Annotated in this window: 48 protein-coding genes (1 of these 48 cut by a window edge); 16 read left to right on the forward strand and 32 right to left on the reverse strand. The window is 50.0% G+C overall.

Annotation, left to right across the window (positions count from 1 at the left end; genetic code table 11):
• Window positions 1-432, reverse strand: the 5' portion of a protein-coding gene (locus CEK71_RS02380) for a glutathione S-transferase family protein (RefSeq protein WP_088617887.1). 195 nt of this gene lie to the left of the window's left edge; 432 of the gene's 627 nt are visible here — the first part of the coding sequence; it begins with the start codon at window positions 430-432; its stop codon lies beyond the left edge, outside the window.
• A 121-nt stretch (window positions 433-553) separates the two neighbouring features.
• On the opposite strand from CEK71_RS02380, the gene CEK71_RS02385 reads away from it, so the two are divergent.
• A complete protein-coding gene (locus CEK71_RS02385) occupies window positions 554-961 on the forward strand; it encodes a winged helix-turn-helix transcriptional regulator (RefSeq protein ID WP_088621473.1) in 408 nt (135 codons plus the stop codon).
• Between the two features lie 73 nt (window positions 962-1,034).
• Here CEK71_RS02385 and CEK71_RS02390 read toward each other — a convergent pair whose 3' ends face one another.
• The gene (locus tag CEK71_RS02390; protein WP_088617888.1) at window positions 1,035-1,376 is read right to left on the reverse strand and encodes a hypothetical protein; all 342 of its coding nucleotides are present in this window, start codon (window positions 1,374-1,376) and stop codon (window positions 1,035-1,037) included.
• Window positions 1,377-1,600: 224 nt separating this feature from the next.
• Here CEK71_RS02390 and CEK71_RS02395 point away from each other — a divergent pair, with 224 nt between their 5' ends.
• Both CEK71_RS02395 and CEK71_RS02400 read left to right on the forward strand, forming a co-directional pair.
• Window positions 1,601-2,590: a glycoside hydrolase family 17 protein gene (locus CEK71_RS02395; RefSeq protein ID WP_232463746.1), complete on the forward strand. Its 990-nt coding sequence runs from the start codon at window positions 1,601-1,603 to the stop codon at window positions 2,588-2,590.
• A 227-nt stretch (window positions 2,591-2,817) separates the two neighbouring features.
• On the forward strand, window positions 2,818-3,921 hold the full coding sequence (locus CEK71_RS02400; protein ID WP_198328434.1) for a D-alanyl-D-alanine carboxypeptidase family protein: 1,104 nt from the start codon (window positions 2,818-2,820) through the stop codon (window positions 3,919-3,921).
• Window positions 3,922-3,954: 33 nt separating this feature from the next.
• Here the strand turns inward: CEK71_RS02400 and CEK71_RS02405 are convergent, their stop codons facing one another.
• On the reverse strand, window positions 3,955-4,497 hold the full coding sequence (locus CEK71_RS02405; protein ID WP_088617889.1) for a hypothetical protein: 543 nt from the start codon (window positions 4,495-4,497) through the stop codon (window positions 3,955-3,957).
• Between the two features lie 541 nt (window positions 4,498-5,038).
• Here CEK71_RS02405 and CEK71_RS02410 point away from each other — a divergent pair.
• The 4 genes from CEK71_RS02410 (at window position 5,039) to CEK71_RS02425 (ending at window position 9,561) form a co-directional block, all read left to right on the forward strand.
• On the forward strand, window positions 5,039-6,619 hold the full coding sequence (locus CEK71_RS02410; RefSeq protein ID WP_088617890.1) for an anti-phage dCTP deaminase: 1,581 nt from the start codon (window positions 5,039-5,041) through the stop codon (window positions 6,617-6,619).
• Between the two features lie 60 nt (window positions 6,620-6,679).
• The gene (locus CEK71_RS02415) at window positions 6,680-7,480 is read left to right on the forward strand and encodes a DODA-type extradiol aromatic ring-opening family dioxygenase (RefSeq protein ID WP_088617891.1); all 801 of its coding nucleotides are present in this window, start codon (window positions 6,680-6,682) and stop codon (window positions 7,478-7,480) included.
• 386 nt (window positions 7,481-7,866) lie between these two features.
• Window positions 7,867-8,649, forward strand: coding sequence for an MlaA family lipoprotein (locus CEK71_RS02420; RefSeq protein WP_198328437.1), 783 nt, complete (start codon window positions 7,867-7,869; stop codon window positions 8,647-8,649).
• 111 nt (window positions 8,650-8,760) lie between these two features.
• Window positions 8,761-9,561, forward strand: a complete 801-nt coding sequence (locus CEK71_RS02425; RefSeq protein WP_088617892.1) for a sulfotransferase family 2 domain-containing protein — start codon at window positions 8,761-8,763, stop codon at window positions 9,559-9,561.
• A 31-nt stretch (window positions 9,562-9,592) separates the two neighbouring features.
• Here the strand turns inward: CEK71_RS02425 and recQ are convergent, their stop codons facing one another.
• Window positions 9,593-11,722, reverse strand: a complete 2,130-nt coding sequence (gene recQ / locus CEK71_RS02430; protein WP_088617893.1) for a DNA helicase RecQ — start codon at window positions 11,720-11,722, stop codon at window positions 9,593-9,595.
• Window positions 11,723-11,924: 202 nt separating this feature from the next.
• On the opposite strand from recQ, the gene CEK71_RS02435 reads away from it, so the two are divergent.
• Window positions 11,925-12,818, forward strand: coding sequence for a DNA/RNA non-specific endonuclease (locus CEK71_RS02435; RefSeq protein ID WP_088617894.1), 894 nt, complete (start codon window positions 11,925-11,927; stop codon window positions 12,816-12,818).
• 15 nt (window positions 12,819-12,833) lie between these two features.
• On the opposite strand, the gene CEK71_RS23850 is transcribed toward CEK71_RS02435, so the two are convergent.
• A complete protein-coding gene (locus CEK71_RS23850; protein ID WP_088617895.1) occupies window positions 12,834-14,636 on the reverse strand; it encodes a calcium-binding protein in 1,803 nt (600 codons plus the stop codon).
• Between the two features lie 168 nt (window positions 14,637-14,804).
• Here CEK71_RS23850 and CEK71_RS02445 point away from each other — a divergent pair, with 168 nt between their 5' ends.
• Window positions 14,805-15,821 (forward strand): Gfo/Idh/MocA family protein, encoded by a 1,017-nt coding sequence (locus CEK71_RS02445; protein WP_088617896.1) that lies wholly within the window; start codon window positions 14,805-14,807, stop codon window positions 15,819-15,821.
• 127 nt (window positions 15,822-15,948) lie between these two features.
• On the opposite strand, the gene CEK71_RS02450 is transcribed toward CEK71_RS02445, so the two are convergent.
• Entirely contained in the window at window positions 15,949-16,557 is a 609-nt protein-coding gene (locus CEK71_RS02450) for a Uma2 family endonuclease (RefSeq protein WP_088617897.1), read from the reverse strand.
• Between the two features lie 196 nt (window positions 16,558-16,753).
• Between CEK71_RS02450 and CEK71_RS02455 the strand changes: the two genes are divergently transcribed.
• The 3 genes from CEK71_RS02455 to CEK71_RS02465 all read left to right on the forward strand — a co-directional run bounded on the left by CEK71_RS02455 (window position 16,754) and on the right by CEK71_RS02465 (window position 19,422).
• Window positions 16,754-17,935: an O-succinylhomoserine sulfhydrylase gene (locus tag CEK71_RS02455; RefSeq protein ID WP_088617898.1), complete on the forward strand. Its 1,182-nt coding sequence runs from the start codon at window positions 16,754-16,756 to the stop codon at window positions 17,933-17,935.
• A gap of 66 nt (window positions 17,936-18,001) precedes the next feature.
• Window positions 18,002-19,042 (forward strand): DUF2971 domain-containing protein, encoded by a 1,041-nt coding sequence (locus CEK71_RS02460; protein ID WP_157678933.1) that lies wholly within the window; start codon window positions 18,002-18,004, stop codon window positions 19,040-19,042.
• 17 nt (window positions 19,043-19,059) lie between these two features.
• Window positions 19,060-19,422, forward strand: coding sequence for a Crp/Fnr family transcriptional regulator (locus tag CEK71_RS02465; RefSeq protein ID WP_088617900.1), 363 nt, complete (start codon window positions 19,060-19,062; stop codon window positions 19,420-19,422).
• A 55-nt stretch (window positions 19,423-19,477) separates the two neighbouring features.
• Here CEK71_RS02465 and CEK71_RS02470 read toward each other — a convergent pair whose 3' ends face one another.
• The 24 genes from CEK71_RS02470 to thiD form a co-directional block, all read right to left on the reverse strand.
• Window positions 19,478-21,130: a SulP family inorganic anion transporter gene (locus CEK71_RS02470; RefSeq protein ID WP_157678935.1), complete on the reverse strand. Its 1,653-nt coding sequence runs from the start codon at window positions 21,128-21,130 to the stop codon at window positions 19,478-19,480.
• Window positions 21,131-21,136: 6 nt separating this feature from the next.
• Window positions 21,137-21,523, reverse strand: a complete 387-nt coding sequence (locus CEK71_RS02475; protein WP_088617902.1) for a hypothetical protein — start codon at window positions 21,521-21,523, stop codon at window positions 21,137-21,139.
• 144 nt (window positions 21,524-21,667) lie between these two features.
• The gene (locus CEK71_RS02480) at window positions 21,668-23,560 is read right to left on the reverse strand and encodes an XrtA/PEP-CTERM system amidotransferase (protein WP_088617903.1); all 1,893 of its coding nucleotides are present in this window, start codon (window positions 23,558-23,560) and stop codon (window positions 21,668-21,670) included.
• Window positions 23,561-23,564: 4 nt separating this feature from the next.
• Window positions 23,565-24,710 (reverse strand): TIGR03088 family PEP-CTERM/XrtA system glycosyltransferase, encoded by a 1,146-nt coding sequence (locus CEK71_RS02485; protein ID WP_088617904.1) that lies wholly within the window; start codon window positions 24,708-24,710, stop codon window positions 23,565-23,567.
• A gap of 3 nt (window positions 24,711-24,713) precedes the next feature.
• On the reverse strand, window positions 24,714-25,904 hold the full coding sequence (locus CEK71_RS02490; protein WP_088617905.1) for a TIGR03087 family PEP-CTERM/XrtA system glycosyltransferase: 1,191 nt from the start codon (window positions 25,902-25,904) through the stop codon (window positions 24,714-24,716).
• Between the two features lie 4 nt (window positions 25,905-25,908).
• The gene (locus tag CEK71_RS02495) at window positions 25,909-26,946 is read right to left on the reverse strand and encodes a FemAB family XrtA/PEP-CTERM system-associated protein (RefSeq protein ID WP_232463747.1); all 1,038 of its coding nucleotides are present in this window, start codon (window positions 26,944-26,946) and stop codon (window positions 25,909-25,911) included.
• Entirely contained in the window at window positions 26,943-27,782 is an 840-nt protein-coding gene (locus CEK71_RS02500; protein ID WP_088617906.1) for an XrtA system polysaccharide deacetylase, read from the reverse strand. The genes CEK71_RS02495 and CEK71_RS02500 overlap by 4 nt, the downstream gene beginning before the upstream one ends.
• Before the next feature lie 46 nt (window positions 27,783-27,828).
• The gene (locus CEK71_RS02505) at window positions 27,829-28,785 is read right to left on the reverse strand and encodes an XrtA/PEP-CTERM system-associated ATPase (protein ID WP_088617907.1); all 957 of its coding nucleotides are present in this window, start codon (window positions 28,783-28,785) and stop codon (window positions 27,829-27,831) included.
• Between the two features lie 2 nt (window positions 28,786-28,787).
• A complete protein-coding gene (locus CEK71_RS02510) occupies window positions 28,788-30,326 on the reverse strand; it encodes a TIGR03016 family PEP-CTERM system-associated outer membrane protein (RefSeq protein ID WP_232463748.1) in 1,539 nt (512 codons plus the stop codon).
• 157 nt (window positions 30,327-30,483) lie between these two features.
• A complete protein-coding gene (locus CEK71_RS02515; RefSeq protein ID WP_088617909.1) occupies window positions 30,484-31,464 on the reverse strand; it encodes an XrtA-associated tyrosine autokinase in 981 nt (326 codons plus the stop codon).
• 21 nt (window positions 31,465-31,485) lie between these two features.
• A complete protein-coding gene (locus CEK71_RS02520; protein ID WP_088617910.1) occupies window positions 31,486-33,060 on the reverse strand; it encodes an XrtA system polysaccharide chain length determinant in 1,575 nt (524 codons plus the stop codon).
• A 46-nt stretch (window positions 33,061-33,106) separates the two neighbouring features.
• The gene (locus CEK71_RS02525) at window positions 33,107-33,862 is read right to left on the reverse strand and encodes a polysaccharide export protein (RefSeq protein WP_232463750.1); all 756 of its coding nucleotides are present in this window, start codon (window positions 33,860-33,862) and stop codon (window positions 33,107-33,109) included.
• A gap of 55 nt (window positions 33,863-33,917) precedes the next feature.
• Window positions 33,918-35,210, reverse strand: coding sequence for a nucleotide sugar dehydrogenase (locus CEK71_RS02530; protein ID WP_088617912.1), 1,293 nt, complete (start codon window positions 35,208-35,210; stop codon window positions 33,918-33,920).
• Complete coding sequence (locus tag CEK71_RS02535; RefSeq protein WP_088617913.1) at window positions 35,210-36,220, reverse strand: NAD-dependent epimerase; 1,011 nt, start codon at window positions 36,218-36,220, stop codon at window positions 35,210-35,212. The genes CEK71_RS02530 and CEK71_RS02535 overlap by 1 nt, the downstream gene beginning before the upstream one ends.
• A gap of 120 nt (window positions 36,221-36,340) precedes the next feature.
• Complete coding sequence (locus CEK71_RS02540) at window positions 36,341-38,764, reverse strand: tetratricopeptide repeat protein (RefSeq protein ID WP_088617914.1); 2,424 nt, start codon at window positions 38,762-38,764, stop codon at window positions 36,341-36,343.
• 493 nt (window positions 38,765-39,257) lie between these two features.
• A complete protein-coding gene (locus CEK71_RS02545) occupies window positions 39,258-42,008 on the reverse strand; it encodes a FimV/HubP family polar landmark protein (RefSeq protein WP_198328439.1) in 2,751 nt (916 codons plus the stop codon).
• 69 nt (window positions 42,009-42,077) lie between these two features.
• The gene (locus CEK71_RS02550) at window positions 42,078-43,100 is read right to left on the reverse strand and encodes an aspartate-semialdehyde dehydrogenase (RefSeq protein ID WP_088617916.1); all 1,023 of its coding nucleotides are present in this window, start codon (window positions 43,098-43,100) and stop codon (window positions 42,078-42,080) included.
• Entirely contained in the window at window positions 43,100-44,188 is a 1,089-nt protein-coding gene (gene leuB, locus CEK71_RS02555; protein ID WP_088617917.1) for a 3-isopropylmalate dehydrogenase, read from the reverse strand. Before leuB ends, CEK71_RS02550 begins: the two co-directional genes overlap by 1 nt.
• A 22-nt stretch (window positions 44,189-44,210) precedes the next feature.
• Window positions 44,211-44,846, reverse strand: coding sequence for a 3-isopropylmalate dehydratase small subunit (gene leuD / locus CEK71_RS02560; RefSeq protein ID WP_088621478.1), 636 nt, complete (start codon window positions 44,844-44,846; stop codon window positions 44,211-44,213).
• Between the two features lie 41 nt (window positions 44,847-44,887).
• The gene (locus tag CEK71_RS02565) at window positions 44,888-45,001 is read right to left on the reverse strand and encodes an entericidin A/B family lipoprotein (protein WP_088617918.1); all 114 of its coding nucleotides are present in this window, start codon (window positions 44,999-45,001) and stop codon (window positions 44,888-44,890) included.
• Window positions 45,002-45,016: 15 nt separating this feature from the next.
• Entirely contained in the window at window positions 45,017-46,429 is a 1,413-nt protein-coding gene (gene leuC, locus CEK71_RS02570) for a 3-isopropylmalate dehydratase large subunit (protein ID WP_088617919.1), read from the reverse strand.
• Between the two features lie 118 nt (window positions 46,430-46,547).
• On the reverse strand, window positions 46,548-47,186 hold the full coding sequence (gene adk, locus CEK71_RS02575) for an adenylate kinase (protein WP_088617920.1): 639 nt from the start codon (window positions 47,184-47,186) through the stop codon (window positions 46,548-46,550).
• 182 nt (window positions 47,187-47,368) lie between these two features.
• On the reverse strand, window positions 47,369-47,980 hold the full coding sequence (gene thiE / locus CEK71_RS02580) for a thiamine phosphate synthase (RefSeq protein WP_088617921.1): 612 nt from the start codon (window positions 47,978-47,980) through the stop codon (window positions 47,369-47,371).
• Window positions 47,977-48,768, reverse strand: a complete 792-nt coding sequence (gene thiD / locus CEK71_RS02585; RefSeq protein ID WP_088617922.1) for a bifunctional hydroxymethylpyrimidine kinase/phosphomethylpyrimidine kinase — start codon at window positions 48,766-48,768, stop codon at window positions 47,977-47,979. The genes thiE and thiD overlap by 4 nt, the downstream gene beginning before the upstream one ends.
• A gap of 342 nt (window positions 48,769-49,110) precedes the next feature.
• Between thiD and dnaQ the strand changes: the two genes are divergently transcribed.
• On the forward strand, window positions 49,111-49,842 hold the full coding sequence (dnaQ, locus tag CEK71_RS02590; RefSeq protein WP_088617923.1) for a DNA polymerase III subunit epsilon: 732 nt from the start codon (window positions 49,111-49,113) through the stop codon (window positions 49,840-49,842).
• 143 nt (window positions 49,843-49,985) lie between these two features.
• Here dnaQ and CEK71_RS02595 read toward each other — a convergent pair whose 3' ends face one another.
• Window positions 49,986-51,785 carry a DEAD/DEAH box helicase gene (locus tag CEK71_RS02595; protein ID WP_088617924.1) on the reverse strand — a complete coding sequence of 600 codons (1,800 nt, stop codon included), beginning with the start codon at window positions 51,783-51,785 and terminating at the stop codon, window positions 49,986-49,988.
• A gap of 458 nt (window positions 51,786-52,243) precedes the next feature.
• On the opposite strand from CEK71_RS02595, the gene mrcB reads away from it, so the two are divergent.
• The 3 genes from mrcB (at window position 52,244) to CEK71_RS02610 (ending at window position 56,639) form a co-directional block, all read left to right on the forward strand.
• Window positions 52,244-54,595, forward strand: coding sequence for a penicillin-binding protein 1B (mrcB, locus tag CEK71_RS02600; RefSeq protein ID WP_088617925.1), 2,352 nt, complete (start codon window positions 52,244-52,246; stop codon window positions 54,593-54,595).
• A 98-nt stretch (window positions 54,596-54,693) separates the two neighbouring features.
• The gene (gene lolA / locus CEK71_RS02605; RefSeq protein WP_088617926.1) at window positions 54,694-55,323 is read left to right on the forward strand and encodes an outer membrane lipoprotein chaperone LolA; all 630 of its coding nucleotides are present in this window, start codon (window positions 54,694-54,696) and stop codon (window positions 55,321-55,323) included.
• Between the two features lie 5 nt (window positions 55,324-55,328).
• Window positions 55,329-56,639, forward strand: coding sequence for a replication-associated recombination protein A (locus tag CEK71_RS02610; protein ID WP_088617927.1), 1,311 nt, complete (start codon window positions 55,329-55,331; stop codon window positions 56,637-56,639).
• Window positions 56,640-56,885: 246 nt separating this feature from the next.
• On the opposite strand, the gene CEK71_RS02615 is transcribed toward CEK71_RS02610, so the two are convergent.
• Window positions 56,886-57,515 carry a DUF3313 domain-containing protein gene (locus CEK71_RS02615; RefSeq protein WP_157678939.1) on the reverse strand — a complete coding sequence of 210 codons (630 nt, stop codon included), beginning with the start codon at window positions 57,513-57,515 and terminating at the stop codon, window positions 56,886-56,888.
• Window positions 57,516-57,671 lie beyond the last annotated feature (156 nt).

Raw genomic sequence — 57,671 nt, forward strand, 5'->3', positions numbered from 1 at the left:
CAACACCTTAGCGAAGCGATGGAAGTTTTCGGTGGCTTTCGCCAATTCTTGGGCATCGGGTTCGCCCAGGTTGAAGGCGTTTCTGAGAATATTTTCAAAAATAAAAACGCCGCAAGCACGGCCAAAATGGGCGGTTTGCCAAAACTGCCAACGGGTGATGTCGGCATGTACCTTAGGGTCAGCGGGCAGCAACGAATTATCTGGCACTTTAGAACACAGGTACTGCATAATGGCATTAGATTCCCACAGGACAAAATCGCCGTCGACCAGCGTCGGGATCATGTGGTTAGGGTTAAGAGCCAGAAAATCTGCTTGCAAATGCTCACCTTTAACCAAATCCAAAGCGTGTAAGTCGCAAGCCAATCCTAAATGATGTAAAACGGCAATGACACGGCGAGAGTTGGGTGAAATTGGAAAATGATACAGTTTCATGCGGCTACCCCTAAAAGAAGAAAAATATTTTTGTCACTTGCCTTTTGCAAGTGATAAGATTCTGACACACAAACTTGCTTTTTGCAAGTATCTATTTATATCTGATGTCTTAAGACCGGCCATGAAAACAGAAACACCCAACTACCGCTCAAAATGCCCTCTTTCTATCGCCTTGGAATTTATCGGCGATAAATGGAGCCTTATCGTGATCCGCGACATGTGTTTGGGAAAAAGCAAATACTGTGATTTTCAGGCCTCACCGGAAGGCATACCCACCAATATCCTCGCCAGCCGCCTGCGCGAATTGGAAGAAAACGGCCTGTTGATCAAACGCCCCTATCAGGCCAAACCTGTGCGTTATGAATATTTTTTAACGCCCAAAGGCGCAGATTTGTTGCCGGTATTACAGCAATTGGTGAAGTGGACACAAAAACACGTCCCCGACTGCGGCGAGCCGCCTGAGGGCTTTTTTACCGCCCAACCGGAAGATTTGTTGCAAAAATGGGTGGATGCGACGGATACTGCTTAGATATGAGCCTGTAAGCCCATGACCCACCTGCCGCATTGCACGGCAGATGGGTGACACGCTAAGCGTTTAGCGCTTATTCAGGTTTAGGTGGCGGTGGTGGGGGCATCATGTGGCGGGGCGGGTGCATGTTGTCAAACTTTTTCAGTTGCTCAGGGGTCAGCACCGCTTGCAAACGGGTTTTGGTCTCTTCGTGGATAGCTTGGAACTTGGTATGTTGTTGCTCAAAAATCGCATCGACTTTACTTTGTTGCTCGGTAGTCAAGCCTAGCTCTTTCGCCATCGCCGCTATTTTTTCGGCGTGGTGTTGTTTAAAATTCTGATCGCCTTCAGGACCTCCTGGCCCTCCCATGCCGCCAGCCACGGCCACCAGCGGTAAGCCCAGCGCAAATAACAGACTAATCAACGTTTTCTTCATAATCATCTCCTAGTTAGAGTGGAAACAGAAGCGGCTTAATGCCGTTCTTACTGCATACTATAACCGCATATTAAGAAAGCAATATGCAATGATTGTGTAAGATGATGGCAATGCCCCCAAGATTAAAAACTCGGCGCTTCCGGCAAGGCCAAGCAATAAATTCCTACACGGGCGAAAAATCCCCTATTATATTGGTTTACTTTGGCCTGCCGCAGGGCATTATCATGATAAGATTCTTTTTACTGTTGCTATCTTTGCTGTTAATGACGGTAGGCACAGCCGATGCCGCCGACAAAAAAACCGCCCACCATGCGCCACCGCCATTACAATGCGTGGCGTTCAGCCCTTATGTCGGCACGATCAACCCAGATTATGGCCCGTCGCCCCCTAAAGAGCTGATTGACACCCTACTCGACAAAATCGTCAAAGAGACACCGTTCCGCTGTATTATGACCTATGGCGTACTGAACGGCTTAGACTATACCTTTACCGCCGCACAAGCCCGGCATCTTAAGGTTATTGCCATTTTATGGCTAGATAAGGACAGCAAAGTCAATTCGCAGTCCATCTCCACGGGCATTCACCTGGCCAAAACCTTTGCCGATACCATCATTAAGCTCAGTTGCGGTTCGGAAGTGCGCACCCGCCACGGCTATCAGTTTGACGGCGAAATTAGCCGCTGCCTGCAAGCCCTGCGCGAGGCCAAAGTAACACAACCTATCACGACTATTGATACTTGGTGGGAATGGTGCAACCGCTCCTTACACTGCGAAAAGACCTTGTTTTCAGACCAAGTCGACTGGATAGGCATCAACATCTTCCCTTGGTGGGAAAATACCTTTTCCCCCTTGCATTCCTGCACCCCTGCTGGGCAAGCCGCCGATTTCCACCTTGCCAGACTGCATGAAGTCCGCACCGCCAATCCTAACAAAGCCGTCATGATCACCGAATTCGGTTGGCCTAACGGCCCCGCTAAAGCCGAGTCGGTCAATGTCAAAACCGGCCAGCGCTGCGGTGTCGCCAGTGCTGAAAACCAAGCCTTAGTGGTGCAATCGACGTTTAAAAAACTCGCCCAGGAACACCTGTCCGGCACCGTGTTCGAAGCTTTTTCGGAAAACTGGAAACCCAGTAATGAAGGCGATTTTGGTAAATACTGGGGAATCTGCCAAGGCGAGCCGCCGTTTGCATGCAGCAAAAAACTAGCCCATCCCTGACCGGATGGCGGCTTTAAAAAATATTAGCATTTTATGATTGGGTTTCGTTTGGTAGAATGGCAAAATTGTGCGAAATTACCTCCCATCGTACAATCTTAAATTAGCCGACCTTCACCCATCCGCCTATTCTCTGACAGCCCACATCCGCCGCCACTGCCAATAATGGGCTTAGCACACCCGGCAGGCACGGCGGAGTTGGGCTATCAGCTTAATTGAACTTTTCCAACATGACGAATGTAAAACTGACCCTGCTTCTTTTAATGTCACTGTGCCTGTCCTTGGTGTCACCTGCCAGTTACAGCGACCATGCCGCCATTCTGATCGATGCCGACAACGGCACTATTGTCTATGAGCAAGACGCAAACCACGCTTGGTTCCCGGCCTCGCTAACCAAAGTGATGACCTTATACATGACGTTTACCGCGTTGTCGCAAGGACAAGTCCAGCTTACCGACACGATGACCGCCTCCGTTTATGCGGCGCGGCAGCCGAACAGCAAATTAGGCTTAAGGCCAGGTGAAAACATTACCGTCGAAGAGGCTATCTTAGCGTTGATTACCCGTTCCGCTAACGATGCCGCCGTGGTGCTGGCGGAACATTTGGGCGGTAACGAAGAAAATTTTGCCACCCGCATGACCGCCAAAGCCCACTCTTTAGGCATGTATGACACCCATTTCATGAACGCGACCGGACTGCCCCACCAATGGCAAGTAACCACCCCCCGCGACTTAGGCTTGCTGGCCTATCGGACAATGCAGGACTTCCCTAATTTTTACCCGTATTTTGCCTCCCATAGCCTGTTTTTTCGGGGTCGTGAATGGCCGGCCATTAATAAGTTCACCGCCAGCTATCCAGGTGCAGAAGGCATGAAAACCGGCTTTACCTGCGGTTCCGGTTACAACCTGATCTCCACCGCGCAACAGAACGGCAAACGCCTGATCGGCGTTATCATGGGCGGCATGACCAGCCCGCAACGCTACCAACTGATGACGGCGATGATGGATAACGGTTTTAGCAATAACCTGCCCCCCCATGCCGACAAACACATCAGCGCAATACCGACCAAAACGTTCAGCAGCCCGCCTTATCAATTAGGTTGTGGACGCGATGCCCCCCGCACCTCGTATGCGCAATACACGCCGCCCGCCGCACCCCGCCATAACAATAACCACGCCGTCCATCTGCGCAGCAGCCACGCCGTAAGACCGCGCCATATCGTTGCCAGCCACGCTATACCGCGTGCGGCAAAAAGGGTCGCCAGCAAAGCCCAGCCCCTACGGCTTGCCAGAGCCACAATCCCCAGCAAAACCCGCTATCACCGTAGCCGCTAATAGTAAGTTAGCCCTGCCAGTTAGCGTGCCGTCTCAGCTATTTTTGGTTTGCCGCCGTGGCGACGGTTTTTTAGCCGTCTCCACCTGCAAGTAAGTCGATAAGGCAAATCGGGCCATCAACAAGGTCATGGCGACCGGATAGAGCATATAATGCTCTAACAAATCTAGGCTATACAAAACCAACAGCATTACCATCCACGATTTGACACGAAAATTTTGCGCCAATACCTGCAACTGGCGCAACACTTCCTTATCAATGTTTTCACGCTGGCCGATGAAAAACAGCTCGATAAAGGCGGCCATAAAGACAAAATACAAAGCGTAAGCAAAAAATACCGGTGTGTCGTCCTTAAACAAAGGCTGCCAATACGCATACCACACCAGCAACACACTGCCCGAAAACAGGTCATGCCATAATCTGGCCCAGCCCTTATCAACGGCCATCGCCACCGTACAGCCCACCGCCACCGCCAAACCACCATACAACACCCACGGCGACACCAGATAAGCCAACCAAGGACTTTCTGCCTGGAGCAAAAAACACAGCGCAAGACTCAACCCAATAAAAATAAACATAAGCGGCCTATAAAAATTGATTTTAACTTAAGCCTGTTATGCCAAAAAAATGCGCTATAGTAAAGATAAACATTGATTTTAGATTAGCAACCATTAGTAATATAATAGAGATAATCTAAATAATAACTTATTTTTCAAGTTAATTATTCATCACAAATCAAGCTTCAAAAGTAGCTATAAGATTTTTCAAAAATCATTTGACAACGAAAATTTCACATAAAAGCAAAATAAAACAATTGATTACAATAATTTTAGTGCTTTTTCACTGTTAATAAATATAGCAATCATAGGTTCCCATCATCCCAATAGAGGATGCCATAATACAGTTCACATAAATGCAATCTTTAGCAATTACGCAAAAATAACGAGGCTTGATCTAAGATATAAACAATCCAGTCATTTTTTTGCGCAGATACCATCGATGGTGCTTGTCATTTCAGAGATCTCTGCCGTAATGACAAGTATTTTGGTAACTACCTTTTTAGTAAAAGACATCACCCCCCTAAAAGCCTAAAATAAATACACTAAGGACAAAAAAATAATGAGCCTGTATGGAAAATCAGAATTAGTAATTGGTCTAGTAACCGCAGTCGGAGCAAATTCAAAACCAATCATAGACCTACTAACAACACGACTAAAGCATTTCAAGTACAATAGCAAAGAAATAAAAATATCCCAAGAAGTAATAAGTTATTTAAGTGACCAAGAAATCGATAATCAAAATCAATATAATAGAATCAGCCAATTAATGGATTATGGAAATGAAATACGAAAAAAATATCAAGATAAGGGGGTTCTTGCAAATGGAGTTGCAGCCCGTATTTTTGAAAACCGACCAAGTTCATCTTCTTCTAATAATGAGAAAGAGCCTTTACCAAGAACAGCATTCATCATTAACTCATTAAAAACGCCAGAAGAAGTTCATAGGCTCAGGTATCTATACTCATCAGGTTTTTATCTTATAAGCATTTACTCAGAAGAAACTAAAAGATTAAAGTATCTATGCGAAGATCTTGAAATTGAAGAGGAAAAAGCTATTGAACTAATTGAACGCGATAAATCAGATAAACACGAATTTGGGCAACAAACAAGAGGCACATTTCATTTAGCTGATTTTTTCCTTCATCTTGACGCACCTACAAATCAAATTAAATACGATACTTGGAGATTTTTGGATTTAATATTTGGACACCCTAATTTAACACCAACATTTGATGAATATAGCATGTTTATGGCTTTTTCTTCTGCACTTAGATCGGCCGATCTTTCAAGGCAAGTCGGAGCTGTAATTGCGAAGAATGGAGATTTAATCGCATCCGGAGCAAACGATGTACCCAAATTTGGCGGGGGATTATATTGGCCCGAACGTAACAAAGAGGGTCAGCTTGTAGATCACGAGAATGGTCGAGACTATATATGCGGTTCTGATCCAAATGTAAATGAAAGAAAAAAGCTCATAAGCGATATGTCGGACAAAATATGCCAAAAGCTTGAGCTTTCTCCAGAGCAGAAATCAGTAATATCGGAAATAATAAGTAAAACTGATATAAAAGCCATTACCGAATATGGTAGAGCCGTTCATGCTGAAATGGAGGCAATATTATCTTGCGCCCGGAGAAATGTAAGCACAAAAAATGCCACTTTATTTAGCACAACCTTTCCTTGCCACAACTGCGCAAAACATATAATTGCTGCGGGCATTGAAAGAGTTGTTTTCGTAGAACCTTATCCCAAAAGTAAAGCATTCGATTTACATAGTGATGCTATTTGCATTGGCCTACTTCAAGAAGACAATAAGGTTACATTTGAACCATTTGTCGGTGTTGGCCCCAGAAGTTTTTTTACTCTTTTTTCCATTGATGTTGGCTTGGCATATCCAGTAAAAAGAAAAGCAGAAGATGGGAAAGCAATTTTATTTGATAAAGATAATGCGAAACTAAGATCACAGCTTCTGCCTGTTTCTTATTTGGATAGAGAAATTGCCGCAATAGCAAAGCTTGCAGATTCGCTAAAATCAAATAATTTAACAGTAAAAAAAGAGTTTTCAGAACTTATTAATCCCCTTAGTGAACATGTTAAAAATTGGCCTCAATGGAAAAAAAATGTTTTGGGTACATTCTAACCTGAATATGGGGTTTGACATTAAAGTACTTAACTACCTTGATAAATTGGACATCTCCTCATGATAACTCCCTTAGCCCCCGTCCTCTTCCTCTCCCATGGCGGCGGCCCGTTGCCCCTGTTAGGCGATGCCAACCATAAAGACTTGGTGGATTTTTTCCATACCATCCCCGCCCTACTGGGCAAACCCGCCGCTATCTTAGTGATTAGCGCCCACTGGGAAGCCCGGTTGCCGACCGTCACCAGCGGGGCAACCCCCGCCTTGATTTATGATTATTATGGCTTCCCTCAAGAAGCCTACCACATCCGCTATCCTGCCCCCGGCCAACCGCTGTTGGCGGAACGGATTGTCCGGCTCTTGGCCCGACAAGGCATTGCAGCGCAAGCCGATGCCCAACGCGGTTTCGACCATGGTTTATTTGTCCCGTTAAAAATCATGTATCCAGAAGCGGACATCCCTTGCCTGCAATTGTCACTGGTCAGCAGCTTAGAGCCCAAAGAACATATCCAGATAGGTAAAGCCTTAGCGGACTTAAGAAAAGACAATGTCCTGATTATCGGCTCAGGATTTAGCTTCCATAACCTTAAGGCATTTTTTGCACCCCCCACCGAAACCAGCCAAACCTTGAACCAAGACTTTGAAAATTGGCTAATTGACACCTGTACCAATAACCAACTTAACGAAACTGAGCGCGAACAACGTCTAATCCATTGGCAACAAGCCCCTGCCGCCCGTTATTGCCATCCCCGTGAAGAACACCTGTTGCCTCTACAAGTTTGTTACGGGGCGGCGGGCAGTTTCGCCAGAAAAGCCTTTGAGTTTTCCGTGTTGGGAAAAAAAGCCAGCGCTTATTTGTGGTAATGGCTTTACAGCCGCCATGCCGATATGGCTTTTGCACGCCCCAAAAACCAAAATAAAAATTCCCCCAACCACCATTTAATGCTAATATTTTACCGAACGTTCGTTAGGATTATAAACAAATGACCGTCAAAGAACAAGCGTCAGCGCAGCAATTGACGGGTACTATGGACAAACATCCGCCGTCCCTACCGTCTTGCACCGGAAGCCACCCTACCTTCCCACGCGCATGCTCATACGGGGCAAAAAAGCCTGCCTGCCTGCCCATAGCGTGGGCTAACTACGGGTGTTAGCAGGTATAATAAGCGGCATTATTGCAGAAAACTTTCTCATTATCGAAAATAATGCCAAAATGTCCGCAAAGTTAAATAAATAGCACGGGAACCTTCATGAATCTACAAAAAAGCGTCTTTAACCCCCGCTTGCTGGGCGGTTTGCTTATGGCAACACTGCTGAGCGCTTGTGCCTCCAACAGTAACAGTAACGACCCCTGGCAAGGCTGGAACCACGGCGTGCAAACGTTTAACGATACTTTGGATAAAAATGTGGTAAAACCGCTGGCACAAGGCTACCAATGGATAACCCCTGATGTGGTCGACCAAAGCATCACAAACGCGTTTAGCAACGTTAATGATGTCGGCGTCATCATCAATGATTTTCTGCAATTAAAATGGCGGCAAGGCAGCATGGATGTGGGCCGTCTGGTGGTGAACTCGACGATGGGTATGGGCGGGCTTTTTGATGTCGGCGCCGCCATGAACCTGCCGAAACATCAGGAAGATTTTGGCCAAACTTTAGCGGTCTGGGGCGTACCTTCTGGCCCTTATTTAGTGTTGCCCATTTATGGCCCCAACTCGCCTAGAGATACGCTGGGGCTGATTGGCGATGCCATGTTTAACCCGTTGACGTATGTGTCTATTTTCGGCACCTCCGATGCGACTTACTCGACAATGGGGGCACGGTTTGTTGAGGTCATAGACAAACGCGCCCAATTGTTATCCACCGAAAAAGTGGTTAATGAAGCGTCTGGGCAAGACCGCTACGAGTTTATGAAAAACGCTTACCAACAGCGCCGCGATTATCTGATTAAGGATGGCAACACCGATGCCAGTGATTTGGACAAAGAACTGGATTCGTTGGATAGCGACAAGCCTGCCGAGCAAAAACCCTAGCCTATAAGCTAAGCCGTTGGCTTGCCCGTTTTCAAACAGGTAAGCCAACGTGTGCCGTTCGTATTTCAGCCAAAATTTTACCCACGGACTCCCCTTTCCCTAGGTGCCGCCATGAAAAAACGTCAACTGAATTATTCTGCCGATTCTTATGCCTATCTGCCGAACAACAGCGCACATCGGTTTGCCCAAGCTTTCGCCTTACGCATTTACCGCAGCAACAGCATTTACAGCTTTATCCCCAAGAACGCCTGTTCAACCATGCGGGTATCCTTAGCGATGGCGAACGGCTGTATTAGCAGCACCGCAGATTTTAACTGGATACATTGTAATAACGACACCTTTAGGGCAGACCTTGCCAGTCTGATCCAAGCCGATTATACCTTTGTGATTTTGCGCTGCCCGTTCGCCAGAATAGCCAGCGCTTATCTGGATAAAATAGTCGATACCACAGGCGTGGCCTGGGAATTGTACGATGCGGTACAGCGGCAGATAGACATTCAGGACATGAGCTTCCGGCTATTCGTCAACACCATCACTAAACCCGCTATCTTACGCGCTAATATCCATTGGCAACCGCAAGTGGATTTTTTAGTCTATAAAGACTATGACGATTATTTCAATCTGGAAACTTTTGCAGCCGCCCAAAGCATTATCAGCGAAAAAGCCCAGATCGACATTATTGATGCCAGAGGCCTCACCCGCCATGGCATAGAGCGCTTTGAGCTTATCAGTAACGACACTTACGCCGATTACCTACCCGATGCCATCCGTACCCTAAAAAAAGCCGGACAAGCCCCTAAACCCTCCACCCTTTACGACGACGAACTGATCGCCAAAATCAGCAAAGCCTTCAAGAAAGACATTGCCTTGTACAAATCGTTGTTTGGCACAAAAAACTTGATGTTTTCGTAAACGCAACAACATTTGCCACCCTTACCTTACATCACCCTACCCTATGCCATAAAGCCGCGCGTATGCAACGCAACACCTCATAAGAATACTGTCCGGCAAACTGGTCAAAAATCGGTTTCAGGGCATTTTTCTGCTCTTCGGGCAAATCCAGCAACGCCACTTCAATGGTTTTTAGCTCTGCTTCCGGCAAATCCACGACATCGCTGAGCAACACCATCCCCTGCTCCAAAGCTTGTGCCATGTGCGCATAAATGGTGTTTTCCCGCAAACTGCGTTTTTGGGCGGTTTGCGAAACGCTAAACCCCAAGCGGATCAGTTTGACCGATTCGCTGACCGTATCGGAAGCGTCATCTGCGGCATCCCTAAAGCGTTGCAGCACCTCTAAAAACTGCTCGCCGTATTGCTCCAACTTACGGGTCCCGATGCCGGATATTCTTGCCATGTCGCGTAAATTGGCAGGCTTGGCCTCCATCATCGCCATTAAAGTGGCATCATGAAAAATCACATAAGGCGGCACATCTTGGGCATCGGCAATTTGTTTGCGCTTGGCGCGTAAGGCATCCCACAAATCGCTCATCCCCCCCGTCGTCTGACCGGATTTAGTGGCCTTGATTTTCTCCGGCTTAACATCTTTGCGCAGCATTAACTGCTGTTCGCCGCGCAAAATCGGGCGGCAGGTATCGGTCAATTGCAACGCACCGTAACCGTCGAAATCGACGCTGACCAAGCCCCGCGCGACCAATTGCCGGAACACCGAATGCCATTGCTGCTCATCCAACGCCTTACCGATACCATAAGTGGACAATTGCTGATGGCCAAATTGGCTGATCCGAGCCGTTTGCTTACCTAACAGCACATCAATCAAATACGCCACCCCAAAGCGTTGCTGGGTGCGGTATATGCACGATAAGGCCTGCTGTGCCGCCAAGGTGCCGTCCCAGGTTTGCACGGGTTCCATACAAGTGTCGCAATTGCCGCACGGCTGTTCCAATTGGTCGCCAAAATAGCTTAACAGGCTTTGCCGCCGGCAATGCACCTGCTCGCATAAAGCCAGCATGGCATCAAGCTTATGGTATTCAAGCCGCTTATGCGCCTCATCGGACTGCGATTCGGCCAGCATTTTCCGCAAAGTAATCACATCTTGCAAACCATAAGCCATCCACGCATTCGCCGCCAAGCCGTCACGACCCGCCCTGCCCGTCTCCTGATAATACGCCTCAACGCTTTTAGGCAAATCCAAATGCGCGACAAAGCGCACGTTCGGCTTATCTATGCCCATACCAAAAGCAATAGTTGCGACAATCACCAAGCCTTCCTGCATCAAAAACCGGTGCTGGTTCTGGTAACGTACGTCCGCACTTAAACCGGCATGATAAGGCAAGGCATTAACGCCCTTGCTGCTTAGCCAGATTGCCGTCTCTTCGACTTTTTTTCTCGACAGACAATAAACAATCCCCGCATCCCCGGCATGTTCAGCGCGGATAAACGTCAACAATTGCTGGCGGGCATTTTGTTTTTGGACAATACGGTAGCAAATATTCGGACGGTCAAAACCGCTTTGGAATAACGGCGCATGGCCTAAACCCAAACGTAAGACAATTTCTTCACGGGTACGCTCATCGGCGGTGGCCGTTAAGGCTATGCGCGGAATATCAGGGAAACGCTCATGCAACATGGACAGTTGCAGATAATCGGCACGGAAATCATGCCCCCATTGCGAGACGCAATGGGCTTCGTCAATGGCAAACAACGCGATTTTGATCTTACCGAACAAACTACGGGTATATTCCGAGGCCAGCCGCTCCGGCGCGACATAAAGCAAATCCAACTCGCCATTGAGCAATTGCTGCTCGATGCGCCGGGCTTCTTGCTGCGCTAAGGTCGAATTAAGAAACGCCGCTTTTACGCCCAATTGCAACAAGGCACTGACCTGATCCTGCATCAGCGCAATCAGTGGCGATACGACAATACCCACGCCCGGCCTAAGCAAGGCAGGAATCTGGTAACATAAGGATTTGCCGCCACCCGTCGGCATCAGCACCAAAGCGTCTTGCCCCGCCAACAGATGGTCAATGACCGCCTGTTGCTGACCACGGAAACCGTCATAACCAAACACCGTTTTCAAAACGTGGAGCGGCGTATTTTGTGCGTTGCTAGCCATGTTATCTTCAGTTTAAACAAGAAAGGCGATAGGCGGCCAAACCGTCTACAGCGGTTAAAAATGCCACAATTTTAACACAGTGCGCCCAGAGTGAACGGCCAGAGAGGCTAAACGGACAAGATAAAGGGCTTTCAATAGCTGCCATTGCTTGGCAAAATACCCCGCCGAGCGATTCCCCCGGGCTCACCTATTTTTACTACCCATGAGCAAACAATCTTCTTTCAACAGCTTCAAACATCTTTTCACCCTCATGCGCCTGATTTACCGCCATCCCTCGCTGTTGCTATTAGGATTGCTGCTCGGCGCGGGCGATTATGGCTACGAAGTAAAAATAGCCCGCCCCGCGATGCTATACCAAGGCGAACCCCGCCCCGTCGCCGGACACAACATCGATACTTGGTTTCGGGTCTTACGCAACCACGGCTTTATCTTGGGCTATTCTGACTGGCGCGGCAATCCGTTATGGGTAGAATATGCCCTAACCCCAGTTCCCGAACACGCCCCGTCATTAAAACGCCCCAACCGCTTTAGCACCGACTGGCGTAGCCTTAACCGCCTAGATCATGACAGTTACCAAAAAAGCGGCTATGACCGCGGCCACATGGCCCCCAATTATGCGATGGGACATCTCTATGGCAAACAAGGCCAAGCCGATAGCTTTCTGATGACCAACGTCACGCCGCAGAAAGCGCATTTAAACCAAAAAGTGTGGGAACGCCTGGAAGAAGCAGAAATTGACACCTTTGCGCCCCTGTTCGGCAAAATCTGGGTAGTGACCGGCCCTGTTTTTAGCGGTTCGGTAGAGCGGCTCAGCTCGGATTGGAAAGTCGAAATTCCCGATGCGTTTTTTAAGCTCTATATCACCGCCGCCAAACCGCCCGAAAAACCGCGGGTACTGGCGTTCTTAGTGCCGCAGACCGTCCAAGGCCATGAGCCGCTGGCGCAATTTGTCACCACCATCGATGCCATAGAAGCACAAACCGGATTAGATTTTTTCGCCGATTTAGACGATACCGTGGAGAATGCCCTAGAAGCCAGCCAAGACGGGCAGCCTTGGCATTTACAGGCGGTCAGCCAATTGCCTGCGCGGTATTAACGCCCAAACAACGGGCTAGACAACCATAAAATCTGCCGCACTGACATCCAAGCCCCTACCGATCAAGGCAACCAGCACGGCAGCGCCCACACCGCTGCCGTCCGCATCATAAAATACCCCGCCCGAAATAATGTTGTAAAGGATATGGTCATTACTGTCCACCACGTTACCGATTCCAATAACCTTAAAAGTGGTGTTCGCTAAATGGCCGATGGTTAGCTCGGTAAAAATACGGTGGTCGAGTTGGATGCTGTCATTAGGCACGGAAAAATCGGTGATAATATCCCGATTAGCCGAACTTAAGGCCGTATCGAACAAAAAGCTGTCTTGCCCAAGCCCCCCCGTCAGCACATCAACACCTAAGCCACCGTCCAGCACATCATTACCCGCCCCGCCGTATAAATCATTATTGGCGGCATTCCCTGTCAGGGTATCGTCATAAGCACTGCCATTCACCTCTTCGATATGACTGAGCGTATCCCAACCGGCACCGCCTGTGTTTTGGCTAGCCGTTAACGCAAGGTCAACCGTCACCCCTGCGGTGGCCGTATAGTATTGCGCGACATCAAAGCCTGCACCGCCATTCAAAACATCGTCACCCAAACCGCCTATCAGGCTATCGTTGCCGTCACCGCCATAGAGCTGGTCGTCACCCACATCCCCAGACAGGATGTTATTGCCGGCATCACCCGTTAAGGTATCGTTAAAAAAACTGCCATTGATATTTTCTATAGCCAGCAAGGTATCACTACCCGCCCCGCCCGTCTCTTGTTGGGAGGTCAAGCTCAGATTAACCGTCACCCCTGCCGTGGCCGTTCCGTACAACACGGTATCCACCCCATTGCCGCCGTTCAAAACATCATTACCTAAACTCCCCGTTAAAATATCATCCCCAGCTCCGCCACTCAGGGTATCGTTACCCGCACCGCCGAGCAGGATATTGTTAGCGGCAGTGCCGATTAAGGTATCGTTGTAAGGGCTTCCGTTGATATTTTCTATGGCCAATAAGGTATCTTTACCCCCGCCTACCGTATTTTGCTGAACGGTCAGGTTTAAATTAACAAATACCCCGGTCATGGCACTGCCATACAAAACAGTGTCTACGCCATCGCCGCCATCCAATACATCATCACCCGCGCCACCGTTTAAGACATCATTACCGTCGCCGCCATACAGCGTGTCGTTACCGCCCAAACCAGACAGCACATCATTACCCGCCAAACCGTAAATAATATCGTGGCTATTTTTCACCAAGGCATCGCCAGCTAATATATCACCGCCATTCGTGCCGGTCATTGCCCCTGAAATATGCCCTATCGAACCTGGAGCCGACAAAGCAACGCCGTTTAAACGGATAGCGGCAACCTGCAAAGCCGAATTGAGCGTAATATCGGTCTTATTAACCACCCCTAAGCCAACGGTAAACGTTCCGTTTTGGGTAAAGGTATAAGTATAAGACTGATAACCGACAAAGACCGTAGAAAAGGTATCGGCAATCACTTGGGTGTCGGTAAAACCCGCCGCCGCCACCGACAGGAAGGCGGTATCATTATAGCGGCTAGCCTGGAAAGCCTCATTGGTCTGAAAATCATAAGATACCACCAACTGGTCGCCCACTTTGGCGGTAACGCTATAAGCGACCGCCGAACCATTGGTGGCATTACCTTTTACCAACGCATCTAACGTCTTTGGGGCCAAGCCCAAAAACGCCTCAAGCTTAGCATCAGTAACTGACCCTGGGCTGTTATTAACGGAATAAGGCAATTCTAACGAGAGTGCCAGCGCAGTAAATTTGGCGGCATTATTGACTTGTGACATAGTAGGGACTCTATAAAGGGTTACAGAAGATAATAGCAGACCGGATGCAGCCTAACATAGTTGCTTAGGGCTTCCATGCAAATAAAGTCTTCGCCATAATAGCCAATAACTTTTTTATAATAATAACATACAAAAAACCACCCATCACAGTACATAAGGATAAGCACCATGCCAACCACCACCCATAAACTCCGCTGGGGCATTTTAGGGGCCGCCAGAATCAACGAACGCTTATTGCCCGCGATTGTCCAAGCCGACAATGCCGAACTGGTCGCCATTGCCAGCCGCCGCCCTGGCGCCGCCGCCGAAACCCTCAACCGTTTCGCGCCTTGCTACCCCGGCGTAACCGTCTATGACGCACCCGAAGACCTGCTCAATGATCCTAACGTGCAAGCCGTGTATATTCCCTTAGCCAACCACGAACACGCCCAATCGACGTTACGCGCCATCGGCCACGGCAAACATGTCTTATGCGAAAAACCCCTGGCGTTGAGCGTCAGTGACATCCACGCCATACAAGCCGCCGCCCACCAACATCAGGTCATGGTCATGGAAGGCTTTATGTACCAATTCCACCCACAACATGCAAGGGTGCAGGAGTTGGTACAATCAGAGTTGTTGGGCGACATTCGCTCGGTGCGGGCTACTTTTTCCTTCATGATGCGCCCAGAACGCATGTACCGCCTAGAAGCACCCATCGCCCAAGGCGGCGGGGCGATGTGGGATATTGGCTGTTACGCCATCCATACCGTGCGCAGCTTGTTCGGGCAAGACCCCATTGCCGTCACCGCCCTACACCAAACGCTAGATAGCGGCGCGGACATTGCCGCCAGCGGGGTATTGGATTTTGGTGACGGTAAGTTCGGCCAATTCGATTTCAGCTTCGCCCGCGCCCGCCGTAGCGAATACGAAATTATCGGCACAAAAGGCGGCTTAAAATGCCATGTCGTTTGGCAACTGCCGGGCGACGTGCCAGTATTGACCTGGTGGACAGACGACGGGCGGCAAACCGAAGAACGCCTGCCCGCCGCCAACCATTTCCGCTTGGAAGTCGAGCATTTCAGCCACTGCGTATTATCGGGAACAGCGCCTAAATTGTCCTTAGATGACGCGCACGGTAACTGCCGGACGATAGTCGCGGCCTTGCAATCGGCGGCGGAAGGTAGAAAGGTTAGCTTAACTTAGGAATGGACAGAAAATAATTCAAGCAAACAAAAAAGCTGCTTGGCTTGGAGCGCGGGCATCTTGCCCACAAAGGCGGGCAAGATGCCCGCGCTCCAAAGAGGCAGATGCCGGAAGATTCACAAAAGCATCACGCCTTAACTTCAACAATCCCCTCGCGCCTAAACTCCTCCATATCCTGATTATTGACACGGTCATAAATATCCGCCACCGCCAGCGTCAGGTCTAAGGCTGCCAAGGTCACGCTATCGCCTAAGTAAAAATATTCCGATTGCCAATGGTTCACCCGGCGCAACACTTGTACGGAGACAAAATCCGGTTCTATCAACATATATTCCTGTAAGGACGGCAGGTTGATATAGCGGATCAGTTTGGTGGTGGTGTCGGTTTTGCGGGTGGATTTGGACAGCACCTCAACGATCACGATAGGCGCAGTGGCAAAATAATCATCCCCGCCCATTTTACTGCAATCCACCACCACATCGGGGTAAACATAATCCCTACCCAAGCGCACTTTCATAGCGGCAACAAATGTCGCACAAGGCGTACCCTTTAGATGATCCCCAAAAAAAGACGATATATTTACGGTAATACAATTATGATTATAGCCAGACCCCGCCATTGCATAGACCACACCGTCAATAAACTCATGCCGGGTATCGGCAAGTTGTTCGGCGTGTAAATAATCGGCTTCCGTCACCCTAGGTATCGGTATCGGCGTTTGTCGTACTTGCGACATAAAAACACTCCCCTAAAATAAGTCGGCTATAAACATTGTCAGGAAAAATGCCAAAAAAAACAAGGCTAAGCCACCGCCAAACCCAACAAAAGCCCAAGCCTTAGCAACCACGGCCAGCCCTCGCCACAGCGATTCGCCGCCCGTTTGGCAAATCAGTGGTAAAATCTGCCGATTTTCCACCCTATCCCGAACAATTATGAACGATATTGACTGGAACGACTATTCCATAGAAACCCAAGCCATTAGGGCCGGCCATCACCGCACCGCCGAAGATGAGCATAGCATTGCGATTTTCCCCACCTCCAGCTATGTGTTTGCCAGTGCCGAAGAAGCCTCTTTGCGCTTTACCGGCAAAAAGCCCGGCAATATCTACTCGCGCTTTACCAACCCCACCGTTAACGCCTTCCAACAACGTTTGGCGTTAATGGAACAAGGTGAACGTTGCCTAGCGTTTGCCTCCGGCATGGCGGCGATTATGGCAGTGGGAATGAGCTTGCTGAAAAGTGGCGACCATATCCTCTGCTCGCGCGGCGTATTTGGCAATACCGTGCTAATGTTTGAAAATTATTTCGGCAAGTTTGGGGTCAGTTGCGATTTTGTCGATTTGACCGACACGGCGGCGTGGGCTGCGGCGCTTAAGCCTAACACCCGGTTTTTATTTTTGGAAACACCCTCTAACCCCTTAACCGGAATTGCCGACATTACCGAACTGGCCGAACTGGCGCACCAAAACGGTAGCTTGCTGGTAGTGGACAACTGTTTCTGCACCCCTGCCCTGCAAAGGCCTTTGGCCTTGGGGGCGGATATTGTCGTCCAATCGGCGACCAAATACATCGACGGCCAAGGCCGCTGTGTCGGCGGCGCGGTCATCGCCAGTGAAGAGATTATCGAAAAGTCCGTCTACCCGTACCTACGGACAGGCGGTGCGACCATGAGCCCGTTTAACGCCTGGGTATTCTTGTCCGGCTTAGAGACCTTAGCTATCCGCATGAAAGCCCATTGCGACAATGCCCTTGCCTTAGCGCAATGGCTGGAACAACAGCCCAGTGTCGCCAAAGTCCACTACCCCGGCTTGCCCTCCCATCCGCAACACGAACTCGCCAAACGCCAGCAAAGCCAGTTCGGCGGCATTGTCAGTTTTGAATTGTCGGGCGGTAAGGAAGCGGCGTGGCGGCTGATAGACGCGACGCAAATGCTCTCCATCACCGCCAATCTGGGCGATGTAAAAACCACCATCACCCATCCGGCCACCACCACCCACGGGCGCTTAAGCCCCGAAGCCCGCGCGGCGGCAGGAATTAAAGACGGCTTAGTGCGGGTTTCGGTCGGCTTGGAAAATATCGGCGATATAAAAAGGGATTTGTTGCGGGGCTTGTAATGCCAGCATAAGTAGATATGCAAACTATTTATAACTATATAATCAATACATTAGTCATGCTCTTATATGCAAGCATCTGAATTAAGCAAGCTTCAATTAAAAACATCACCTGGGCTAGACAAAACCCAAGCACTTTATAGAATTGTCGACTTTTTTGCAGCAGCTGACATAATCCAAAATCAAAGAATCAGACTCTCGCGAGCAGATACGTTCTCTGATCAAAATGAAGGGATTGAAATATTATTAGGCTCATTGGAAGCCACTGCGTTACCCCACATGCAATGCGGAAGCACAGGATGGTCAGATCTTAAGACAGCCCGACAAACACACGCCCATTTACAGCAAAGCCATTATGTAAGCTGTTGGTCAAGTAAAGCCGAATCAGTAGCAATGTGGTCGCTATATTCTCCTGACCATTGCGGAGTACGAATCAAAACCTCAGTACAAGCACTTGAATATGTTTTATTAGATTTTCTGAATCAAAAATCTTTTCTAAATACATCACTAACTGATAGTGACAAGCATATTGTCTTTGCATCAGAAGCAGGTGTGTATCCAGTCTCTTATACATCATTACCTAACCTCTTGAAAAAGATAAACCGAAAAATAAAGGTATTTGAACGCTTTAAGGCACGATATAAACAGTCTAATCCGGAACTACCAGGTTTAACGGAGATTCCTCGCAGATACTATGAACGAGAAAAACAGCGAAACCTGATTTCAAATACCAAAACCTGCCTGATTAAAGATTCGAGCTTCGAACATGAGTATGAAATTAGAGCGTTAGTTAGATTAGCTGAAACAAAATTCGATAAACTTACATTGGAATTAAAAAAAATTGCTGAAGATCCAAAAGATGAAAGACACCACTCTCTAAAAAATCATTTTACCGAATTTTTTGGTTTGGTAAAAATTACGCAGCTACCTCGTTTTGAATTCGCACACTGTTCCGGCGACTTTGTAACTGCGGTAACAATCGATCCTAGATGCCCCTCGCATAAACGCCATTTTATGGAAAAATGGTTTCGCGAAAAAAACATACCAATTGAAGACTCGTATTGCTTTGGATATATACCCGATAGCTTTAGCATATTCCCAAAATCTTAAACAAAAATAAGGTTCCCATGTCATTACCCCCCAACTTCAACATCTTAAACAGCAACAAAGACACCAAACTTTTTGCTGCCGGACAAACGATATTCTCCGCCGGAGAAGTCGGCGAAGAAATGTACTACATCAAATCCGGTGAAGTGGACATCATCTTGGACGGAAAACTGTTAATCACCTTAGGTGCAGGGCATATTTTTGGTGAAATGGCCTTGATTGACGACAAAATCCGCTATGCCAACGCCATTGCCAAAACCGACAGCGAAGTGGTCGCCGTTACGGAAAAATATTTCAACTTCCTTATCCAAGAGCATCCGTATTTCGCTCTAAACGTCATGCGGGTTTTGGCCGACCGTTTGCGCAAACAAACGCATTCCTAAAACCTACCCAAATCGAGGCCAAGCGGTTTAGCAAGCTAAAAGGCCTCGCAAGCTGCTAGCCCACTTGCCCAAAAACCTTAACGGTATATTTTTGGGCAACCACCGCCGCGTCAGCGACGCTCCAAAACAGTTTACCGTGAAATTGCCGCCCCCCCAATTCCAGCAATAACTCCCTGATAGGGTCTTTAACCCGCGCCAACAGGAGCATTTTCTCTTGCTGTTTAAGCGCGTTCGCTAACTCGACCAAGCATTCCGCCGCCGTACTGTCAAGGTCGGCACTTTGTTCAAGGCTGATGATAAGAATCTGCACATCTTGGCGCAGGCTTAACTGCCGATTAATTTCTGCCAATACCCCTTCGACACTGGCAAAAAACAGCGGCTCTTCGGGGCGTAGGATTAACAGCTTAGGATGAGGTTGGGCGGTGGGATGATTTTCCCTGTCGACATAATCATGCGAATGCCCCAGCCCCGCCAATTCACTGACCTTAGCTTGACTGAATGAGCGTATCGCCGAAGCCAGCGATAAGCCAATGGCCGCAAGCATACCGTGCAAAACCCCAAAGGCCAAAACTGCGCCGACTGCCGCCAAGGCCAAGTAGTAGTCACGGCCTAGCCGCCATAAATGGAAGAGGAAATGGGGGTTAACGGCATGGCTTAAGGCATTGATGACCGCCGCTGCGACAATCGGTTCGGGGATTTCGCCTATCCAGATCTGACCAAAAACGACCACCAACAATAGGATAACCGCCGCCATCGCCCCCGCCCATTTGCTGGTTGCCCCCGCCTGTTCGTTAGCGGTGCTGGCGGAAAACCCTGCTCCGACCGGCATCCCTTGCAGTAAGCCCGAAACAAGATTGGCAGCCCCCAGCGCAAACAACTCGCGGTTAGGCTCCACGGTATTGCCGTGACTAAGGGAGATGCTGCGGATACTGCCCCACGATTCGGCAACAATAATCACGAGTAAACCGCAGGCCAATTCCGCCAAATCCAACCATCTGTCCGTAGCTAAATGCGGCCAGGACAAGCCGGGTGGGGTAATACTGACCGCACCGACCACCGCAACCTTAAAATCGGCCAGATTGACCCAATGGCTTAGGGCAATACCGGACAGCAAGACCACAAAAGCCCCCGGCACACTAGGCCAACGCTTTAAAATAGCCAAGAATACCAAAGCCCCGCCACCGACCAACGCGCTCCATAAGCTCCAATGCCCAGCATGGGTGGCCAGATCAATCATAATATGGAAAGGGTTGCTCGCTTGGACGTGTACACCTAACAGAATGGGCAATTGCTTGATGATAATGGTGATTGCCAACGCAAACGAGAAGCCATGCAAGACGGGACGGGAAACGAAAGCCGACAGCCGCCCCAGTTTGGCTTTGGCAAAAGCCAATAAACCGATGCCTGTCAGGATCACCAATGCCACACCAAAAGCGGTAGCAGTAACCGCATCGGGCGGGCGCAAAGACAGCACCACCGCCGCCATCAATGCCGCCGCCGAGGACGTGGGGGCAACAATCGCGTAAGGGCTGCCGCCTAAACAAGCGTAACAACCCAAGCCGACCAATAAGGCCGTGATTGCCTGCTGGATGCCCAAATGGGCAATAGCGGCATAAGCAATAGCTTCGGGCAATAAGATACTGGCGACCGAAAAACCCGCCACCATATCGGCGAGCCATAGCGCGGGTAAACGGGGCGTTAGCTTCACTAGCCGCTAAACCGCAGAGACAATTTTACACAAAATCAAGGCATCCTCGTCGTAGCCGTAAATGGCGCACAGGCGATGGTAGCCATCGGCGATGACCACCTTCGCGCTGCGCGGGTCCCTGACCAACAACAAAGGCGACAAGCCTTTGCCTTTATTGATCTTTTTCTTGTCTTTTTCGACATGCGAGTTGCTGACACCCAATAAGGAAAGCTGCGAGGCGCGAAAAATGTCCTTGGCTTTAAACTCGATAAGCGCGGCGTGTTTTAGCCGGGTAACGATGTCGGCAACCCTATCCGCCTCGTAGATAAGCGTCAGATAAGAAGCCGCCGCCGGATAATCATGCTCTTCGACATCAGACAGCCAGTGGACGAGGGTTTCTTTGGCTTTAGTCATAGCAGCTAGGCGAAACTCATTAAAAGGTTACTGATAAAAACAGTATAGCGCTTTTAAGTGCCGTTGTGGCATTTACCTCATTCCGCCACCCAGCAGAAAAAATTTCGTCGCTTTCAGGGTCATGGCTTACTTATCACCCCGGCCTTAGCCGTTATTGCGTAAAAATGCCTCAAACATCAGCAATGACCAAATCGGGGCGCTGTAATCGCGCAAACCATTTTGATGTTGGCTGACGATATTTTGGAGCATGGCAGGGTCAAATAAACCGCATTGCTGCATGTTTTCGCCTAATAAAGCCGCTTGCACCTTGTCTTTTAACGGCCCTTTAAACCAGGCATTCAGCGGCACACCAAAGCCCATTTTCGGGCGGTACAAAATATCGTCGGGCAGATAATTTTCCAAGGCTTTTTTAAAAATATATTTGCCTTCGCGGCCTTTCAGCTTCAATTCCGGTTGCACACCCGCTAACCATTCCACCAGCTTATGATCCAGCAAAGGCACCCGCACTTCGAGCGCGTGCGCCATGCTGGCGCGGTCAACTTTAGTCAGAATATCACCGGGCAAATAGGTTTTAATATCCAAATATTGCACTTGCGATAAAGGCTGGTCAGTCGGGGCATTGCGCAAATGCTGGCGGAACACGTCAACCGCCTGATAGCCCTGCAATTCGCTTTTCAGTTGCGTACTGAACAGCTTGCCGCGCAATTCGTTGGACATCACCGACACACTATGGAAATAACCTTCGACAGAATCGCGGCCTATCGATTCCAGCGTAGATTTGGCGCGGAAGATTTTCGGTGCCCAATCGGCTTTGGGATAAACGCGGCCTAAGGTGCTAAAGACCGGTTTTCTGATGCTGTCCGGCAACCATGAACGCATTTGCTCTTCATAAGTATGCCAACGGTGGCGGCGGTAGCCGCCCAAATTCTCGTCACCACCGTCACCCGACAACACCACCGTGACTTGTTTTTTCGCCAGCTCACAGACCCGATACGTCGGCAGCGCCGAACTGTCGGCATAAGGCTCGTCATACAGCCCCGCCAGTTGGTCTATTAAGCTGAAATCATCGGGATCAACCTGCTCAACCCGATGCGCGGTGTGGTAGCGTTCGGCAATTTGCGCGGCAAACTTGGCTTCGTTATAAGCCGGGTCGCCAAACGAAATGGAACAGGTATTGACCGGATCAGGCGACAAGCCCGCCATCATCGCCACCACGGCGCTGGAGTCTACCCCGCCGGACAGGAATGCGCCCAGCGGCACGTCGGCAACCATACGGATTTTGACCGCTTCGCGGAAACGCTCAATCAGTTCCGCACCAATATCCTGCTCACTACGCGGCGCGGTATCGACGGCAAATTTCACGTTCCAATACTGGCGCGGGCGGTACTGGCTTTGCCCATGCTTTAAGGTTAGGCAAAATCCCGGCTCCAGTTTATAAACATTTTTATAAATGGTTTTCGGATCGGGTATATAGCCAAAGCCAAAATACTCTTCAATGGCGGTAGGATCGAATTCTTTCGGTAAATCGGGGTGTTCTTTCAGGGCTTTTAACTCAGAAGAAAAAATGAATTGTCCGTTCGGCAACTGCGCATAAAACAGCGGCTTAACACCCAAACGGTCACGCGCCAAAAATAAAGTCTGTTGCGGCCTGTCCCAGATAGCAAAGGCGAACATACCCCGAAAACGGTCGACACAGGCTTCGCCCCACGCTTGCCAGCCATATAAAATCACTTCCGTGTCACAATGGGTCTGGAAGCGGTAGCCTAAGGCTTCCAGCTCTTGGCGCAGTTCCATAAAATTGTAAATTTCGCCGTTAAAGGTCAGCACGACATTATTATCGCGGCTAATCATCGGCTGCTGGCCGCTGCTTAAGTCGATAATGGACAAGCGCCGATGGCCAAACCCTAGCCCAGCCTCAGTGTGGATGCCGCCTTCATTGGGGCCGCGATGAAACTGGGTCTCATTCATCCGTGACAGCAAATCCCGGTTGATGTCGCGCTTGGCTTGCAAATCAAAAATGCCGACAATTCCGCACATAATGTTATTCCTTTTGAAAAAATGAATCGTAGACCGCTTGGTAGTTCGCCACCATCGCCGCTAAGGAAAAGTGTTCCTGTACCCGCTGATACCCTTGCCGCCCCTGTTCGTGGCGCATCTGACCATCGTGGCTATAGGCCAGCAAATGCGCCGCCATCACCTCGGCATTGTTAGCGGGAGTCAAGCGGCCAGTCACACCGTCCACCACCAATTCGGGGTTGCCGCCGACCGCCGTCGCCAGTACCGGCAACCCGCTGGCCATCGCCTCCAAAATGGTGTTGGAAATACCCTCGGCTTGCGAAGGCAAAACAAAGACATCCAAGCGGCGGTTAATCTCGGCGACATCGTCACGCGCCCCCGGCAACCACGCTTGCCCGGCTACCCCCGCCGCTTCTAACAAGGCCACCGCCTCTGCCCGCAACGGCCCGTCGCCGATAATGACCAACCTTAAATGGCGGCTATCGGCTTCGGCACCTTGGCAGGCCAAGATAAACGCTTTCACTAACGTAATCTGGTCTTTCACGCCGTGCATACGGCCAATCGTGCCAATCACCAATTCGTCGTCAGTCAACGCAAACGGGCAACCGTCCAGAGTTTGCCTAGCTCCCGTGCGCGGGTAAAAAATGCGGGTGTCGACACCGTTGATAATACGGCGGATTTTGCGTGGGGTGACATGAACTTTATCTAGCAAATAGCTTTCCAAATGCCGCGATAAGGGGATGAAATGGTGAATAAAACGCTTTAATACCCTTCTAACCCATTGATATTTGACATTCGTGCCATTCGGATCGAACACATCCCAACCATGTTCGCCGTGGACACGCCCAGGCACACCGGCGCAAAAAGCGGCAATCTGGTATTCAATCGCCGCCAAGTTGCGGGTATGCACAATACTGGGCTGGAGTTTTTTCAGCAAACGGTACAGGGCGACAAAAGAGTGCCAATCTTGACCCTCGCGTTTGTGCAACTCATACACGGCGACATCAGCGCGGGTCAAACGTAACTTAAAGTCGGTGCTGTCTTTCAGGCAGACAATAGCATGGCGGTAAGCCTCGGGCGGCATGGCATTAATCAGGTTAACCAAGCCATTTTCTAAGCCGCCTACGCCTAAACGGTAAATGATATGGACGATTAAAGGGGGTTGCGGCATGGCTTACTCCTGGATGAGCGCGGCAAGTTTATGGACATTTTGCTGCCAACTGAAATGGGCGACGACAAACTCGCGGTTAACCAAAGCGGGAGCGGTGACAGGCACTTGTAAATAACCGCTAAGCTGAGCCAGCATCTGCCCGGCATCCTCACTGACCGCCACCTCGGCATCGCTAGGATACGGAATGCCTTCCATCGCCGCATGACTGGCGACCACCACCTTCGCCATCGCCATCGCCTCCAACACCTTATTTTGGATACCACGGGCAATACGCAGCGGGGCGACGGCCAGCCGCGCATAGGCCACATAAGGCCGCACGTCATCAACCCGTCCGGTCACGATAATGGCAGGGTTATTGGCCAATTCCAGCACTGCTTTGCTGGGCTTACTGCCGACAATATAAAACACCACTTGCGGGTATCGGGCTTGCAAGCGCGGGAACACCTGTTCGGCAAACCAGACCACGGCATCGACATTCGCCCAATAATCCATCGCCCCAGTAAACACCAGCACTTGCGCGTCAGCCTGATACGGCGACACCGCGCCATGCTGTGGCGCAAAATAGCCGGTATCGACCCCATTATTGACAAAACCCACCTTCTCGGCAACTTCCGGTGCCAAGGCCTTAAACAAAGCCGCCTCCTGCTCGGACACCAGCAAGCAGGCTTTCGCCACAGCGGCTATGCGCCGCTCATAAGCCAGCAAATATCTCGCCTCACGCCGATAAATCCACCGCGCCACACCGTGTTTTTTTTCCGCATATTGCCGCCACTTGTCGGAATCGACATCGACCAAATCCACCACCATTTCCACGCCATGCTCAGGCCGGATATACATCGCCATTACCGAGGAAAAAATCAGCACTTTCTTAATGGCATGGGATTTAATCACCGCATCGACCCACGCCTGCATCGCGGCATTACGGTAATACGGCAAACTTAACGCTTCCCCCGTCACCAAGCCTTGCAAGCTTTTGATTTTCGCAGGTAAAGGTTGCAAGCCCTGATAACAGGTTTCGGCACACAAGGCATCGACCATTGGGGTATATTGCCAATCGTGCGGGTCATCAATGAATGTCCCCAGATAGACCGTAAACTCAGCCACCAAATGGCTTAAAAAATGGTAGGAACGGATTTTGTCGCCCTTATTGGGCGGATAAGGGATACGGTGGGCCAAAAACAGCAAATTGTCCATCGCCCTACCCTAAATCTCTCGATAACCACGGCCCTAGCATTTGGCTGACAGGTAACGGCAGGCGTTTCCAAGCGGCAATAAAAAACTGGTATTTGGGGTTCAGCGGGTTAATGTCCGGCAATTCGGTCGCTTTCACCAGAAAAAATTCATAAAACAACGGTTCAGGCGTAAAACCCCAGTTTTTCTTAAAACTGTAAGATCCGGTGCCGATTTTACTGCGCCCATAATCAAAAATTTTTACGCCTTTTTCGACCGCCCGGCGCATGACTTCCCAATACATAAAATCATTGCCTTTCAGATCCCGTGCTAAGGCCGTACCGCCGCCATAGTACGGCAATACCTCATCGCGGAAATAAAAATTCATCACACTGGCAATCAGCTTACCGTCATGCTCAATGCTCAACACCTCGCATTGCGCACCGAACACTTGCTTTAAGGTACGGAAATACTTCTTTGAAAACACGGGCGTGCCTAAATTCCTGACGCTTTCCGAATACGCCAGATGCAAGCGTTCGACATCCTCGTCTATGGTGCTGGTCAGACCCGCTTCTATGCCTTTTCTGACCACCGCCCGCTGTTTGCGGGGAATCGCCAACATGTTTTTCTCTACGTCCGGGTCTAAAGCCTTACGGAAGGTGACATACAAGTCTTTATAAGGCCGCTCAGGATGCTTACGTTCACGGTGGCGCATTTCTAAGGCATCCACCCCCAACTGCTGCGCCAAGCGGCAAGCTTCGGCATCTAAGGCCGCATAATCGGCCGGGTCAGTGGCAATAATGCCGCCATAGACACAAAAAGCCGTAGAGACCAAGCTATTGCCAAACAACAAGCTATTAACATGCACCAACGGCAAAATGGCGGTGATTGCCCCGGCGTTTTCGGTATACAAAAAATACGTTTTATGACCAAAAGCCTGTTCGATCACCGTTTTCCAACCGGACAAATGAAAAAACGTCGCCTCAGGATGCTGATTGACAAACGCATCCCAACGGGCAAAATTGGCGGCATCTAAAGTGTGTATCATCGTACTGGCCTGCTTCATAAAAACACCTTCGCCATTGTATCCCATTCAAAATCGCGTAACAGTTGCTTGATACGGTCTTCCATACGCTGAAGGTTAAGATAATGGCGGGTGCGGGTTTTGAGGTTTAAGCCGGATTGGCGCGGTTGCTCCGGGTCGATTTCCCAGGGATGGAAATAAAAAATAGCCGCTTGCTGTTCCGCTTGGTTAACCCGTCGGAACGCCCATTTTGATACGGCATAAGGATAAAACCGAAAAAACCCACCGCCACCGCACGGCAGGTTTTTCGCACCGATTTTTAACGTGGTGATAGGGATTTCCTTAAAATCAGGATGCCCGGCAAGCGGCTCATACCGAAAACGCGGCGCGTCAGGCATCCCATAAAGATCATGCTTGACCGGATAAATGCTCGAACTGTAAGCAAAGCCTTCTTCCTGCAAAATGTCCAGCGCCCACAAATTACTGGCATTGATCGAATAACTGGCGGCACGGTAACCCTGTACCGCCACCCCACCCAGATCCTCCAATATCAATTTGGTTTTGGCGACATCGGCACGGAACTGGGCGGGTGTTTGCTCGGTGACACGGATATGTTCGTAACCGTGGCACGCCAGCTCATGACCTTCGGCGACGATACGCTTAACCAAATCGGGATAACGCTCGGCAACCCAGCCGAGGGTAAAAAAAGTCGCCTTAACGCCGTGGGCGGCAAATAAGTCTAACACCCGATGGGTATTGTTAGCGACCCGGTGCGGCAGCGCATCCCATTGGTTTTTAGCAATATAGGGTTCAAAAGCGGAGACCTGGAAGTAATCTTCCACATCGACAGTCATAGCGTTTTTAAGGGTCACAATCATTACCGTTGCAGTTTTAAAAGGATTGGTGCGGTGTAAAAAGCGGTGGCTACTCCTCTGGTAGGGGCTGGTAAGCCGCCAGCACCTTATGCAGATCAGCAAGTAGGTTCTCCAAGCGGGCGACCCGCGCCTCCAAGCTGCCCGCAATAGCGGCGTTGACGTTGGCTGGAAGCGCTCCCACCTCCCCATCATCCAGTTCTTCTTCGGCAATGTCAGCCAGTACCGTTTGCACCACAGCCTGGTCAATCACCTGTAATTCATCAAGAAAACCCAGCATCATGATACGCTCACAGAGGGTATTGATTTTTCTTGGGATACCCTTAGAATGCGCAAATATCTCCTCAAAAGCAACATCGGAAAAATGCGGCGACTGTTGCCAACCCGCCCGTTTTAACCGGAACAGAATGTAATTTTTCACCTGCTCTTCATCCAGCGGCTTAAGCTGATAAGTCGCCACCACCCGCTGCCGGAACTGCTCCATATCGGATTGGGCCAAGGTTTTATTAAACTGGTTTTGCCCTAGCAAGAACAACTGCAACAAGGTTTTGCCGCCCCGTTCAAAATTTGCCAACATACGCAATTCTTCCAAGGAATTTTTCGGCAAATTTTGCGCCTCGTCAACAATCAGCAGCACCCGCTTGCCTTGTGCGGCCTCAGCGGCAAAAAACTGCTCCAATTTACCCAACAACGTGGCTTTATCATCTTCTTGATAAGACAAATTTAAGGCTGCCGCCACCACTTTCAGTATATCTTCTGCCCCTACCTGAGCCGAGACAATAACGCCATAAGTGACTTTTTGCGGATTAATACTGCCCAGCAACTGCTTTATCAGCATGGTTTTACCTGTCCCCGGCGTTCCGGTAATGACAATAAAGCCTTCCCCTTGGGTCAAACCATAACGCATATAGGCCAACGCCCTTTTATGCACTTCGCTTTTAAAAAAAAAGTCGTTATCCGAATTGAGCTGGAACGGTTTTCTGGTTAATTTATAAAATCCGTCATACATGGTCAGAATCTCATAAACAAACTGGCTGTCGCGCGGTTTTCTTGAAAGTTATTGGTGTTGAGCGCCGAGGATTGGTCAATATGGCGAAATTCGATCCGGCTATTAATGCGCTGGCTCAGTGCCCGGTTTACGCCCACGGCAAAATCATAACGGTTATCCCGTTGCGCCACGCCGCCCCGCTCAATTAACTGCCAACCAGGACTAGCGTAAAGACTGGTTTTAGGCCCGAACTGCCAATTCCAACCCGCATTGAGTGCCGTGACATCTTCCTTATTGCCGATGGTTTGGTAGCTCCGTATTTGGTCGGAACCACTGGCAAAAATAGTGCTTTTACCTGTCCTGAACGATACCGATAACGCCCAGGTCTGGGTAACAATCACTTGGTCAGTGAGCGTCGGCAAATTGATGATAAATTGCTGCAACTGTTGCACTAACGGGTCGGGATTAAGGTCAACAGTGACCAACTGGGGCTGCAACAACAAGGCCTGAGTGGTCGTAGTGGCATTATTATGGGTTAACGACCAATTACTGCGTTGGGTACGGTAATTGAGGGCGGTTTGCCACGTTTGGCCTGCATTAAGGCCAATTGCATTGTCCCTAAACGTCGTGACCCAGCTTAACCGCTGCGTCGGGTTTAAGCTTAAGGTGACGTAAGCGTTATTGCCGTAACCGGCCTCAAGGCTATAATGCCGGCTGGGGAACCACTGCGCCCCGGCGGTATAAAACACCCCATTGGTCGTGCCGGTGTTGGCACTTTGGAAGCTATTGTTGCTCTGACCCGTTTGGACAAACAGATTAAAATAACGGTTCAAATGGGTCCGTAGCGTCAGGCTGGAACTTTGGAAACTGACATTGTTGCCGGTCACCCGCTCATTATCCAGATTATTAAACGCCAAATTCCAGCTTATCCGCTTGAATGCCGTGCCGCTGTTTATTTGGATATTTTCCCCATAGTTTACTGTATCGGACAGCGCCGCCGTCGAAGTGCCTGAGCTTGCCGTTCCGACATCGGTAGTGACGGTGCTGAGATTGAGGCCGACCGTGCCCGATGCATAATGGCCAAAATGCGGTGTCCACGTCGGCGCAATATTAAAGGTGTTGACGTTAGCCCGACTACCGCCTCCCGATATATTATCAGCCGCTATGCGGGCATTACTGACATTTTGCTGGCTGATAGAACTGCTGGCATTAACAAAAAACCTATTGGGTATAAAGGTATGATTGGCGTTAAACTGTAATTGGTTAAACGTCGTCACATCATTATTGCCCGCCGCATTATATAAATTTTGCAAGCGATAATTAAGGTTAAGCAAATCGCGGCCCGACTGCCTGGACACATAAAGCCCAGGACTAACGTCACTGACAAAAGCCCCCGTTTCCGAACCCGGCTTTGCTAGCGTGACGTTATCAGAATAAATTTCTTGGGCCTGTAAGGTTGGGTAAGCCGTCCAATTGGCTGCGTAGGCAAGGTTACAAAAAGCGCAGGGCAACCATGCTATCCATCGGGCAGTCCTGACTGCATTAGGGAGGGGTTTAGGCAAAGTGTTGCAGTCGCTTAACAGCTTGCTAAGCGGTGCTCCATAAGCTTGGTAAGGCTGGACGGATGCGGGGATAAACCGTCGCTTAAGGCGCAGGACACCCACAAGCCATGCCCCTCCTTGCTTGACAAAATAGGCATTCATCACCTAAGCGGAACCACTAACTGCCAGAATTATTAGGGCCAGCAGAACCGCCTGGGCCGCTCGTGTAACTATTCGTAGCGTATTGGCCATAGCCATAACCATAATAATAGCCATCACTCAAGCTGATTAAGGTTTTGTTAAACACCAATAACACCACATCGCAGGCGGAAAGCTTATTGACCGACTCCAACACCATGCTTTGGAAAGTCTTCTCGGCCTCCACCACCAACACCACCTGCCCGACCAGTTTCGCCAACACCTCGCCTTGGGTTGCCGCTAACAGTGGCGGCGAATCGAAGATAACGATACGGTCAGGGTAACGGTTACTCAGCTCTTCGGCAAACAAAACCATCTTATTGCTGGACAATAACTCGGTCGAATATTTATGCAGCTTACCCGCCGGAATGATGCGCAAGCCCGGCATATTCGTTAACAATTCAATATCCGAATAGGCGATATTTTCGTTTTCCAGATAATCGATCAAGCCTAACCTAGACGGCGAATTAATCCCTAAGGTTTTCGATACCGATGGCCGGGCGACATCCGCGTCAATTAACAAAACTTTTTTATCGCGCTCGTTCGCGATACTCAAAGCCAAGTTAATCGCGGTAAAGGTTTTGCCTTCGCCCGGCACACTGCTGGTCACCAAAATTAAATTAGACCGGGCAATACCGACACTGCCCGCACCAAACGCATTGTAAACCAGAGGGCGTTTGATATTACGGTATTCTTCTATGGTTTTGGTGTTGACATCGCTGGGGGTAACAAAGCCCATTTCCGCCAATCTTACCCAATCAATTTCAACCCGCTCCTGAGTCCCCTTAAAGCTTTCCCTTTTTCTAAATCCTAAATCATTGCTGGTGGACATCGGCTTATCCGGCGGCATATCGGCATTTCCGTAAGCGACAGGCTGGACATCCGCCGACAAATCGGCGGCAGCATCAGACCCGCTCTCCTGTTGGTCGGCTTTGTTTAGCGCTTTTTCAATAATACTCATTACATAATCCCTAGCAAATTTTTAGATGATATGCTGCAACATGCTGACCACACGAGACATATCAATATGCAAAATATCAATCATCATAAAACAGATATAAACGACCACTAACCCGAAAGTCGAAAAACTGTATCTGAACAACTCCTTCTTATTTTTTTTGTTTTCCCGCTCGCTCAGCTTCATCGACACACTGCCCAAAACCGGCAAGCCTGTCAATGTCCTCAGCTGTGCCGTCGTCATTACTGAAGGCCTGACGATATAAATCAACAGGGCTAGCCCGAAACCTACCCCTAAGCCCACCACAAAAACCACCGAATGCATGATAGGCCGTGGCAACGATGAAGGCGTTAAAGGCTTATCAGGCGCGTCGGCAATCTTAAATTTTAACGATTCCGCTTGGTCATCGACCTTTTTAGATAAACTGGCCTGCTCGCGGCTAGACAGCAATTGGTCATAGTTTTTCTTAATTTCCGTATAATCACGGTTTAGATTTTGCATTTCCGTATCCACCGAGAGCCGGGTATTCCACTCGCTTTGCATCAATTCCAAGCGCTTTTCCAAAATATTGACCCGTGACTGGATGGAAGCGACATTCGCTTCGGCTTCATTCAAGGCAATTTTTATGGATTGGGTATAAGGGTTGGTCATCACCGAACTGTCAAGCCCACCCGCCTGGCTCTGCTTGGCTTTCTTTGCGGCATTAATTTTTGCCAAATCTTTAATGGTTTTTTCCAAATGCACCACTTCAGGATGGTTAGGCGTATATTTAATCAACAAATCGTCACGGCGTATCTTAAGCTCGGCGATTTTTTCATCTTCTACCGTCGATTGCTGCCCTGCCAAATCGCCCCATTCATCGTCACCCGCCACCAAGGCTTCGTCCAATTGGACTTTTAAGGCCTGTTTTCTTGAATTGGCTTCATCTAAGGTGAGCTTCGCCTCTTCCAAGGCCACGGTGAGAGCGTGCATTTGCTCCACTTGGTTACTGCCTTGATTGGGCAACATCCCCAAATTAGAACGCATAAAATTTTCTTTTGCCTTTTCGGCATTACGCAGGCGGGCCTCATATTCCTGAATCTGCCGGTCTATAAAATGGTGGGCAGTGTCCGCCCCAGCAATCGTAGAAATTTGTGTCTGTTCAGAAAACACCGTCAAAACCGCCTGCACGACACTTTTTGCCAAGTCCGGGCTGTAAGTCTCATATTTTATGGTAAAAATATCGTCGCCAACCGCACTGATCTTAATGCTTTTCTTCAGCTTCTCGATCAACTCTTCCTGATCGCGGGGGGTTTTCACCTGTTTTTCCAAATCTGATAAATGGATGATCTGCTCGACATTACTTTTAGTGAACATCAACTGCTGCATAACCCGCAGCAACGTCCTGACATCCGACTCGACCGTCATGCCCCGCATCAACGGCCTCAGCATAGTGGCTGTCTCGACATGCACCTTGGCTTCGGACGTATAGAGCCTGGGCATGGCCAAAACCACTAACCAGCCCACCATACAGATGATCCATGCCAAAATAATGGCCATCCATTTATATCTTAAGGTTCCTCTTAAATAGAAAAGGAGTTCTGTCAATTGCTGCTGCATAGTTTTTTTTACTAAGAATGTTACTGGAGAAGATAGCCTTAGGCCGTTAAAAAAATGCCTCAGGGATAATAACAATATCGCCCGGCAAAATCTTTACGTTCGCCGACAAATCGGCATCTTCAATCAGATCGTCAATCCTGATCCCAAACTGCTGCATGTCACCATTAATATTGCGGATGATGCTGGCCCTGTTGCCGTCGGCATATTGGCCTAGCCCACCGACCTGAATCATCAAATCCAATAAAGTCATATCTTTTTTATAGGGGAAAGCGCGGGCAGAAAAACGTGATCCGCCACCCGCACCACCGCTGGCACCGATACCGGACGAACCGCTTAAACCGCCGCCGCTACTGATGCCTCCCCCACTAGAACCGCTACCGATACCGCCGCTGCTGCCGCCGCTGCCGCCAGAGCCGCCGCTTAATTGTCCGATGATACGCACTTGTTGGCTATAAACACCTTGAAAACCGCTGACCATAATCACCACCTGCGGGTCACGGACATACTTTGCCAAGGATTTTTCCATCACACGGGCAAGCTGGGAGGGCGTTTTGCCGCTGGCGGTAAGGTCTTCAGCCAAAGGTATGGTGATTTTACCGTCAGGCCTGACAGTCGCCGTCGTTGATATGTCAGGGTTGCCCCACACATAAATGTTGATGCTGTCTCCTGGGCCGATGATGTAAGTATAATCGGAAGGAATCGCGGCATCATCATCCTGCGCCAATTGCGGTAGATGCCCGCAAGCCGACAATAAAAGCACACACAGGGGTAGTAGCCATGTTCGGGTCTGTAAAAAAAACACCTTTCGCCTCATAATGCAAAAAACTCAATAATTATACGTTGCCAGCACAGCACCTTTATAGCCGCCATAAGGAGATGTTCGGGGGAATTGCCGCCCTATCCAACTTCGCCTTAACATCAATCACCACACCGGTTTGCCCTGCTAATAGCCCGGAGATATACGCCCAATCCTTAGCCATAAAATACTGGTGCGGAACCACCAATAAGACGGCGTGAGCCGGCTTTAAGCCGCTTTCATCGGCAACCACCGCAACGCCATACTCTTCCATAATCTCATGGGCATCCGCCATAGGGTCAAAAATCTGCACCTCAATGCCGTAATCCTGCAATTCCCTAATAATATCAATAGCACGGGTGTTTCTGATATCGGGGACATTTTCTTTAAAGGTAAAGCCCAATACTGTGACAATACTGCCTTTGACACAACGCCCCGACTTAATCAGTTCTTTTACCGTCTGACTGGCGATAAAGCCGCCCATACTATCATTAATGCTGCGTCCTGATAAAATCACCTGCGGCGTATAGCCTAAGGTAGCCGCCTTGTAAGTCAAATAATAAGGGTCGACACCAATGCAATGCCCCCCCACTAAGCCGGGTTCAAAGGGCAAAAAATTCCATTTTGACGCCGCCGCCGCCAGCACATCTTTCGTGTCGATGCCCATTTTGTTAAAGATCAGCGCCAATTCATTCATCAAGGAAATGTTCAAATCCCGTTGGGTGTTTTCAATAACCTTGGCCGCTTCCGCGACTTTAATCGTCGTGGCCTTATGCACACCGGCGGTGACCACCGACTCATAAACAGCGGCCACTATCGCCAGCGTTGCCGGACTGTCACCTGCCACCACTTTCGTAATGGTTTTAAAGGTATGCACCTTGTCGCCCGGATTAATGCGTTCAGGCGAATAGCCTACGGCAAAGTCAGTTCCCCAGCGCAAACCCGATTCCCGCTCCAAAACCGGAATACAATCTTCTTCAGTCGCGCCGGGATAGACCGTGGACTCATAGACCACAATATCGCCTTTTTTAAGTTGCTGGCCAACGGTTTTTGAGGCGCTCAACATAGGCGACAAATCCGGCTGTTTAGCCTGGTTGACCGGAGTGGGCACGGCAATGATATGAAAATCCGCTTTTTTTAAGTCATTCGCATCACAGGTAAATAAAATATCGGTGGTAGCCAATTCGGCGGCGGCCACTTCATGGGTGCGTTCTATCCCTTGCCGCAACTCATTAATGCGGACGGCATTAATGTCGAAACCTATCACCTGCTGGCTTTTGCCAAACTCAACGGCCACCGGCAAACCGACGTACCCTAGGCCTATCACCGAAATTTTTCTGCCATGCGCATTCATCAGCTAATCCTATAGAAGTCTTTATACCACTCAACAAAATTGCGTATCCCGTCTTCCAACAACGTTGCGGGCTTATAATCCAAATCCTGCACCAGATCGGTAACATCGGCATAAGTATCCGGCACATCGCCTGGCTGTAAGGGCAACAGATTTTTGATTGCCGTCTTACCCAAGCATTTTTCCAGCGTTTCAATAAAGGTCAATAATTGCACCGGATTATTGTTGCCGATATTATACACACGGTAGGGTGCCGTACTCGTGCCCGGATCAGGGTCTTGGCCTGACCAGTGCGGATTGGCTTGCGCCGGCCGGTCAATAACCCGGATAACCCCTTCGACAATGTCGTCAATATAAGTAAAATCGCGGCGGTGGTTGCCATAATTGAAGACATCGATCGGCTTGCCTTCCAACAGGCTGCGGGTAAACAAAAACAGCGACATGTCAGGCCTGCCCCATGGCCCATAAACGGTAAAAAACCGCAGCCCCGTCGTCGGCAACCGATACAGATGGCTATAAGTATGCGCCATCAGTTCATTGGCTTTTTTGCTTGCGGCATAAAGGGAAACCGGATGGTCGATATTATGGTGGATGGAAAACGGCATATTGGTGTTTGCCCCATACACTGAACTGGACGAAGCGTAAGCCAAATGCTCCACCTGATGATGCCGACAGCCTTCCAGCACATTCATAAAGCCGACAATATTGGCATCAATATAAGCATGGGGATTCGTCAACGAATACCTCACGCCCGCTTGGGCGGCCAAGTGCATGACCCGTTGGAATTTTTCTTTGGCAAACAACGCCTCCATCCCTGCCCTATCGGCAATATCCAGTTTGATAAACGTGAAATTGCTATGGGCTTGCAAGCGCTCCAAACGTGCCAGCTTTAAATTGACATCATAATAATCATTAAGATTATCAATACCCACCACTTCGTCACCGCGTGCCAACAACCTCAAGCCCAACGTGGAGCCTATAAATCCTGCCACACCTGTTACCAGTATTTTCAAAATGATCTCCTAATCAATCCGTACTACAATAAATAAAATCCCGGCGATGCCGTTCACACCAAGATAAACGGGCACACAAGAGCAAGCGACCGCCACACGGATAATCCGCCCGCCGCCCGCCTAATGTGCAGTCTTAGCGATCTCGGCCAACAACGCCTCGGCGGCTTTTTTATCAGGGAAGTTACCTTTGGTTTTTGCCAATTCCAAAGCTTGCTTCAATTCCGAAATGGCTAAACTGACATTACCATTTTTATGGTAAGCAACCCCTAAATGGTAGCGGAAAGTCGGCACATCGGGTACTGCCGACACTATCTGGTTAAGCAGATTCAGACCTTCAGTAACTTTATCTTGCTTAATCAATATCCACGCGTAGGTATCTTTAAAATAAGCTTGCTCGGAATCTTTAAACGTCTCAGCCAAACGTGCGGCTTTATCCAAATTGGCCTTATCGCTATCATTATCGCTCAGAATAGAGGCAAGATTATTAATCGCCACATCCAAACGCGGATTTTTTTCCAACAACTGCTCATAAAGCTTAGCCGCCGAGTCATGCCGGTTATTGCTCTCATACAAGGAAGCCAATGCCAATGACAGTTCGACACTTTCGGCATTCTTTTTCAGACCGTCTTCATAAACTGCGATAGCCCCCTGATTATTATTTTCAGCCAATTTTATATTCGCCAACATGGCATACAATTTGGGAATATTAGGGTCTTTATCAATCAGATCCTTAACGAGTGCTGTCGCTTTAGCGAAATTTTTATCCAAACCATACAATTCAGCCAATAAGATCCCCGCCGCTAGGTTTTTGGGATTTTTCGCAAGCACCCCGTCTAAGTAAGCAATCATTTCAGGGCGTTTTTTCAAGGCTTCATAGCTGCGCCCTAAACTGATCAAGGCATCACTATTTTCGGGGTACTTAGCCAACAGTTCTTTATAAATACCAATCGCCTTAGGATAATCCGCTTGGCCTTGATAGACTTGCCCCAACAAAAACGCCGCCAAATCTTTAGATAAGGGATTAACGACGTTATTAATTTGTTGGACAATCAGCTTGGCTTCTTCCCAATTATGTTCCGATAAATTAATCTTACCCAGCTTTTCCAGCAACACCAGATTATCCGGTTTGAATTTCAGGGCTTTTTTCAAGATATCTTTCGCATACTTAACATCATTCGTCGCCAGCGCCTTATCATAAACATAGACTAAGGCTTCGAAATTTGCCGGATTCAATTCCAAGGCTTTGGCAAAATCCTTATCCGCTTCGGATTTATTGCCTTTAATAAGATGGGCTTGCCCCAATAAATACAACACTTCGTCGGAATTAGGCTTGGCAAAAGCCAGCTTATTGAGCATATCAATCGCTTCATCCGTCAATTGTTTGGCAATATACCAGCGTGCGCGTAAGATTTTGGCATTATCGTAATCTGGTTTAGCTTCCAAAATTTCGTCGATGATTTTATTGGCGGCATCGTAATCCTTATCGTCGAGCACGTTTTTTGCCAGCATGGTTTTTGCGGCAAAACCGACCTTACTGTCTTTTTCTGACGCGATCACTTGGTTCAACACCTTATTGGCTTCCGCATAATTCTTCCGCGAAGCCATCCAATTGGCAAAATCCAGCAAGACTTTAGGCTGATCTTTTGCTTGCGCGATAAATTGGTGAAATTCAGCCATCGCCTTTTCTTGGGAAATTTGCGCCAAAAAATCCAGCAACAACACTTTAGGGCGGATATCATCAGGCATTTGGCCAATTAACTGACGGATTAACGCCTCCGCCTCCTGTTTCTTCTCAGTCTGCGTATAGATTTTAGCCAACATCACTTTAAAATCTTTATTATCAGGGAATAAGGTGATTAAATTTTTATAGTCGGCAATCACCGCGTCCGTATCTTTGGCTTTAGTATGGATTTGGATTTTAAATAAATAAATGGCGATACTTTTCGGATCCGCCTTAATCGCTTGGTTGATCAATTCAAGGGCGGTATGCAAATCCCCCTTCTCCATAAACAGCAATGATTTTAGCGATAAAGCCTCGGCATTGGCCGGCTCTTTCGCCAAAATGGCCTCTAACAACGCCAACGCCTCCGCAGGCTTTTTTTGGCTGATAAAAGCCGAGGCCTTTAAGGTTTGCGCTTTCACATCTTGCGCATTCTCTTGCAAAATGTAATCGGCCTGTTCTTGCGCCCTGACAGGCTCGCCCAATAGCAACAGCACATTACCCAGCTTAATCCGTGCCTCCCAATGCTTAGGGGCCAACTCAACCGCTTTGACAAGATTTTCCTTCATGGACTTATACTGTTGGTTTTTTTCATCCAACAAAGCCAAATAATAATAGGTTTGGGCCGTATCTTTATCCGATTGGCTGGAGGTTTCCAACTCCAGCTTAGCCTTGTCATATTCGCCCTTATTGAGATACTCGATGCCTTTTTGCAAATGCTCTTTACCATCTTCCTTCTTGTCACATCCCTGCGCCAATAATAAGGCAACAAAAATAGCACTGGCTATCAGCGTTTTTCTACTACCGTGACGAATATCGTTCATTTTACTAACCTACCATAATGTTATTTGTAATCCGGTTTCGGCAGGCTATTATGCCTTGCCGCCTTAATATGTGCTGTATAAAACAAATTCTAACAGAGTTTGTAGGCCGACCTTACATCTTATCCCTAAACCTAATCGCGTAAAATACGTTTTCCTCGGATATTTACCGTCAAAAGCCACCGTTTTAAGCCCCATTTAACCACAAAGCACCCGGGCGGCATGACGCTTTATCCATCCCCCCATCTTTCTTAGTGATAAAAACATTTTTCAAACAAAAACTACCGTTATTTAAACAGGTTTAGCCTTAAGGCAAAGCCATAGGCAAAAATAGGCGGGGCGGTAACAAATCCCACAAGCCATATAGTTTGGCCTATTGCAAAAATGTAGCGCCATTTTAACCAAAAATCCTATCAGATGGGTAAGACAAACAATAAAAAAGCCCAATAAAGGGCTTTTTTATGCGTTAAACCATCTGAATTTTAATAGAGCATCCCTATTGGTAGTTCTCCAACAAGGCCTTAGCGATCATTTGTTGCTCCGGCGTACCTTTTTCCAACACCTCAAGGGCAATCTCCATGGCAGCATCATTATCACCCATATCAATATAGGCCATCGCCAAGTCTAACTTGGTTTCCATTTCGTCCATTTCGGACAGATTGGCAACCCCAAAGCTTTCAATACGTTGCTGATCACTAATCCCCAACGAAGGCTTATTAAAGTCTAAATTGATGCTTAACGATTCATCCTGAAACAAGGCTGGCTGAGGGGGCTCCGGCACCAGCGGCTCATCAATTGAGAACTCCAGTGTCCGGTAACTTTCCTCAAAGCTTTCGGCACGGCTAGGTTGTAAGGTTTCAAACGTAATACCGCTATTATCGCCTTTTATACTGGTTTCTATAGAACTGAAATCAAAATCCAAACTCGAAAAATCATCGGTATCGGTTTTTTCGGCAATCTTAGTTTCGGTGGCTGGACTTTTTACCGATGGCGCCGGGGTAAAGTCGAAACTTTCAAATTCATCGGCCAGATTCTCGGCCGCAGGGGCTTCGGGTTCTTTGGCAACCGCATCTTGGGCAGGCACATTAAATGACAAGGCGGTAAAATCAAAATCGAGACTGTCATTATTGGCTTTGGCCTCTTCTTCCGGTTCTGGCCCCTTAACCGGCGCAAGCGATTTACTGATATCACTGTCAAGATCAAACAAAGGATTGGCCGTATTGCTTTCCTCATCACTGTAGAACAGCTCTTCAAATGAAGTCAGGTCAAAATCCATTTCATCGGACTTACTGTCCGCCACTTGAGTAAAGACCTGCTCGTCGCTAACAGCGGCCATCTTTTTCGATTCGGCCACCGCCGTTTCCGGCCCGGCAAAAAACATCGAATCGGGACAGATTTCACTACCCATTTCGGTGACTTTACTCCAGAACGCGGGTTCGTCTATTTTGCCCTCATTAACAAGCTCCCCGGTGTATTTCTCAAACGCCGCCCGATCTTCATGGGCATAAAAAATCTCCAGTAACTTCAGCTTAAATTCATCACGGCTAGGCTGCTCATCAATGGCATGGCGCATCAGCTCTTCGGCCTGCTGGTAACGCCCATAGGCCAAATAGACATCCGCTTCGGAAATGGGGTCAATTTCCGCTTGATCCATATCGAAAACATCAAATTCGCCGCTATTAAAATCGCTGACAAAAAGATTGTCCGACATATCGCCACTATCGCTGATGTTTTGCTCATCATCGGCGAATAAAGTAGGGTCTTGTTTCGGACGCTTTGATATGCCCGTCACATCAAACAAATCTTGATTATCCGTTTGTCGGCGGCGCAACCAAAACCAAGCCGCAAGCCCCAACGCACTAAGCCCCAGCATACCGATGCCTAAATACATCCAAAGCGGTGTGCTTTGCTCAGGCACTTGGACTGGCGCGACCCGGCGTACAGGCGGCTTCACCGGCGCAGTTTTGGGCGGCTCGACCGCCTTATTGGGGACTGCCCCCGGCGGTGGGGTGGGCGTAACATTGGCAACAGGCGCCGGTGTTGGGGCCGGCTTAGGCTCCGCAGATGTAACGGGCGGGATGTTCGCAGGCGTAACCGTTGGCGGCGTCACAACCGCTGGCGGCGCAGTTGTGGCCGGTGCAGGAGCCTCAGGCACTTGCGTACGGCTCTGCAAGGCGGCAAGCTGCTCGTCTTTCAAGGCTATCTGCGCCTGCATAGCCGCTATTTGCTTTTCTAGCAGGTCGAGTTTTGCCGCTATCGCCGCATCCGCCGAACCTTGGTCAGCAGTATTCGGACGGGCATTTGCCCCCTTATCCGCATTGCCTGCCGTTTGGCCGGCTGGCGGGACAGACGCATTTTGCCCTACCGAGTCTTGGGCGGGTGCGCTCAACGTCAGTTGGTTACTGGCGGCTTCAGCTTCGGCTATCTCACTTGCGCTCACACGCGGCACCGAAGAAGGGCTTCGCCAAGCCTCCATCTGCCGATTGAACTCATCCAAAGCATCCGCTTGGGAAAGTTTTAGAACCTCTTCACGGCTCGGTATGGTTAAGGTCTTGCCATTTGCCAAAGCGTTTATATTGGCTTTATAAAAAGCCCCCGGATTAGCCTCGTACAACGCTACCATCATTTGTTCAACAGAAGCCCCTGTCTCCCTACTCAAGCCTTCGGCAATCTTCCATAAATTATCATGTCGCCCCACCGGCCCATAACGTCCGCCATTACCGCTGGCGGTCACTCTTGGCCGGGACTTGCGTGGCCGCTGCTGGACAGCCGGCGGCTGTTCTTGCCGCCTATATTGCTGGGACGGTGCATAGCTTGCCGCCGCTTGCGTCAGCGGTGTGGCCGCGTGGGCATATTCCGCCGGCGGATCAACCAAAACCGTAAATTCACGGAACAATTCGCCTTTAGGCCAACTGACCTGCAACAAGAAATCCAAGAAAGGTTCTTTTAAAGCCTCGCGTGAAGCAACTTTAATAACCACCCGGTTACCGTCAGTAACAATAGTCTGAAATTTCAGCTTGGATAAGAAATAACTCCAAGGTATGCCCGTTTCATCAAATTTATCAGGAGGCGCCAAAGCAACCTTAATATCGCTGGCTTTCTCGCCTGCGGATAAGACCAACGCAATCTCAGCATCCAAATTTTGATTAAGGGCTGAGTGCAATTTAATCTCTCCTATCCCCAAGGGATAGGCACTAGCCGGCAGCAAAAACGATACGACCGCTAAAGTTTTAGTTAAATTACGCACACCGCTCTCCTTCAAAATAGTTATCACAGTCTCTTACCATGAACAGTCAAATGTTAAACTAATCTTAGACTAGATGTGAATTTTTACCAGCACTTCGGCAATTTGTATACTATTTAACGCCGCACCCTTGCGGACATTATCGCCCACCACCCATAAATCCAGCCCTTTAGGGTGGGAAATATCTTCCCTGATACGCCCGACAAACACGTCATCATGACCTGAAGAATCGGTTACCGCAGTCGGATAAGCGCCGTCCGCACGCCCGTCAATAACCGTCACCCCAGGGGCTTTTAACAACAAAGCCCGCGCTGTGGCAGCATCGATTTTATCGCGCGTTTCAATATGCACCGCTTCGGAATGGCCATAAAAAACCGGCACCCGCACCGCTGTGGCATTCACTTTAATGTTAGGGTCGCCCAGTATTTTTTGGGTTTCCCAGACCATTTTCATTTCTTCTTTGGTATAACCGTTGTCAAGAAACACGTCAATCTGCGGCAAGACATTAAAAGCGATTTGTTTAGGGTAAACCCGGCTGTTGATCGGCTGCATATTCAGCAAAGCCAAGGTTTGTTTGGCCAGTTCCTCAATCGCCTCTTTACCCGTACCTGAAACGGCCTGATAAGTGCAGACGTTGATGCGCTCAATGCCCACGGCATCATAAATGGGCTTTAAAGCCACCAACATTTGAATAGTCGAGCAATTGGGGTTAGCGATGATGCCGCGATTTTTATAATCGGCGACCTTTTCGGGATTAACCTCAGGCACTACCAAAGGGATATCGTCATCATAACGAAACTGTGAAGTATTATCTATAACGATACAGCCCGCCGCCGCCGCTTTGGGGGCATATTCGGCCGACACCGCCGCACCTGGCGAAAACAGGCCAATTTGCGCCTTAGAAAAATCAAATGTCGCCAAATCTTGCACCGGCAAAGAACTGCCTTTAAACGGGATACGTTTACCGACCGAATTGCTGCTCGCTAGCGCGTAAACCTCGCCGACCGGAAAGTTACGTTCTTCCAAAATAGCCAACATGGCTTCGCCGACCGCTCCGGTCGCGCCCACTACGGCAACATTATACAGTTTGGTCATTAGACACCCTCTTGTAAAGCAGAAATGACGGCATCACCCATAGCGCAAGTGCTGACTTTTTGCATACCGTCGGAATAAATGTCAGCGGTGCGGATATTAGCGTTTAAGGCCGCATTAACCGCTTGTTCGATACGCCCTGCCGCATCACTACGGTTGAAAGTATACCGTAACATCATCGCCACCGATAAAATGGTTGCCAACGGATTAGCGATACCTTTACCCGCGATATCCGGCGCAGAACCATGAATAGGCTCATACATACCTTTATTGGCGGCATCTAAAGAAGCCGAAGGTAACATGCCGATAGAACCGGTCAACATGGCCGATATATCAGAAAGAATATCACCAAACATATTAGAGGTCACTAACACATCAAATTGTTTTGGCGCACGCACCAGCTGCATCGCGGCATTATCGACATACAGATGGCTAAGCCCGACTTCAGGATAATACTGCTTGCCGATTTCCGTCACCACCTGCCGCCATAACTCGGTGCATTCCAAAACATTGGCCTTATCGACCGAACAAAGCCGGCCCTGTCTTTTTTGCGCAGTTTGAAAAGCGACATGGGCAATGCGGCGGATCTCCGACTCACTATACACTAAAGTGTTGTAGCCTTGCTTCTCGCCATTTTCCAGTAACCTGACCCCACGCGGCTGGCCAAAATAAATGCCTCCAGTCAATTCGCGGATAATCATAATATCCAAACCGGCGACCACTTCAGGCTTGAGCGTGGAAGCCGCGGCTAATTGCGGGTATAAAATAGCCGGGCGCAAATTCGCGAACAGCTGCAATTCCGAACGCAATCCCAACAAACCTTTTTCAGGGCGCACGGCAATGTCCAACGACTCCCATTTATAGCCGCCGACCGCCCCCAATAAAATAGCGTCCGCCTGTTTTGCTAACGCCAAGGTTTGTTCAGGAAACGGCGTGCCATGCGCGTCATACGCCGCCCCACCGATCAGTCCATACTCAAACTCCAAGCCTAACGCCATATCGGCATTTAAAAAGTCCAACACCTTAACCGCTTCGGCAACGATTTCTGTCCCTATGCCATCACCCGGCAATATTGCAATCTTATTTGTCATATCTATCCATTATTTTGGTAAATTAAGCCACAAACAGCCACGGTGCCCGTTTGGCCCGCGCCGCTTCATAGGCGGCAATCGCATCGGCGTGCTGCAATGACAAGGCAATATCATCAAGGCCGTTCAGCAGACGGTATTTGCGGTTATCGTCAATATCAAAGCCAATCTTCAACCCTGAAGGCGTGGTGATTTGCTGAGCAGCCAAATCAATCAGCAAGCGATAGCCGCCGCTTATCTCTTGAAACAACCCGTCCACCGCCGCCGCCGGTAAAACGATAGGCAACACGCCATTTTTAAAGCAATTATTATAAAAAATATCGGCAAAACTAGGCGCGATAACCGCCCGGAAACCAAAATCCTCCAATGCCCACGGCGCATGTTCGCGCGATGAGCCGCAGCCAAAATTTTCCCGCGCCAACAGAACTTGCGCCCCTTGGTATTGCGGCAGGTTCAGGACAAAATCCTTGTTCAATGGCCGCTGGCTACAATCCATCTCCGGCTCACCGTGATCCAGATAACGCCATTCGTCAAACAGATAAGGGCCAAAGCCGGCGCGGCGTATCGACTTAAGAAATTGCTTGGGGATAATGGCATCGGTATCGACATTAGCGCGGTCCAGCGGCGCGACCAGACCGTTCAATAAGGTAAATGCTTGCATAGTAATATTACAGTAAATGAATTTATTTAAAACTAAACCGATCAAGACCGGCTGATTACCGAACCGAGCTTTTCCAAATCCTTGCCGATACCATGCATGGTATTGCAAGCGGACAAACCCAAAACGGCGATCAATAACAGCAGCAGCCTGTGCATAGCCTTAGCTCCGATTTATACGTCCAACCATTGACGGACATCAACAAAATGCCCCGCGATAGCGGCCGCCGCCGCCATCGCCGGACTCACCAAATGGGTACGCCCGCCATAACCTTGACGGCCTTCAAAATTGCGGTTGGAGGTCGACGCACAACGCTCACCCTCATCCAGACGGTCAGCATTCATCGCCAAACACATCGAACAACCCGGTTCACGCCACTCAAAACCTGCCGCCAAAAAGATTTTGTCCAAACCCTCCGCCTCGGCCTGCCGCTTGACCAACCCGGAACCCGGCACGACCATCGCCAGTTTAACCGTCGCCGCCTTTGTCCTGCCTTGGGCAACCGCCGCCGCCGCGCGTAAATCTTCAATACGCGAATTGGTGCAAGAACCGATAAAAACCTTATCTACAGCAATATCCGTAATCGCTTGCCCAGCGGACAAGCCCATATACTGCAAGGCGCGGACCATGCTTTGCTGCTTGACGGCATCGGCTTCCAAAGCAGGGTCAGGCACTTGCCCGTCCACCGCCACCACCAATTCCGGTGACGTGCCCCAAGTGACTTGCGGCAAAATAGCGGCGGCTTCCAATTCGACCACCTTATCGAACAGCGCATCCGCATCGGAATGCAAATCCCGCCAGAGACGCTCCGCCATAAACCAGTCACCACCTTTAGGGGCGTAAGGGCGGCCATAATAATAGTCAATCGTCGTGTCGTCGACTGCGACCAAACCTGCCCGCGCCCCCGCCTCTATGGCCATATTACAGACGGTCATCCGCCCCTCCATCGATAAGGCGCGGATCGCCTCGCCAGCAAATTCGATAGTATAGCCATTGCCTCCGGCCGTACCTATCTTACCGATAATAGCCAAAACAATATCCTTTGCCGTCACGCCAGGGCCTACCAAGCCGTTGACCTTAATCAGAAAGTTCTTCGCTTTCTTCTGTACCAAACATTGGGTCGCCAACACATGCTCGACTTCCGACGTACCGATGCCGAACGCCAACGCGCCTGATGCACCGTGCGTGGAGGTATGCGAGTCACCGCAGACCACGGTCATGCCCGGCAAAGTCGCACCTTGCTCAGGCCCTATGACATGGACAATACCCTGCCGGGCATCGTGCATAGTAAATTCGGTGATGCCAAACTCAGCACAATTACTGTCCAAGGTTTCCACTTGCAGGCGCGAAATAGGATCGGCAATGCCTTGATCGCGGTCGGTGGTCGGCACATTATGGTCGGCAACCGCCAAATTCCTGTCTGCCCGCCAAGGCTGGCGACCCGCCAGACGCAAACCTTCAAACGCTTGCGGCGACGTGACCTCATGCAGCAAATGACGGTCAATATAAATCAGCGCCGACCCGTCATCTTCCGTATAGACGACGTGATCTTCCCATAACTTGTCATAAAGTGTTTTACCCGGCATAACTGTTCCGAATGATGGTGCCGTAAACGGCGAGGTTAATAATAAAGGCGGCCTGCAACCAACCGCCGTACCCCTCCGCTCAGGGAGATGGGTGCGGCGGGCTGGCTATCTGCGGCTTTTAGGCCAAGATGGCGAAGACTTTTTGGGTAATTTCATCCACGGTACCCACACCCGTAATCGAACCGAAATGGACATCCTTACCTGAAGCCGAATAATAATTGACTAACGGCTTAGTCAGTTCATGATAAACGCCCAAACGTTTACGCACCGTTTCTTCTTTGTCATCATCGCGTTGGACTAGAGCCTCTCCGGTCACATCATCCAGTCCGGCCGTCTTAGGCGGATTGTATTCGATATGGTAAGTGCGGCCTGAGGCCAAATGCACCCGCCGCCCCGCCATCCGCTTAACGATTTCCTCATCCTCAACGACAATTTCAATCACCGTATCGATAATCACCCCCATCGCTTCCAACCCTTCCGCTTGGGCAATTGTGCGCGGAAAACCGTCTAACAGGAAGCCGTTGGCGCAATCGGCTTGGGCAATCCGTTCTTTAATCAGCCCCAAAATAATATTATCAGAGACCAGCCCACCCGCATCCATGACCTTTTTTGCCTCAACACCTAGCGGAGTTCCTGCACGCACCGCGGCCCTAAGCATATCTCCTGTGGAAATTTGCGGAATACCGTACTTTTCGGTAATAAACTGGGCTTGGGTGCCTTTGCCAGAACCAGGACTCCCTAACAGGATGATGCGCATGAAATAACTCCGTCGTGTTTTAATAGCTTGCTGAAAGATTAACCGCCCATAAAATCCTTATCGGCGGATAAAAGTATAACTCGATATTTTATAACACTTCTTAGTTAATCTCTTTTAAAAAATGTCAATTTCTCACTTTAAGACAAAATTAAGCGGCAAAAGGCATCCCGGCCGCCGATTATTCAGGCAAATAATGCGCTATAAGCACGGGCGGCAAGCTCCGGCTGCTGATCGAACAAGCCGCCGATGACGGCGAGTAAATCCGCCCCAGCGGCCAACAACGCCCCGCCATTGTCCGGTAAAATGCCGCCGATGGCGACAATAGGTATCTGCAACGCCTGCTTGGCGTGATATAAGCTATCAATACTGGCAGGTGCGGCCAGGGGCTTGGAGGCAGAAGGGAAAAACCGCCCAAAAGCCACATAAGACGCGCCTTGCCGCTGAGCCGCCACTGCCCTGTCAACGCTATTATAGCAAGATACGCCAATAATGGCGGCAGCCCCCAATTGTGCCCGCGCTTGGGCAATATCGCCGTCATCCCTACCCAAATGCACCCCATCGGCGGCAACGGCGACCGCCAGGCCTATATCGTCATTAATAAGCAACGGCACTTGATGCGCATGACAAAGTTGCACCAGAGCCGTCGCCGTCGCCAACGCGTCGGTGGGATGCTTATCACGGTACTGGACGACCGCAGCGCCGCCGCGAATCGCCGCCGCCACATCGTCAAGCAGGGTAGCGGCAGGTTGGCCGGTTTGGGTGATGGCATACAAGCCACGGCGGGGGAGCATCATACGTCGTCTTCCATCCAGAAAAAACGGTTAGGGTTATATTGGCCTTTGCCGGTCTGATACGCGGTATTTAATGAGTTCCAAGTATATTCCTGCGCTTCCAGCACCGCCTGTATGGGCGACAAGCCATGCGCCATCAGGGCGGCAATACTGGTCGCCAAGGTGCAACCGGAACCGTGGTAACTGGCCGGCAGGCGTTCCCAAGTATAAGTCTCCCAACAGCGCTCATCATGGAACAATTGGTTTTGGACGCTGGGCGTGGACTCATGCGTACCGGTAATCAGCACATACTCGCTGCCCGCCTCCAACAACGACAAACCGCACTCCGACAAATCTTCCAGATTAGCCAATTTACGCGCTTCTTCGCTATTAGGAGTCAGTACCGTGGTGCAGGGCAGCAGCAAGTCCACGACCGTGGCGATCAGGCGGTCATTGCTCAAATCCGCTCCGCCGCCCGCCGCCAACACCGGATCCAAAATAACCGGGATCTCCGGGTATTGCTTCAGAATGGCATAAATCGCCAACGCCGTTTCATGATGACCGATCAGGCCAATCTTAAAAGCGTTCACCGCCATGTCATCTAACAAGGTTTTTGCTTGGCTGATAATATTTTCCGACGATTGCGGTATCAGCCTTTTAACATTACGCGTATCCTGCTCAGTCAACGCGGTAATGACGCTGACCGCATGGCACTGGTGGCTGACCAGGGTTTCAATATCGGCTTGTATGCCGGCCCCGCCACTCGGATCATGACCGGAAAATGACAAGACTATAGGACGGGAAGGGTTCATTGCAATTCCTTAATACCAAAGCTCAGTTATAGCACACTATAATGTGCCTTATCTGACAAAAGCAACAGGCAAGCTTGGCCATAGCCCATCCTTATGGCAAAACAACGCCCACACCCGTACAGACCAGCCGTACCCGCAAGGCCGGACGGGTAATAATCCGTTGGGCAGTTCCGGGCGTCTCCTGAAACAGGGACTATTAACCTATAATAATAGTAAGGATAACTACTTCTGGCAAGTGAAATTCCCTATATTTTTAACACTCACCCCTTATAATAAGTCTTTTTTTAAAACTATAATGCCACACAATAAATCACTACCCCTTTCACACACTGAGGAAAAGCCATGGCCACCCATAAGTTTGCTTCCCGCTTAGTCGTACTGGATACCGAAACCACCGGGCTTAATCCGCAAGAAGGCCATCGGGTGATTGAAATAGGCTGTGTCGAGTTGGTCAACCGTCGGCTGACCGGTAGGCACTTCCACTATTATCTGAATCCTGACCGCAAAATTGATGACGGCGCCATCGCTGTCCACGGCATCACTAACGAATTCTTACAGGATAAGCCACGGTTTCCCGACATTGTTGAGGCATTTATCGCTTTTATTGAGGGTGCGGAGCTGATTATCCATAACGCACCGTTTGACGTAGGCTTTTTGAACCACGAACTGGCCTTGCTAAAAGGAGCGGGCAAAAGCAAACTGGATGCTTATTGCAAAGTGTTTGACACCTTAGCCTTTGCCAGAAAAAAACATCCAGGCCAACGCAACAGCTTAGATGCCCTGTGTAAGCGTTATAGCATAGACAATAGCCACCGCGAATTGCACGGGGCGTTATTGGACTCGGAAATTCTCGCCGACGTGTTCTTGCTGATGACCGGCGGACAAGCCTCATTATTGGACGAACCCGCCGCCAGCAGTTCCGCACACCTGCCGCAAAACGAGCGGCGCGTCGCCAGCGACCGTCCGCCCTTGGCTGTTATTGCGTGCAGTGATATAGAACAGGCCGAACATCAGCAACGGCTAGAAGCCATTACCAAGGCCAGCGGCCTTTGTCTTTGGCCACAAAAACAATAGGGGGCTAAAAACCTAATTTTAGCCCCCTACCCTTACTCCTGATGCGCCAAACGACTCTCACGGACAGCCCTTCTTGTTAAGGAAGGGCTACCGCACCACCAGATCATTCTGTCCGGCTTAAACCCGCCGGCCTTATTATCGGCTTATTCTTCCGCCTTTGGCTTAGCACGTCTGGAAGGTGAGCCGACACGTTTTTTGGTTTTATCGGTTTTTTTTGCCCCATCATCAGCATACCTGCCAGCACCCGCTTCCATTTTGGAAATGTTCAAAGGCTGACCGGCCACACGGACTTTACGCAAGTCCTGGATCAGCTCTTTCGGCATACCCGCAGGCAACTCGACCGTACTGTAATCTTCTTCGATTTTAATCCGTGCGATGTGCTTACCGTCAATACCCGCCTCGTTGGCAATCGCCCCGACGATATTGCCTGGCTTGACACCATGGGCATGGCCGACTTCGATGCGGAACACTTCCATTTCGATATCAGAGCCGCCAAAATCACGGCGCGGTGCGCGCTCACGGTCGCCCCTATCACCCCGGTCACGGTCTCTTCTAGGACGGTCTTCACGGTCGCTACGCATTGGCGCATCATCGCGCTCACGCGCTTTTTTCGGCAAGTTTTGCACTAACAACGGCGTATCGCCCTGTACCAACTTAGCCAAAGCGGCGGCAATCTCCAGCGCCGAGACATTATGTTCCTGCTGGTACTGCTCAACCAATTGGCTGAAAAAGCTCAACTCTTCCGCCGCCAAGGTATCGGTGATATTTTGCTTAAAGCGGGAAATACGCTTATTGTTAATGACTTCCGTAGACGGCAAGCCCATTTCCTCAACTTTTTGCTTAGTCGCCTTTTCAATGTTCAGCAACAATTTGCGCTCGCGCGGGGCGATAAACAAAATCGCATCCCCAGTACGGCCCGCACGGCCAGTACGGCCAATACGGTGGACGTAAGATTCGGTATCGTAAGGGATGTCATAATTGACGACATGGGTGATACGGTCAACGTCCAAACCCCGTGCTGCGACATCGGTGGCAATCAGAATGTCCAGCTTGCCGTTTTTCAGGTTATTGATCGCCCGCTCACGCAACGCTTGCGACATATCACCGTTAATCGCCGCCGCCGAATAGCCCCGCGCCTCCAATTTTTCCGCCAGCTCGACGGTCGCCGTCTTAGTCCTGACGAAAATAATCATGCCGTCGAAAGTCTCGACTTCCAAGATACGGGTCAAGGCATCTAATTTATGGATGCCGCTGACCACCCAATAGCGTTGGCGGATATTTTCCGCCGAAGCCGTCGTCACCTTAATCGTGACCTGTTCGGGCTCATACAGATATTCTTGGGCGATTTTGCGGATGACCGTCGGCATGGTGGCGGAAAACAGCGCGATTTGCCGCTCATCCGGGGTTTGTTCCAAAATCCATTCGACATCATCAATAAAGCCCATGCGCAACATCTCATCGGCCTCATCCAACACCAACGTAGTCAGGCCATCCAAATTCAATGTGCCTTTGCGCATGTGGTCCATCACACGGCCCGGCGTACCGACCACGACATGCGCACCGCGTTTTAATTGCCGCAACTGGGTACTGTAATCTTGCCCGCCATAAATCGGCAGGACATGAAATCCCTTTAAATGGGCGGCGTAACGTTGAAAAGCTTCGGCTACTTGGATAGCCAGTTCACGGGTCGGAGCTAACACCAGCACTTGCGGATCTTTTTGCTTAAGATCGATGCGCGATAAAATTGGCAACGCAAACGCAGCGGTTTTCCCGGTGCCTGTTTGTGCTTGTCCCAATACATCCTTTCCTGCGAGCATGTGTGGGATAACTTGTGCCTGAATCGGCGAAGGTGTTTCATAACCGACATCTTCCAGTGCCTTGAGCACCGATTCTGTCAGCGCCAAATCACGGAAAGAGGGTAATGTAGAAACATCATTGAGCATGGATTTACCTTGTTGGAATAGAGAAAGCGCGAATGCGCGGGGGAAATGTTTGTTTAATATGAGATTATATCTGATTGCGGCAAAAATTGCAGTAAATTGATAGTGATTTGACCGGATACAAATGCTAATCTTAGCCGTTTTACTGGCCACCCGCCTTTTTTACCTTAAAACACCCCATTCAGAACACAGACGATAAAAAAAACCGTTAAACAGATAAAAAACAAAACGCTACATAAAAACCCGCCTCCCAGCCCTAATGAAAAAGGTTGGGCGACGGCTCTATAAACAAGGGCTTAGGTAAAGCATGACAACGAAGCAACGTGCGCCAATAAACCTGACAGGCAACACCGCTTCAGCCAACGTTAAGCTACCCCTGCCATCATCAGCCCTCTAGTTACCCCATTATCCGTGTATAATGAACGGCATAGATAATAAAACCCCTTTCAGCACCAGGTGTCATGGCAGAAAAACCCACTAAAAACCGCGTCCGCTACGCAAACAAAAAGAAACCCAAAAAAAACCGCCCGCATTGGTTTAGACATCTTTTATTGGTCAGTTGCGCCGCCAGCGGCTTCGCCCTCATGAGCTACCTGACCTATCTCGACTACGACGTGCGCCAACAATTTGACGGCAAACGCTGGGCGGTGCCGGCGCGGGTCTACGCCGATCCGGTCGAGCTTTACCCAGGTTACAGCTTAACGGCGGAAAAACTGGAAGAATTGCTGCAAAATTTGCACTACCGCAAAGACCCGCGCCTATCGTTAGAAGGCTCTTACAGCCGGGACAAGCAGCAAGTCCGTATCAAAACGCGGCAATTCACCTTCTGGGACGATACCCAAAACAGCCAAAGCATCGTTGTCAGTTTTAACGAAACCGGCATAGAATCCATTTTGCCGTTGGCGACCGCCAGCGATAACGAAGAGCTGAAAGACATCCCCATCTTGCGCATGGATCCGGTGCAAATCGGTAACTTCTACCCCACCATCAAAGAAGACCGTATCCTGATTAAGCTCGAAGAAGCCCCGGACGCGCTCATTAAAGGCTTGCTGGCCTCGGAAGACCGTGACTTTTACAACCATTTCGGCGTATCGCCGCGCGGTGTCGCCAGAGCCATGTGGGTCAACCTGCGCACCGGCTACATGGTGCAGGGCGGCAGCACCATCACCCAACAATTGGCGAAAAATTTTTTCTTAACCTCCGAACGCAGCTTGCAACGCAAAGTCAGGGAAATCTTCATCTCCTTTATCCTAGAATACCGCTACCCTAAAAAAGCCATTCTGGAAGCCTATTTAAACGAAATTTACCTAGGCCAAGACGGCCCGAACAGCGTCAACGGCTTTGGCTTAGCCAGCGAATTTTACTTCGGCAACAGCCTAAAAGACCTGCCTCTGGATCAAGTGGCCTTGCTGGTCGCCCTAGTGCGCGGCCCCTCCGAATACGACCCGCGCCGCTATCCCGAACATGCCCTGCAACGGCGCAACCTCATCCTTGACGAAATGGCCGAGCAACAGTTCATCACCGAACGCCAAGCGATGGATGCCAAAGCCAAGCCTTTAAGCGTTATCCCGCGCAAACACCACACTAACAACCGCTATCCGGGTTTTTTGGATCTGGTCAAACGGCAATTAAGGGCCGCCTATCACGAGGAGGATCTTACCTCCGAAGGCCTGCAAATCTTCACCACCTTAGATACGCAAATCCAAGAAACCGCCGAGAAGACCGCCGCCGTTAAATTGCGCGAACTGGAAAAGCAACCCAAAGCCAATGACCTGCAAACAGCCATCGTCGTCACCCGCAAAGACAGCGGCGAAATTGTCGCCTTAGTCAGTGGCCGCGAAAACGCCGAAGGCGGTTTTAACCGCGCCCTTGATGCCGTGCGCCCCATCGGCTCATTAATCAAGCCCGCCATTTACCTGACCGCACTGGAAAACCCGAAAAAATACACCATCACCACCGCCATCAGCGACAGCACCATCGTCGTCCGCAGCCAAAGCGGCAGCGACTGGATACCGAAGAACTACGACCACCGCGAACATGGCAGCGTCCCGCTCCATAAAGCCCTGGCAAAGTCGTATAATCTCGCCACCGTCCGCATCGGCATGGATATCGGCATAGCCAAAACCGCCAAAACCTTAAAACAACTGGGGATCAATAAAGAAATCGACCTCTACCCGTCCATGCTCCTAGGCTCTTCCGGGCTGACTCCGCTAGATGTCACGCAAATGTACCAAACCATCGCGGGCGGCGGTTTTTTGACCCCCATCTCCACCATCCGCGCGGTCATTTCCACCGACGGCAAGCACCTGCAAAGCTATCCGTTTAACGTGAAGGAAACCGTCGACCCCGACGCGACCTATATCGTCAACACCATACTGCAAGAAGTCATGCGTGAAGGTACGGGCTCGCCCGCTTATAAAGTCTTCCCAAAGGATTACGGCCTGGCGGGCAAAACCGGCACGACTAACGATGCCAAAGACAGTTGGTTCGCGGGCTATACCGGCGACTTTCTGTCAGTGGTCTGGGTCGGCCGCGATGACAACAAACCGATAGGCCTGACTGGGGCGACCGGAGCATTACCCGTCTGGCTAGCTTTAATGCGGCAAATCTCCACCGAACCCGTGGTGCTGAACAAACCGGAAAATATCCGCATGGTCGCCGCCGATGCCTGCGGGCGGGGGCGCGAATACCCCTTTATCGCCGGCTCCGAACCGGCCCGGCGCACCTGTGAACGGGCCGCCCCAGAAGCCGCACCCGAAGAAGAAGAGGAACAGCCCTGGACCGAACAATTTGAACGCTTTATACCCGATTAAATAGCCTTGACATCCGAAACAGGCTGGCGTGACCCGCCAGCCAAAAAACGGGCGGCTAACCTAACGCCCGTGCCACTTTTTTTAACGAGAACCACCTAATGACGACCGCCTTTTTCCGCACCGCTATTATCGCCCTGAGCTTAGCCCTGCCCGCCGCCGCGTTTGCCGAAGCCAAGCCCGTAGAACAACTGAAAACCTTTTTGGCCAAAACCCGCTCGCTTACCGCCGACTTTAAACAAGTGCTGATCAACGAAGCGGGCAACCCCGCGCAAACCACTTACGGCGTGTTCTATCTGCAACGCCCCGGCAAATTCCGCTGGGATTACCAAAAACCCTTCCAACAACAAATCATCTCCACAGACGGCAAAGTCTGGTTTTACGACACCGACCTCGAACAAGTCACGGTAAAAAAACTGGGCGACTCGGTAGGCTCCACCCCTGCCTTGTTACTGAGCGGCGACATCGTCCTGGAAGACAACTACACCATGGAACAGCAAGGTGTGGACGGCGACCTGCAATGGATCAAGCTATTGCCGAAAAGTCAGGACAGCAGCTTCAAATACCTGACCATCGGCTTAGAAAAAGGCGACTTGAGCGGCATGGAATTGAGCGATAACTTCGGGCAACTGACCCGCATCTACTTCAGCAATATCAAGCACAACCCGACTATCAACCCGACCCTATTCAAATTTGAAGCCCCTAAAGGCGTTGACGTGTTTTCCGAATAAACCCCATGTTCGAACCTGCCCTGCAACCCCTAGCCGACCGTATGCGCCCACGCGTCTTGGGCGAATACATCGGCCAAGCGCATTTGCTCAAACCCGGCAAACCGCTGTATGAAGCGATTTTGTCCGGGCGTTTGCACTCGATGATTTTCTGGGGGCCACCCGGCACCGGCAAAACCACCCTCGCCCGCCTGATCGCCCAGCACTCCGATGCCGTGTTAATGCCGCTGTCAGCCGTGCTATCGGGCGTAAAAGACATCCGCGCCGCCGTTGACGAGGCTAAAAAACTCCAACACAGCCAAAACAAACGCACCGTGCTGTTTGTCGACGAAGTGCACCGCTTTAACAAAGCCCAACAAGATGCCTTCTTACCGCATGTCGAAGACGGCACCATCTACTTTGTCGGCGCGACCACCGAAAACCCTTCCTTCGCCCTCAACAACGCCTTGCTGTCCCGCGCCCGGGTTTACGTCCTCAACGCCCTCAGCAGCGACGACTTGCTACAGGTTTTAGCCCAAGCCCTCAGCGACCCCGAACGCGGCTTGGGCACACTCAATATCACCATGGATACCGCCGTCCGGCAACAATTTGCCCAAGCCGCCGACGGCGATGCCCGCCGCCTGCTCAACGTCTTAGAAATTGCCGCCGAACTGGCAGGCGCAGAGCAACGCCACGATATAGGCCCTGACATCGCCCAAGAAGTCCTATCCGGCGGAGTCCGCCGCTTCGACCAGCAGGGCGACGAGTTTTACAACCAAATATCCGCCCTGCACAAAGCCGTGCGCGGCAGCTCGCCGGATGGTGCCTTATATTGGCTGTGCCGCATGATTGACGGCGGCTGCGACCTTACTTACCTATCCCGGCGCATCGTCCGCATGGCCTCCGAAGACATCGGCAACGCCGACCCCCGCGCCTTACAAATCGCCATCAACGCCTGGGAAGCCCAAGAACGCCTAGGCAGCCCCGAAGGCGAACTGACCCTAGCCCAAGCCGTGGTCTACTTAGCCTGCGCCCCGAAAAGCAACGCCGTCTACAAAGCTTACCAACTCGCCATGCAAGATGCCCGACAACACGGCAGCTTGCCCGTTCCCGTCCACTTAAGAAACGCCCCCACCAAATTGATGAAAGCCTTGGACTACGGCAAAGCCTACCGCTACGCCCACAACGAACCCGAAGCCTACGCCGCCGGCGAACACTACTTCCCCGACGGACTGCCCGACACCCGCTACTACGAACCCGTCAACCGGGGCCTGGAAATAAAAATCAGCGAAAAGCTCAAGCACTTAAGGGAACTGGACAAGCAGGCAGGCAAGCTTTGATAAGTTGAGATAACAAAGGGCAAAAGATCAAGCTACAGGAGCTCTCACGGTAAGTCTTGTCGAACCATGAGAGGCCTTTGTGGCTTAGGAATGGGTAGGAAATAATGTAGGCAAACGTTAAAAGGTACGCGGCTTGGAGCGCGGGCATCTTGCCCGCAAGGGCGGGCAAGATGCCCGCGCTCCAAAAATGCTTATGCCGAGGTTATTTTATGCACGTTCCTAAGCAGTAGATTTAAGCCGTCAACCTCACTTAGGCAACAACGCCAACAACCGTTCCGCCTGCCCCGCCAGCACGCTTTTGGCATGGCCATAACGGGTAAAATACCCCAACACCCCACCATGTAACGGATCGGCATTCCGATACGTCGCCAAAGCCGCCAACCGCTGCCCCGTCACCGCATCCACCACTTCCGCCTCACTACTCGCCCCACCGTTAGCAAACGGCGGCACCATATAAAACTTTCCCACCTTAAACCAATACGGCGGCCTGTCAATCCCCGTAATCGCCAGCTTAACCCGTAGCACATAAGGGCCAGGCTCAGTCGTATAATGGAAGCGTTCGGAAAACGCATCAATCGCCGCCTCCCGGAATTCGGTCTTAATCTCCGTCACATCCTCCTCACTGACATCCTTATCCGACTTAGGCCCCGGCATATACACCGGCGCGTCCACCATAAACGCGACATATTTCGATAACGGTTGGGTCTTATAAACCAAATCACGGCCATTATCCTTAGTCGGCTGCAACTGCTCATAATGGCTTAAAAAACCCGTATGGGTGGTTTCTTGGGCAGCACAGGCAGAAAGCAACGCTACCGCTAATAGGGTTAAGGGACGTTGTAGCGGTAACGCGGATACAGAAAAAACAAGTCTCATGAGTAGGTGTTCCTGAGTGGGTAAGAGGGCTAACGCGAGAGTACCGGAAGCTGTGTCGCATTCGTGCGGGCTAAAGGCGTAGAATAAGCGATGATTGACAAATGGCCTAGGTAACTCTAAAGTCCTATCGGTATCTTCACAGCTAAGAAATAAATT

It is taken from the genome of Methylovulum psychrotolerans (genome assembly GCF_002209385.1).
Lineage (GTDB): Bacteria > Pseudomonadota > Gammaproteobacteria > Methylococcales > Methylomonadaceae > Methylovulum > Methylovulum psychrotolerans.

Bases quoted from the DNA above. Each gene is read 5' to 3' on its own strand.
- CEK71_RS02490 (WP_088617905.1), bottom strand. From the start codon at position 25,904: ATGGACAATTTGCTGTTTTTGGCCCACCGTATCCCTTATCCGCCCAAT.
- CEK71_RS02485 (WP_088617904.1), bottom strand. From the start codon at position 24,710: ATGCCGCAACCCCCTTTAATCGTCCATATCATTTACCGTTTAGGCGTA.
- CEK71_RS02385 (WP_088621473.1), top strand. From the start codon at position 554: ATGAAAACAGAAACACCCAACTACCGCTCAAAATGCCCTCTTTCTATC.
- CEK71_RS02425 (WP_088617892.1), top strand. From the start codon at position 8,761: ATGAAAAAACGTCAACTGAATTATTCTGCCGATTCTTATGCCTATCTG.
- recQ (WP_088617893.1), bottom strand. From the start codon at position 11,722: ATGGCTAGCAACGCACAAAATACGCCGCTCCACGTTTTGAAAACGGTG.
- adk (WP_088617920.1), bottom strand. From the start codon at position 47,186: ATGCGCATCATCCTGTTAGGGAGTCCTGGTTCTGGCAAAGGCACCCAA.
- CEK71_RS02500 (WP_088617906.1), bottom strand. From the start codon at position 27,782: ATGATTGTGACCCTTAAAAACGCTATGACTGTCGATGTGGAAGATTAC.
- dnaQ (WP_088617923.1), top strand. From the start codon at position 49,111: ATGGCCACCCATAAGTTTGCTTCCCGCTTAGTCGTACTGGATACCGAA.
- CEK71_RS02550 (WP_088617916.1), bottom strand. From the start codon at position 43,100: ATGACCAAACTGTATAATGTTGCCGTAGTGGGCGCGACCGGAGCGGTC.
- CEK71_RS02495 (WP_232463747.1), bottom strand. From the start codon at position 26,946: ATGAAGCAGGCCAGTACGATGATACACACTTTAGATGCCGCCAATTTT.
- CEK71_RS02400 (WP_198328434.1), top strand. From the start codon at position 2,818: ATGACGAATGTAAAACTGACCCTGCTTCTTTTAATGTCACTGTGCCTG.
- CEK71_RS02615 (WP_157678939.1), bottom strand. From the start codon at position 57,515: ATGAGACTTGTTTTTTCTGTATCCGCGTTACCGCTACAACGTCCCTTA.
- leuB (WP_088617917.1), bottom strand. From the start codon at position 44,188: ATGACAAATAAGATTGCAATATTGCCGGGTGATGGCATAGGGACAGAA.
- mrcB (WP_088617925.1), top strand. From the start codon at position 52,244: ATGGCAGAAAAACCCACTAAAAACCGCGTCCGCTACGCAAACAAAAAG.
- CEK71_RS02420 (WP_198328437.1), top strand. From the start codon at position 7,867: ATGAATCTACAAAAAAGCGTCTTTAACCCCCGCTTGCTGGGCGGTTTG.
- CEK71_RS02395 (WP_232463746.1), top strand. From the start codon at position 1,601: ATGATAAGATTCTTTTTACTGTTGCTATCTTTGCTGTTAATGACGGTA.
- CEK71_RS02405 (WP_088617889.1), bottom strand. From the start codon at position 4,497: ATGTTTATTTTTATTGGGTTGAGTCTTGCGCTGTGTTTTTTGCTCCAG.
- CEK71_RS02475 (WP_088617902.1), bottom strand. From the start codon at position 21,523: ATGACTAAAGCCAAAGAAACCCTCGTCCACTGGCTGTCTGATGTCGAA.
- leuC (WP_088617919.1), bottom strand. From the start codon at position 46,429: ATGCCGGGTAAAACACTTTATGACAAGTTATGGGAAGATCACGTCGTC.
- CEK71_RS02505 (WP_088617907.1), bottom strand. From the start codon at position 28,785: ATGTATGACGGATTTTATAAATTAACCAGAAAACCGTTCCAGCTCAAT.
- CEK71_RS02565 (WP_088617918.1), bottom strand. From the start codon at position 45,001: ATGCACAGGCTGCTGCTGTTATTGATCGCCGTTTTGGGTTTGTCCGCT.
- CEK71_RS02520 (WP_088617910.1), bottom strand. From the start codon at position 33,060: ATGCAGCAGCAATTGACAGAACTCCTTTTCTATTTAAGAGGAACCTTA.
- CEK71_RS02460 (WP_157678933.1), top strand. From the start codon at position 18,002: ATGCAAGCATCTGAATTAAGCAAGCTTCAATTAAAAACATCACCTGGG.
- thiE (WP_088617921.1), bottom strand. From the start codon at position 47,980: ATGATGCTCCCCCGCCGTGGCTTGTATGCCATCACCCAAACCGGCCAA.
- CEK71_RS02480 (WP_088617903.1), bottom strand. From the start codon at position 23,560: ATGTGCGGAATTGTCGGCATTTTTGATTTGCAAGCCAAGCGCGACATC.
- CEK71_RS02390 (WP_088617888.1), bottom strand. From the start codon at position 1,376: ATGAAGAAAACGTTGATTAGTCTGTTATTTGCGCTGGGCTTACCGCTG.
- thiD (WP_088617922.1), bottom strand. From the start codon at position 48,768: ATGAACCCTTCCCGTCCTATAGTCTTGTCATTTTCCGGTCATGATCCG.
- CEK71_RS02450 (WP_088617897.1), bottom strand. From the start codon at position 16,557: ATGTCGCAAGTACGACAAACGCCGATACCGATACCTAGGGTGACGGAA.
- lolA (WP_088617926.1), top strand. From the start codon at position 54,694: ATGACGACCGCCTTTTTCCGCACCGCTATTATCGCCCTGAGCTTAGCC.
- CEK71_RS02610 (WP_088617927.1), top strand. From the start codon at position 55,329: ATGTTCGAACCTGCCCTGCAACCCCTAGCCGACCGTATGCGCCCACGC.
- CEK71_RS02465 (WP_088617900.1), top strand. From the start codon at position 19,060: ATGTCATTACCCCCCAACTTCAACATCTTAAACAGCAACAAAGACACC.
- CEK71_RS02410 (WP_088617890.1), top strand. From the start codon at position 5,039: ATGAGCCTGTATGGAAAATCAGAATTAGTAATTGGTCTAGTAACCGCA.
- CEK71_RS02455 (WP_088617898.1), top strand. From the start codon at position 16,754: ATGAACGATATTGACTGGAACGACTATTCCATAGAAACCCAAGCCATT.
- CEK71_RS02445 (WP_088617896.1), top strand. From the start codon at position 14,805: ATGCCAACCACCACCCATAAACTCCGCTGGGGCATTTTAGGGGCCGCC.
- leuD (WP_088621478.1), bottom strand. From the start codon at position 44,846: ATGCAAGCATTTACCTTATTGAACGGTCTGGTCGCGCCGCTGGACCGC.
- CEK71_RS02415 (WP_088617891.1), top strand. From the start codon at position 6,680: ATGATAACTCCCTTAGCCCCCGTCCTCTTCCTCTCCCATGGCGGCGGC.
- CEK71_RS02435 (WP_088617894.1), top strand. From the start codon at position 11,925: ATGAGCAAACAATCTTCTTTCAACAGCTTCAAACATCTTTTCACCCTC.
- CEK71_RS02530 (WP_088617912.1), bottom strand. From the start codon at position 35,210: ATGAATGCGCATGGCAGAAAAATTTCGGTGATAGGCCTAGGGTACGTC.
- CEK71_RS23850 (WP_088617895.1), bottom strand. From the start codon at position 14,636: ATGTCACAAGTCAATAATGCCGCCAAATTTACTGCGCTGGCACTCTCG.
- CEK71_RS02595 (WP_088617924.1), bottom strand. From the start codon at position 51,785: ATGCTCAATGATGTTTCTACATTACCCTCTTTCCGTGATTTGGCGCTG.
- CEK71_RS02540 (WP_088617914.1), bottom strand. From the start codon at position 38,764: ATGAACGATATTCGTCACGGTAGTAGAAAAACGCTGATAGCCAGTGCT.
- CEK71_RS02515 (WP_088617909.1), bottom strand. From the start codon at position 31,464: ATGAGTATTATTGAAAAAGCGCTAAACAAAGCCGACCAACAGGAGAGC.